51 protein-coding genes (2 of these 51 only partly in view) are annotated in these 57,554 nt (G+C 74.1%); 7 read left to right on the forward strand and 44 right to left on the reverse strand.

Going from position 1 to position 57,554, the window contains the following annotated elements; translation table 11 throughout:
- From ctaD to AC0VX0_RS05790, 4 genes are all read right to left on the reverse strand, one after another.
- On the reverse strand, nt 1-1,614 hold the 5' portion of the coding sequence (ctaD, locus tag AC0VX0_RS05775; RefSeq protein WP_051995259.1) for an aa3-type cytochrome oxidase subunit I. The gene continues 96 nt to the left of window position 1, outside the view; only the first 1,614 of its 1,710 coding nucleotides appear in the window; its start codon is at nt 1,612-1,614; the stop codon falls past the left edge of the window.
- The gene (gene ctaC, locus AC0VX0_RS05780) at nt 1,614-2,531 is read right to left on the reverse strand and encodes an aa3-type cytochrome oxidase subunit II (RefSeq protein ID WP_036315115.1); all 918 of its coding nucleotides are present in this window, start codon (nt 2,529-2,531) and stop codon (nt 1,614-1,616) included. Before ctaC ends, ctaD begins: the two co-directional genes overlap by 1 nt.
- Nucleotides 2,532-2,809: 278 nt before the next feature.
- Nucleotides 2,810-3,202 (reverse strand): iron-sulfur cluster insertion protein ErpA, encoded by a 393-nt coding sequence (gene erpA / locus AC0VX0_RS05785; RefSeq protein WP_002854644.1) that lies wholly within the window; start codon nt 3,200-3,202, stop codon nt 2,810-2,812.
- Nucleotides 3,203-3,320: 118 nt separating this feature from the next.
- Nucleotides 3,321-4,724, reverse strand: coding sequence for a dipeptidase (locus AC0VX0_RS05790; RefSeq protein WP_069941920.1), 1,404 nt, complete (start codon nt 4,722-4,724; stop codon nt 3,321-3,323).
- Nucleotides 4,725-4,804: 80 nt separating this feature from the next.
- On the opposite strand from AC0VX0_RS05790, the gene AC0VX0_RS05795 reads away from it, so the two are divergent.
- Entirely contained in the window at nt 4,805-5,425 is a 621-nt protein-coding gene (locus AC0VX0_RS05795; protein WP_144820143.1) for a DUF3043 domain-containing protein, read from the forward strand.
- A 66-nt stretch (nt 5,426-5,491) separates the two neighbouring features.
- On the opposite strand, the gene AC0VX0_RS05800 is transcribed toward AC0VX0_RS05795, so the two are convergent.
- Nucleotides 5,492-6,619, reverse strand: a complete 1,128-nt coding sequence (locus AC0VX0_RS05800; RefSeq protein ID WP_475452024.1) for a quinone-dependent dihydroorotate dehydrogenase — start codon at nt 6,617-6,619, stop codon at nt 5,492-5,494.
- A 55-nt stretch (nt 6,620-6,674) separates the two neighbouring features.
- On the opposite strand from AC0VX0_RS05800, the gene AC0VX0_RS05805 reads away from it, so the two are divergent.
- Entirely contained in the window at nt 6,675-7,784 is a 1,110-nt protein-coding gene (locus AC0VX0_RS05805) for an alpha/beta hydrolase (RefSeq protein WP_144820141.1), read from the forward strand.
- On the opposite strand, the gene AC0VX0_RS05810 is transcribed toward AC0VX0_RS05805, so the two are convergent.
- From AC0VX0_RS05810 to hrcA, 10 genes are all read right to left on the reverse strand, one after another.
- Complete coding sequence (locus AC0VX0_RS05810) at nt 7,724-8,587, reverse strand: isoprenyl transferase (RefSeq protein ID WP_078025462.1); 864 nt, start codon at nt 8,585-8,587, stop codon at nt 7,724-7,726. The two genes, AC0VX0_RS05805 and AC0VX0_RS05810, sit on opposite strands and share 61 nt — an antisense overlap.
- On the reverse strand, nt 8,584-9,405 hold the full coding sequence (gene recO / locus AC0VX0_RS05815) for a DNA repair protein RecO (protein ID WP_101967656.1): 822 nt from the start codon (nt 9,403-9,405) through the stop codon (nt 8,584-8,586). The genes AC0VX0_RS05810 and recO overlap by 4 nt, the downstream gene beginning before the upstream one ends.
- Entirely contained in the window at nt 9,402-11,135 is a 1,734-nt protein-coding gene (gene leuA / locus AC0VX0_RS05820) for a 2-isopropylmalate synthase (RefSeq protein WP_221845051.1), read from the reverse strand. Before leuA ends, recO begins: the two co-directional genes overlap by 4 nt.
- A 335-nt stretch (nt 11,136-11,470) precedes the next feature.
- Nucleotides 11,471-12,436 carry a GTPase Era gene (era, locus tag AC0VX0_RS05825; RefSeq protein ID WP_041103742.1) on the reverse strand — a complete coding sequence of 322 codons (966 nt, stop codon included), beginning with the start codon at nt 12,434-12,436 and terminating at the stop codon, nt 11,471-11,473.
- A 43-nt stretch (nt 12,437-12,479) separates the two neighbouring features.
- Nucleotides 12,480-13,805 carry a hemolysin family protein gene (locus AC0VX0_RS05830; RefSeq protein ID WP_119217271.1) on the reverse strand — a complete coding sequence of 442 codons (1,326 nt, stop codon included), beginning with the start codon at nt 13,803-13,805 and terminating at the stop codon, nt 12,480-12,482.
- A gap of 11 nt (nt 13,806-13,816) precedes the next feature.
- Complete coding sequence (ybeY, locus tag AC0VX0_RS05835) at nt 13,817-14,290, reverse strand: rRNA maturation RNase YbeY (RefSeq protein ID WP_010078622.1); 474 nt, start codon at nt 14,288-14,290, stop codon at nt 13,817-13,819.
- The gene (locus AC0VX0_RS05840; protein WP_230278170.1) at nt 14,280-15,317 is read right to left on the reverse strand and encodes a PhoH family protein; all 1,038 of its coding nucleotides are present in this window, start codon (nt 15,315-15,317) and stop codon (nt 14,280-14,282) included. The genes ybeY and AC0VX0_RS05840 overlap by 11 nt, the downstream gene beginning before the upstream one ends.
- 76 nt (nt 15,318-15,393) lie before the next feature.
- Nucleotides 15,394-16,155 carry a 16S rRNA (uracil(1498)-N(3))-methyltransferase gene (locus AC0VX0_RS05845; protein WP_144818818.1) on the reverse strand — a complete coding sequence of 254 codons (762 nt, stop codon included), beginning with the start codon at nt 16,153-16,155 and terminating at the stop codon, nt 15,394-15,396.
- Nucleotides 16,152-17,285 (reverse strand): molecular chaperone DnaJ, encoded by a 1,134-nt coding sequence (gene dnaJ / locus AC0VX0_RS05850; protein ID WP_119217269.1) that lies wholly within the window; start codon nt 17,283-17,285, stop codon nt 16,152-16,154. The genes AC0VX0_RS05845 and dnaJ overlap by 4 nt, the downstream gene beginning before the upstream one ends.
- Before the next feature lie 75 nt (nt 17,286-17,360).
- Complete coding sequence (gene hrcA / locus AC0VX0_RS05855) at nt 17,361-18,374, reverse strand: heat-inducible transcriptional repressor HrcA (RefSeq protein ID WP_119217268.1); 1,014 nt, start codon at nt 18,372-18,374, stop codon at nt 17,361-17,363.
- A 170-nt stretch (nt 18,375-18,544) separates the two neighbouring features.
- On the opposite strand from hrcA, the gene AC0VX0_RS05860 reads away from it, so the two are divergent.
- Together AC0VX0_RS05860 and AC0VX0_RS05865 are read left to right on the forward strand one after the other, a co-directional pair.
- Nucleotides 18,545-19,405 carry a DUF3097 family protein gene (locus AC0VX0_RS05860; RefSeq protein ID WP_036317197.1) on the forward strand — a complete coding sequence of 287 codons (861 nt, stop codon included), beginning with the start codon at nt 18,545-18,547 and terminating at the stop codon, nt 19,403-19,405.
- 94 nt (nt 19,406-19,499) lie between these two features.
- Entirely contained in the window at nt 19,500-19,919 is a 420-nt protein-coding gene (locus AC0VX0_RS05865) for a DUF4870 domain-containing protein (protein WP_002854682.1), read from the forward strand.
- A gap of 15 nt (nt 19,920-19,934) precedes the next feature.
- Here AC0VX0_RS05865 and hemW read toward each other — a convergent pair whose 3' ends face one another.
- Nucleotides 19,935-21,215 carry a radical SAM family heme chaperone HemW gene (gene hemW / locus AC0VX0_RS05870; protein ID WP_221845049.1) on the reverse strand — a complete coding sequence of 427 codons (1,281 nt, stop codon included), beginning with the start codon at nt 21,213-21,215 and terminating at the stop codon, nt 19,935-19,937.
- Nucleotides 21,216-23,075 carry a translation elongation factor 4 gene (gene lepA, locus AC0VX0_RS05875; RefSeq protein WP_036336574.1) on the reverse strand — a complete coding sequence of 620 codons (1,860 nt, stop codon included), beginning with the start codon at nt 23,073-23,075 and terminating at the stop codon, nt 21,216-21,218.
- A gap of 111 nt (nt 23,076-23,186) precedes the next feature.
- On the opposite strand from lepA, the gene AC0VX0_RS05880 reads away from it, so the two are divergent.
- Both AC0VX0_RS05880 and rpsT read left to right on the forward strand, forming a co-directional pair.
- The gene (locus tag AC0VX0_RS05880; protein WP_036336575.1) at nt 23,187-23,849 is read left to right on the forward strand and encodes a type II toxin-antitoxin system PemK/MazF family toxin; all 663 of its coding nucleotides are present in this window, start codon (nt 23,187-23,189) and stop codon (nt 23,847-23,849) included.
- A gap of 195 nt (nt 23,850-24,044) precedes the next feature.
- On the forward strand, nt 24,045-24,311 hold the full coding sequence (gene rpsT / locus AC0VX0_RS05885; protein WP_036336578.1) for a 30S ribosomal protein S20: 267 nt from the start codon (nt 24,045-24,047) through the stop codon (nt 24,309-24,311).
- Between the two features lie 102 nt (nt 24,312-24,413).
- On the opposite strand, the gene holA is transcribed toward rpsT, so the two are convergent.
- From holA to AC0VX0_RS05915, 6 genes are all read right to left on the reverse strand, one after another.
- Entirely contained in the window at nt 24,414-25,433 is a 1,020-nt protein-coding gene (gene holA / locus AC0VX0_RS05890; RefSeq protein WP_036336580.1) for a DNA polymerase III subunit delta, read from the reverse strand.
- A 10-nt stretch (nt 25,434-25,443) separates the two neighbouring features.
- Nucleotides 25,444-28,011, reverse strand: coding sequence for a ComEC/Rec2 family competence protein (locus AC0VX0_RS05895; RefSeq protein WP_036336627.1), 2,568 nt, complete (start codon nt 28,009-28,011; stop codon nt 25,444-25,446).
- 29 nt (nt 28,012-28,040) lie between these two features.
- Nucleotides 28,041-28,892 carry a ComEA family DNA-binding protein gene (locus AC0VX0_RS05900; RefSeq protein WP_036336582.1) on the reverse strand — a complete coding sequence of 284 codons (852 nt, stop codon included), beginning with the start codon at nt 28,890-28,892 and terminating at the stop codon, nt 28,041-28,043.
- A gap of 129 nt (nt 28,893-29,021) precedes the next feature.
- Entirely contained in the window at nt 29,022-29,996 is a 975-nt protein-coding gene (locus AC0VX0_RS05905; protein WP_036336584.1) for a DegV family protein, read from the reverse strand.
- A gap of 46 nt (nt 29,997-30,042) precedes the next feature.
- Entirely contained in the window at nt 30,043-32,550 is a 2,508-nt protein-coding gene (gene leuS, locus AC0VX0_RS05910) for a leucine--tRNA ligase (protein ID WP_475451407.1), read from the reverse strand.
- Nucleotides 32,551-32,707: 157 nt separating this feature from the next.
- On the reverse strand, nt 32,708-34,033 hold the full coding sequence (locus tag AC0VX0_RS05915) for a YkvI family membrane protein (protein WP_036336588.1): 1,326 nt from the start codon (nt 34,031-34,033) through the stop codon (nt 32,708-32,710).
- A 272-nt stretch (nt 34,034-34,305) separates the two neighbouring features.
- On the opposite strand from AC0VX0_RS05915, the gene AC0VX0_RS05920 reads away from it, so the two are divergent.
- Nucleotides 34,306-35,361, forward strand: a complete 1,056-nt coding sequence (locus AC0VX0_RS05920; RefSeq protein WP_144820135.1) for an alpha/beta fold hydrolase — start codon at nt 34,306-34,308, stop codon at nt 35,359-35,361.
- A gap of 66 nt (nt 35,362-35,427) precedes the next feature.
- Here the strand turns inward: AC0VX0_RS05920 and AC0VX0_RS05925 are convergent, their stop codons facing one another.
- The 21 genes from AC0VX0_RS05925 to ruvX all read right to left on the reverse strand — a co-directional run.
- Nucleotides 35,428-37,479: a primosomal protein N' family DNA-binding protein gene (locus tag AC0VX0_RS05925; RefSeq protein WP_036313740.1), complete on the reverse strand. Its 2,052-nt coding sequence runs from the start codon at nt 37,477-37,479 to the stop codon at nt 35,428-35,430.
- A gap of 124 nt (nt 37,480-37,603) precedes the next feature.
- Nucleotides 37,604-38,866: a methionine adenosyltransferase gene (metK, locus tag AC0VX0_RS05930; protein ID WP_036313737.1), complete on the reverse strand. Its 1,263-nt coding sequence runs from the start codon at nt 38,864-38,866 to the stop codon at nt 37,604-37,606.
- A gap of 15 nt (nt 38,867-38,881) precedes the next feature.
- Nucleotides 38,882-40,168 (reverse strand): bifunctional phosphopantothenoylcysteine decarboxylase/phosphopantothenate--cysteine ligase CoaBC, encoded by a 1,287-nt coding sequence (coaBC, locus tag AC0VX0_RS05935; RefSeq protein WP_036313734.1) that lies wholly within the window; start codon nt 40,166-40,168, stop codon nt 38,882-38,884.
- Between the two features lie 7 nt (nt 40,169-40,175).
- A complete protein-coding gene (gene rpoZ / locus AC0VX0_RS05940; RefSeq protein ID WP_144820134.1) occupies nt 40,176-40,616 on the reverse strand; it encodes a DNA-directed RNA polymerase subunit omega in 441 nt (146 codons plus the stop codon).
- A 66-nt stretch (nt 40,617-40,682) separates the two neighbouring features.
- A complete protein-coding gene (gmk, locus tag AC0VX0_RS05945; RefSeq protein WP_010078602.1) occupies nt 40,683-41,333 on the reverse strand; it encodes a guanylate kinase in 651 nt (216 codons plus the stop codon).
- A 71-nt stretch (nt 41,334-41,404) separates the two neighbouring features.
- Nucleotides 41,405-41,719 carry an integration host factor, actinobacterial type gene (gene mihF / locus AC0VX0_RS05950; RefSeq protein WP_036313727.1) on the reverse strand — a complete coding sequence of 105 codons (315 nt, stop codon included), beginning with the start codon at nt 41,717-41,719 and terminating at the stop codon, nt 41,405-41,407.
- 137 nt (nt 41,720-41,856) lie between these two features.
- A complete protein-coding gene (pyrF, locus tag AC0VX0_RS05955; protein ID WP_036313723.1) occupies nt 41,857-42,744 on the reverse strand; it encodes an orotidine-5'-phosphate decarboxylase in 888 nt (295 codons plus the stop codon).
- Complete coding sequence (gene carB, locus AC0VX0_RS05960; RefSeq protein ID WP_010078599.1) at nt 42,741-46,046, reverse strand: carbamoyl-phosphate synthase large subunit; 3,306 nt, start codon at nt 46,044-46,046, stop codon at nt 42,741-42,743. Before carB ends, pyrF begins: the two co-directional genes overlap by 4 nt.
- Nucleotides 46,047-46,049: 3 nt before the next feature.
- On the reverse strand, nt 46,050-47,234 hold the full coding sequence (gene carA, locus AC0VX0_RS05965) for a glutamine-hydrolyzing carbamoyl-phosphate synthase small subunit (RefSeq protein ID WP_036313720.1): 1,185 nt from the start codon (nt 47,232-47,234) through the stop codon (nt 46,050-46,052).
- A complete protein-coding gene (locus AC0VX0_RS05970) occupies nt 47,231-47,857 on the reverse strand; it encodes a PH-like domain-containing protein (protein WP_036380937.1) in 627 nt (208 codons plus the stop codon). The genes carA and AC0VX0_RS05970 overlap by 4 nt, the downstream gene beginning before the upstream one ends.
- Nucleotides 47,854-49,233, reverse strand: a complete 1,380-nt coding sequence (locus tag AC0VX0_RS05975) for a dihydroorotase (RefSeq protein WP_101966028.1) — start codon at nt 49,231-49,233, stop codon at nt 47,854-47,856. The genes AC0VX0_RS05970 and AC0VX0_RS05975 overlap by 4 nt, the downstream gene beginning before the upstream one ends.
- Nucleotides 49,230-50,213, reverse strand: a complete 984-nt coding sequence (locus AC0VX0_RS05980; RefSeq protein ID WP_036380943.1) for an aspartate carbamoyltransferase catalytic subunit — start codon at nt 50,211-50,213, stop codon at nt 49,230-49,232. Before AC0VX0_RS05980 ends, AC0VX0_RS05975 begins: the two co-directional genes overlap by 4 nt.
- 3 nt (nt 50,214-50,216) lie before the next feature.
- Nucleotides 50,217-50,825, reverse strand: coding sequence for a bifunctional pyr operon transcriptional regulator/uracil phosphoribosyltransferase PyrR (gene pyrR, locus AC0VX0_RS05985; protein ID WP_087114165.1), 609 nt, complete (start codon nt 50,823-50,825; stop codon nt 50,217-50,219).
- Nucleotides 50,826-50,994: 169 nt separating this feature from the next.
- Nucleotides 50,995-51,447, reverse strand: coding sequence for a transcription antitermination factor NusB (gene nusB, locus AC0VX0_RS05990; protein ID WP_136939977.1), 453 nt, complete (start codon nt 51,445-51,447; stop codon nt 50,995-50,997).
- On the reverse strand, nt 51,440-52,003 hold the full coding sequence (gene efp / locus AC0VX0_RS05995; protein ID WP_002857030.1) for an elongation factor P: 564 nt from the start codon (nt 52,001-52,003) through the stop codon (nt 51,440-51,442). Before efp ends, nusB begins: the two co-directional genes overlap by 8 nt.
- A gap of 118 nt (nt 52,004-52,121) precedes the next feature.
- Nucleotides 52,122-53,291 carry a 3-dehydroquinate synthase gene (aroB, locus tag AC0VX0_RS06000; RefSeq protein ID WP_036313703.1) on the reverse strand — a complete coding sequence of 390 codons (1,170 nt, stop codon included), beginning with the start codon at nt 53,289-53,291 and terminating at the stop codon, nt 52,122-52,124.
- Complete coding sequence (locus AC0VX0_RS06005) at nt 53,288-53,899, reverse strand: shikimate kinase (RefSeq protein WP_235187725.1); 612 nt, start codon at nt 53,897-53,899, stop codon at nt 53,288-53,290. The genes aroB and AC0VX0_RS06005 overlap by 4 nt, the downstream gene beginning before the upstream one ends.
- A gap of 89 nt (nt 53,900-53,988) precedes the next feature.
- On the reverse strand, nt 53,989-55,224 hold the full coding sequence (gene aroC, locus AC0VX0_RS06010) for a chorismate synthase (protein ID WP_036313697.1): 1,236 nt from the start codon (nt 55,222-55,224) through the stop codon (nt 53,989-53,991).
- Nucleotides 55,225-55,303: 79 nt separating this feature from the next.
- A complete protein-coding gene (locus tag AC0VX0_RS06015; RefSeq protein ID WP_036313793.1) occupies nt 55,304-56,227 on the reverse strand; it encodes a shikimate dehydrogenase family protein in 924 nt (307 codons plus the stop codon).
- The gene (locus AC0VX0_RS06020) at nt 56,227-57,495 is read right to left on the reverse strand and encodes an endolytic transglycosylase MltG (protein WP_136939976.1); all 1,269 of its coding nucleotides are present in this window, start codon (nt 57,493-57,495) and stop codon (nt 56,227-56,229) included. Before AC0VX0_RS06020 ends, AC0VX0_RS06015 begins: the two co-directional genes overlap by 1 nt.
- Nucleotides 57,492-57,554: the 3' end of a Holliday junction resolvase RuvX gene (gene ruvX / locus AC0VX0_RS06025; protein WP_051995205.1), read on the reverse strand. The gene runs 459 nt beyond the window's last position; 63 of the gene's 522 nt are visible here — the last part of the coding sequence; its start codon lies off the right edge, out of view — the gene reads right to left on this strand; its stop codon occupies nt 57,492-57,494. Before ruvX ends, AC0VX0_RS06020 begins: the two co-directional genes overlap by 4 nt.

Raw genomic sequence — 57,554 nt, forward strand, 5'->3', positions numbered from 1 at the left:
GCGGATGCGCGGCAGGGAGTGGAAGTTGTGCCGCGGCGGCGGGCACGAAGTGGTCCACTCGAGCGAGGCGCCGAAGCCCCACGGGTCGTCCACGGTGACCTTCTTGCCATAGCGCGAGGTGATGTAGACGTTCCAGAAGAACGGGATCAGCGACGCGCCGAGAACGAAGGAGAACACCGAGGAGAACGCGTTCATCGCCTGGAAGCTGTCCTCCACCATGTAGTCCGCGTAGCGACGGGGCATGCCGATGACACCGAGCCAGTGCTGGATCAGGAACGTGCCGTGGAAGCCCACGAACAGCATCCAGAACTGGATCTTGCCGAGACGCTCGTTCAGCATCTTGCCGGTGAACTTCGGCCACCAGAAGAAGAAGCCGGCGAACATCGCGAACACCACGGTGCCGAAGACGACGTAGTGGAAGTGCGCCACGACGAAGTACGTGTCGGACACCTGGAAGTCCAGGGGCGGCGACGCCAGGATGACGCCGGTCAGGCCACCGAACAGGAAGGTGACCATGAAGCCGAGCGTCCACAGCATCGGGGTCTCGAAGGTGATCGAACCGCGCCACATGGTGCCGATCCAGTTCACGAACTTCACGCCGGTCGGGACCGCGATGAGCATGGTCATCACGGAGAAGAACGGCAGGAGCACGGCGCCGGTCACGTACATGTGGTGCGCCCACACCGTCACGGAGAGCGCGGCGATCGCCGTCGTCGCGAACACGATGGACTTGTAGCCGAAGATCGGCTTGCGGGAGAACACCGGGATGATCTCCGACACGACGCCGAAGAACGGCAGGGCGATGATGTACACCTCGGGGTGGCCGAAGAACCAGAAGAGGTGCTGCCACAGGATGGCGCCGCCGTTCTCCGGGTTGAAGATGTGGCCGCCGAAGCGACGGTCCAGGCCCAGCGCGAAGAGCGCGGAGGCCAGCGGCGGGAACGCCATCATGATCAGGATGCCGGTGATGAGCGTGTTCCACGTGAAGATCGGCATGCGCCACATCGTCATGCCAGGAGCACGCATCGTCAGGATCGTGGTGATGAAGTTGACGCCGCCCATGATCGTGCCGAAGCCCTGGAGGACCAGACCGAACACCCAGAGGTCACCGCCGACGCCCGGCGAGTACGTGGTGTTGGAGAGCGGGGCGTAGGCGAACCAGCCGAACGAGGCCGCACCCTGCGGGGTGAGGAAGCCGGCGGTCGCGATGAGCGAGCCGAACAGGAAGAACCAGAACGCCAAGGCGTTCAGACGCGGGAAGGACACGTCCGGAGCACCGATCTGCAGCGGCACCAGCACGTTGGCGAAGCCCACGAAGAGCGGGGTCGCGAACATGAGCAGCATGAGCGTGCCGTGCATGGTGAACAGCTGGTTGTACTGCTCCTTCGTCTGCAGGATCTGCATGCCGGGCTCGAAGAGCTCCGCGCGGATCATGAGGGCCATGACGCCGCCGATGCAGAAGAAGACGAAGGACGTGATCAGGTACATGTACCCGAGCACCTTGTGGTCGGTCGTCGTCAGCCAGCTGACGACGATCTTGCCCAGCGAACGGGGCACCACACGAGGCTGCGCCTGTGAGCGCACCTCATCCGTTGCGTACTCGTAAGTGGTCATCAGTGGCTACCTCCACCGCGGGGGGTCTGGAGATCGCGCTCCATCGTCCCGGCGCCGTCAGGGTTGTTGTTGGGATTGCGGCTGTACTCGTCGCCCACCTGACCCGGCTCCATCTCCTCGAGGCGCTGGACGAACTCCGCCTCGTCGACGACCTCCACGTTGAAGAGCATCTCGGAGTGGGACTCGCCGCACAGCTCGGCGCACTTGCCGTCGTAGCTGCCCAGCTCCTGGGGGGTCAGGTACAGGTGGTTGGTCTTGCCGGGCACCATGTCACGCTTCTGGAGGAACTGCGGGATCCAGAAGGAGTGGGCCACGTCACGGGACTTCAGCTCGAAGTGCACCGGCACGTCATTCGGCAGGTACAGGACCGGAAGGGTGTCACGCACGCCCTCGGTGCCGTCCAGCTGGGCCTGGATTCCGGAGTAGTGGGCCTCGATGACCTCGCCGTTCTCCTGCTCGTAGGAGTAGTTGAAGTCCCAGGACCACTGCTTGCCGTACACGGTGACGGTCAGCGGCGAGTCGTCCACGGGGCGGTCGACCTCGGTCTGGACGCGGTTGGTGAAGCCCCAGAGGGTGAAGACCATCAGGATCGGGATGGCCGTGAACATGGTCTCGAGCGGCACGTTGTAGGCCGTCTGCTTCGGGAAGCCCTGGTCGTTCTTGCGGCGGCGGTACGCCACCATGCACCAGATCATGGCGCCCCAGGCCAGCAGGCCGACGACCATGGCCGCGATCCAGGAGTTCACCCACAGGTCGGTGAGCTGGGCGTTGTGGTTGGTGGTGTCCCGGGTGCCGGGGTACCAGCCGCGCTGGACCTCTGCCGAACACCCGGTCAGCACCAGGAGCGATGTGGTGCCCACGGCACCGGCGGTCCAGCGGCGGCGAGTCCGACGTCCGGCGTCATTCTGTGCTCTCACAGACGGCCTTCCTCTTCATCTCGTGTGCGAGGGGCGTGCCCGCTCCCCCGGCGATTCGGCGACTTCTCGCAACGTCCTCGCAGGGAGCACGGGTATGCCCTGATGATTCAGAGCCAGTCTAAGCCGAAACACGCGGATTCTCCGCACCGTGACACGTGCCGATCGTGTCTGGGAGTCGGGTCCGAGCATCCTGGGCGCGGTGCCCGGACACGACGACGGCGGGCCGGCCGAGGCCGACCCGCCGGTTCGCGGTCCGTGGCGCTCCGGGCGCCCGCAGATCAGTGGAAGGAGTCGCCGCAGGCGCACGAGCCGCCCGCGTTGGGGTTGTCGATCGTGAAGCCCTGCTTCGAGATGGTGTCCTCGAAGTCGATGGTCGCGCCCATGAGGTAGGGCACGCTCATCTTGTCGACGATCACCTCGACCCCGTCATAGTCACGGACGGTGTCGCCGTCGAGGACGCGCTCGTCGAAGTAGAGCTGGTAGATCAGGCCCGAGCAGCCGCCCGGCTGCACAGCAACGCGCAGCCGCAGGTCCGTGCGGCCCTCCTGCTCGAGCAGCGAGCGCACCTTGCCGGCCGCCACGTCGGTCAGCTCGACCTCGTGCGGGGGCAGGCCCTCGGCGTCCTGGGTCGCGCCGATCTCGACGCCGGTCTCCTCTGCGGACAGAGCCATCGTGACCTCCTCAGATCATGGGGCGCGGACGGGGCCGTCACGCGCGTGTGGTCTCCCGGGCAACACTAGCCGCCCACGGGGCATTCCCGGCCCGCCGCACCGACGGGCCGGGCGGCGCTCACGCGGAGAGCCGCGCGAGCCAGAGCGCCTCGGCCACGACGGCCCGCTTGAAGTCGTCGATGTGCAGCGACTCGTTGGCCGAGTGCGCCCGCGTGTCCGGGTCCTCCACGCCCGTGATGAGGAGGGTGGCCTCCGGGAAGACCTCGGCGAGGTCCGCGGTGAACGGGATGGAGCCGCCCATGCCGATCGCCCGGGGCTCGACGCCCCAGGCGTCCTCCAGGGCGGCCATCATCGCGGCCGCGGCGGGGGCCGAGGTGTCCGTCGTGAACGGTTGGCCGAACTCCCCCGCGGTGACCGTGATCTCCGCGCCGAGCACCGCCGCGGACTGCGCCTCCAGGTGGGTGCGCAGCGCCTCGAAGGCCTCCGCGGGGTCCATGCCGGGGCCCAGGCGCAGCGAGAACTTCGCGCGCGCCGCGGGCTGGATCGTGTTCGAGGACTCCGCGACCGAGGGCGCGTCGATCCCGATGATGCTCAGCGCGGGAGCGTTCCACAGCCGGTCCGCGACCGGGCCGCGGCCGGCCAGGGTCACCCCGTCCAGCACGCCCGCGTCCGCGCGGAAGACGTCCTCGGGGTAGTCCAGGCCCGCGGTCTGCCGCGGCTCGAGGCCGGGCACGGCGACCGCGCCGTCCGCGTCGTGGAGCGTGGCGATCAGCCGCGAGAGCAGGACGACGGCGTCCAGGACCGGCCCGCCGAACATACCGGAGTGCACGGCGTGGTCGAGCACCCGGACGGTCACCGTGCCGTCCACCAGCCCACGCAGGGAGGTGGTCAGCGCGGGCTCCCCCACGGCCCAGTTGGACGAGTCCGCGACCACGATCGCGTCGGCGTCGAGGCGCGCCCGGTGCTTCTCCAGGAAGGTGCGGAAGGTGGGCGAGCCGGCCTCCTCCTCGCCCTCGATGAAGACGCGGACGCCGACGCCGGCATCGGGCAGGACGTCCCGCAGGGCGGCGAGGGCGGCGAGGTGGACCATGATGCCGGCCTTGTCGTCGGCGGCGCCGCGGCCGTACAGCCGCCCGCCGCGCTCGGTGGCCACGAGCGGCGGGGTGTCCCAGAGGTCCTCGTCCCCGAGCGGCTGCACGTCATGATGGGCATACAACAAGACGGTGGGCTTGTCGGAGGCGCCGGGCTTCTCGCCGATCACCGCCGGCCCGCCGGGCCGGTCGTCGTCGCGGGTCTCGGTCACGATCTCAACATCCTGCAGGCCCGCCTCGCGCAGCAGGCCCGCGACAGCCTCGGCGGACCGCTCGAGCTGGGTGCGGTCCGCGGAGTCCCAGGCGATGCCCGGGATCGCCACGAGGTCGGTGAGGGTCTGGAGGGTCGTCGGGAAACGGGCCTCGACGGCCTCACGGACGGCGGAGACGAGGGCCGCGTCCTGCGGCGCACGGGAGGTGATGTCAGTCATGACGGCCAGCGTAGACGGCGACCGAGCCGAGGGCCGCGCCTCCGGGCGGGCCGGACGCGCCCCACCACTAGACTGGAGGGGTGTTCAAGCGAGACAAGACCCCCGAGACCGCGCCCGCCCCCTCGACTCACGGCTCCTCGGCCGCTCCCGCCGAGGGCGCCGTGGCCGAGGCCGGGCCGCGCGACCGCTCGCAGGGCAAGAAGGGCCCGACTCCGCGGCGCCGCGACCAGGAGGCCGCGCGCCGTCGCACCCTGGTCCCCGAGGATCGCAAGGCGGCCCGCAAGGCCGAGCGTCAGGCGATGGCCCAGGAGCGGATGCGCCAGCGCGCCGCGCTGGAGACCGGGGACGAGCGCGGCCTCCCGGCGCGCGACAAGGGACCGCAGAAGCGCTGGGTCCGTGACTACGTGGACGCGCGCTCCGGCATCGGCGAGTGGCTCATGCCCGTCGTCTTCGCCTACGTCCTGCTCATGTTCATCCCCGGCCGCGAGGCGCAGCTGATCCTGATGATCAGCCTGTACGTCCTCGTGGCCCTCGTGCTCATCGAGAGCTTCCTGGTCAGCCGGCACATCAAGAAGGGCCTGACGGAGCGCTTCGGCACGCCGGAGCCCGGGACCGGCTTCTACGGCATCATGCGGGCCCTGCAGTTCCGCCGCCTGCGTCTGCCCAAGCCCCAGGTCAAGCGGGGCGAGTACCCCGCCTGACACGACACCGCGCCACGGCCCGGACCCCGGTGGGTCCGGGCCGTCGCGGCCCCGGCGAGCAGACCGTCAGCCCCGCAGGGACCGGGCCAGCCCGGCGGTGATCCGGCCGGCCCAGAACGGCCCCTCGTAGAGGAACGCGGTGTAGCCCTGGACGAGGTCCGCGCCCGCGTCGAGCCGGGCCTGGACGTCGTCGGCGTCCGTCACCCCGCCCACGCTGACGACGGCGGTGCCCGTCGGCAGCGCCGTCCGCAGGACCTCCAGCACCCGCATCGACCGCTCCTGGAGCGGGGCCCCGGACAGGCCGCCCGCGCCCAGGGCGTCCACGTCGGCACGCGGGGTGCGCAGACCCTCGCGGGAGACGGTCGTGTTGGTCGCGATGACGCCGTCGAGCCCGAGGCGCTCGGCGAGCGCCCCGACGGCGCGCACGTCGTCGTCCGCCAGGTCCGGGGCGATCTTCACGGTCAGTGGCACCCGCCGGCCCGGGACCGCACGGTCGGCCTCCTCGCGCACCGCCGTGAGGATCGGCTCCAGCGCGTCGATCTCCTGCAGCTGGCGCAGCCCCGGCGTGTTCGGGGAGGACACGTTGACCGTCAGGTAGTCGGCGTGGGGCGCGAGCAGGCGGGTCGAGGCCCGGTAGTCGTCCGCCGCGTCCTCGAGCGGGACCACCTTGGTCTTGCCGATGTTCACGCCCAGGACCGGCCGGGTCGGACCGAAGCGGCGCTCCAGGGTCTGCCGGGTCCGCGCCAGGCGGGGGGCGACGGCCGCCGCGCCGTCGTTGTTGAAGCCCATGCGGTTGACCAGCGCCCGGTCGTCCACGAGACGGAACAGTTGGGGCTGCGGGTTGCCGGGCTGCGGCTGCGCCGTGATCGTGCCGACCTCGATGTGGCCGAACCCGAGGTCGGCCAGGGCGGCGGTCCCCCGGCCGTCCTTGTCGAACCCCGCGGCCAGGCCGAAGGGCGTCGGGAACCGCAGGCCCATGACCGTGCGCCCGAGCAGCGGGTCCGGGCGGAAGGCGGCGCGCAGGGCGGCGGACGCCCCGGTGCGCTCGGCCAGCCGGATCGCGTCGAAGCCCCGATGGTGCGCCTGCTCCGCGTCCATGCCGCCGAACACGGCACGGAAGAAGGGCGGGTACAGGCGAGGCGCACGGGAGGTCAGGAGGCCGTCGACGGCGGACTTGGGATCAGGCAGCTGCATGTCCCCATCCTCGCACGAGCCTCCCGCCCGCCCGGGGTCCTCCTAGAGTGGTCGGATGGCCCGTGACCCGCTCCAGCCGCCGCCCCCGGACCCCTCCGCCCCGCACGGCGCACCCGCCGGCGGACCGACGGAGGAGGACACCCGCCCGTTCCTCGACGATCCGCCGGGCCTGGGCTGGGTCCCGGACGGGCTGCCGGGCTTCGAACGATGCACCCTCGGCCTCGACACCGATGAACAAGGACAGAACCTTGTCACAGTGGTGCGTCCGCGCACCGACGCTGCCCGTGACCCGGCCCGGCGGCCCATCCTCTCGGTGCACGGCTGGAGCGACTACTTCTACAACGCCCCGCTCGCCCACGCGTTCGAGGCCGCCGGCTACGCCTTCCACGCCGTCGACCTCCGCCACTACGGCCGCTCGCTGCGCACGGGACAGACGCCCGGCTGGACGGACGACCTGGCCCGCTACGACGCGGACCTCGAGGCCGCGTTCGAGACCATCGCCCAGGACCACCCGCTCCCGCCCATCCTCATGGGACACTCCACCGGCGGGCTGATCGCCGCGCTGTGGGCGGACCGGAATCCCGGCCGCCTCGCCGCGCTCGTGCTCAACAGCCCATGGCTGGAGATGCAGGGCAGCGCGGGCGTGCGCCTGCTGGCGAAGTCCATCGTGGGGCCCGTCTCCGCCATGAAGCCCTACGCCATGCTCACGCTGCCGCGCATCGACCACTACTGGCGTACCCTCTCGGACCAGGCCGAGGGCGAATGGGACCTGCACCCGCTCTGGCGTCCCCCGCACGCGTTCGAGGTGCCGGCCGCCTGGCTGAGCGCGGTCCTCTCGGGGCACCGGGCCGTGGCCGGGCGGCTCGACGTCTCCGTGCCGATCCTCGTGCTCGTCTCCGCGCGCGGGCATCGGGGCACGTCCTACGGCGAGGCGATGCTGACCTCGGACATCGTCCTGGACCCCGACGCCATGGCCCGCCGCTCCCTGCGGCTCGGCGACCGGGTGACCGTCCACCGGCTCCCCGACGCGCTGCACGACGTGTTCGCCTCCCCCGCGTCGGTGCGCGAGGCGGCCGGTGCCGCGACGCTCACGTGGCTGGGGGCCTACGCACCGCCGTCGGCGACCGAGGCCGAGTCCGGCGCGCCGGACGACGGCGCCGGCTGAGGGGTGTCCACGGCGCCGCCGTAGCGCCGGTCCCGTCGGGCGTAGGTCTCGACGGCGGCCCACAGGGTCCGCCGGTCGACGTCCGGCCACAGCACGTCCAGGAACAGCAGCTCCGCGTAGGCGGACTGCCACAGCAGATAGTTGGACAGGCGCTGCTCTCCCGAGGTCCGCAGGAACAGGTCCACGTCCGGGACGACGTCGACGTCCTGACCCGTGCGGAAGCCGCGGTCGAGGTAGCGGGTGATGACGTCCTCGCTGATCTCGCCCGGCCGCATCCGGCCGGCCCGGACCTCTTCGGCGATGGCCTGGACGCCGTCCAGGATCTCGGCCCGGCTGCCGTAGTTCACGCACATGTGCAGCGTGGTGCCGGTGTTGTGGCGCGTGAGCTCCTCGGCCTCCTGCAGCTCCCGGATCACGGGGGTCCAGAGGCGCGGGGCCCGCCCGTTCCACCGGATCCGCACGTTCCACGAGTGCAGGGTGTCCCGCTGGCGGCGCAGCACGTCCCGGGAGAAGCCCATGAGGAAGCGCACCTCCTCCGCCGAGCGCCGCCAGTTCTCCGTGGAGAACGCATACGCGGACACGTGGCCGATCCCCAGCTCCACCGCCCCGGCGACGACGTCCAGCAGCGCCGCCTCGCCGGCCCGATGGCCCTCGGTGCGGGGCAGGCCGCGCTGGTTGGCCCACCGTCCGTTGCCGTCCATCACGATCGCCACGTGCCGGGGCACGAAACGCGGGTCGATCCGCGGGGCGACCGCACCCGAGGGGTGCGGCGGCGGGGGCTGCGGGGCTCGGTCGGCGCTCATGGTCTCCTCTCGACGCGCGGGGCGGGGAGGCCGAGGTCCTGGTCCAGGACGGACAGGGACACCAGGCGCCGCTCGGCGTGGAACTGCAGGTACGCCGCCACGATACCGGCCGCCTCGCGGCGGGCGGGGGCCCCGGAGGCGTCCGCGGTGGCCCAGTCCCCCGCCGCGAGGGCCGAGAGCAGGTCGAAGGTCTCCGGGGCCGGGTGAGCGGCACCGGGTGGCCTGCACTCGGGGCAGACGGCTCCGCCGAGGCCCACGTGCAGTGCCGTGTGCGGGCCGGGGGCGCCGCAGCGGGCGCACCGGTCGAAGGTCGGGGCCCAGCCGGCCTGGGCGAGCGCGCGCAGCAGGAACGAGTGCAGGATCAGGCGCGGGTCGTGCGCGCCGCGGGCCAGCGCGGCCAGCGCGCCGTGGAACAGGCGGTACTGGGCGCGCCGGCCGTCGTCGTCGACCGCGGGGACCCGCTCGACGGCCTCGGCGAGGGCGCCGGCGACGGTGTAGGCGTCGTAGTCAGCGGCCAGCATCGTTGCGTACGGGTGCAGCAGCTGCGCCTGGCTCACGGTGTGCAGCTCCCCCCGGCCGCGTGCGAGCTGGAGCGTGGAGTGCATGAACGGCTCCACCACCGAGCCCAGCCGGGAGGAGGTCTTGCGCACCCCCTTGGCCACGGCCCGGACCAGGCCGTGCTCGGGGGTGAGCGCCTCGATGATGCGATCGGCCTCCCCCAGACGGTGGGTGCGCAGCACGATGGCCTCGGTGCGGAACGAGTTCGCCGCGTAGCCGCCGTGCCGCGCACCCCGCCGGGAGGAGCCGGAGCCGCTCACGCGCGCAGGGCGCGGTTCACCGCGGACACCACGGCCTTCAGCGAGGCGGTGGTGGTGTTGTGGTCCAGGCCGACGCCCCAGAGGACACGGTCGCCCACGGCCGCCTCCACGTAGGCGGCGGCCATGGCCGCGCCGCCCTCGGACAGTGCGTGCTCGGAGTAGTCGAGCACGCGGACGTCCACGCCCTCCTCGCCGAGGATGCGCAGGAACGCGTCGATCGGGCCGTTGCCCTGCGCCGTGCGGGTCTGCGTGACGCCGTCGACCTCGAGCTCGGCCTCCATCCGGAACGCGCCGTCCTCACCGGAGGCCGAGGAGACCGAGCGGAGCCGGTAGTGGCCCCACTGCGCCTCCGCCGCGTCGGCGGGCAGGTACTCGTCCTGGAACACGCGCCACAGGTCGGCGCCCGAGACCTCGCCGCCCTGGGCGTCGGCCAGATCCTGGATGACGTGGGAGAACTCGATCTGCGCGCGGCGCGGCAGCTCCAGGTTGTGCTCGGACTTGAGCAGGTAGGCGACGCCGCCCTTGCCGGACTGCGAGTTCACGCGGATGACGGCCTCGTAGGAGCGGCCGATGTCCTTCGGGTCGATGGGCAGGTACGGCACGGCCCACGGGATGCCGTCCACGTCCGTGCCGGCCGCCTTCGCGTCGACCTCCATGGCCTCGAAGCCCTTCTTGATGGCGTCCTGGTGGGAGCCGGAGAAGGCCGTGAAGACGAGGTCGCCGCCCCAGGGCGAGCGCTCGGGCACGGCCAGCTGGTTGCAGTACTCGACCGTGCGCTTGATGTGGTCCATGTCGGAGAAGTCGATCATGGGGTCGACGCCCTGCGAGTACAGGTTCATGCCCAGCGTCACCAGGTCGACGTTGCCGGTGCGCTCGCCGTTGCCGAACAGGCATCCCTCGATGCGGTCCGCCCCGGCCAGGTAGCCCAGCTCGGCGGCGGCCACGCCCGTGCCGCGGTCGTTGTGCGGGTGGAGGGAGAGGATGAGCGAGTCACGGTGCTCCAGGTTGCGGTGCATCCACTCGATCGAGTCGGCGTACACGTTCGGGGTGGACATCTCCACCGTCGCCGGCAGGTTCAGGATCATCTTGCGGTCGGTGGAGGCCTCCAGGACCGTGGCCACCTCGTCCGAGATGCGCCGGGCGAACTCGAGCTCGGTGCCCGTGTAGGACTCGGGCGAGTACTCGTAGGTGATCTGCGTGCCCTTGAGCTGCTCCTCGAACTTCTTCACCAGGCGCGCGCCGGAGGTCGCGATGTCCACGATCCCGTCCTCGTCCTGCCGGAACACCACGCGGCGCTGCAGCACCGACGTCGAGTTGTACAGGTGCACGATGGCCCGGTCGGCGCCCTCGAGCGCCTCGAAGGTGCGCTCGATCAGGTGCTCACGGGACTGCGTGAGGACCTGGATGGTGACGTCGTCCGGGATGTGGTCGCCCTCGATGAGCTGACGGACGAAGTCGTAGTCGGTCTGCGAGGCGGACGGGAAGCCGACCTCGATCTCCTTGAAGCCCATGCCGACGAGCAGCTGGAACATGCGCAGCTTGCGCTCGGGGCCCATGGGGTCGATCAGGGCCTGGTTGCCGTCGCGCAGGTCCACGGCGCACCAGCGTGGTGCCTCGGTGATGACCTTGTCCGGCCAGGTGCGGTCCGGCAGGGCGACCTCGATCTGGTCCTGGAACGGGACGTACTTGTGGAACTTCATCCCCGACGACTTCTGCAGGTGAGCGCTCATGCGTGTTCTCCCTCGACGTGCGCGCGGCGGGCGCGCGAAAGGTGGGTGGTCGGTGGCCGGACCGGGAGGTCAGGGGCTCCGCACGGGGTGTCCGGTCCGGTGGGAGGCGTCCTGCCTCCGCATGCGCTCAGGCGGCGTGGATCACGGCCTGGCACGGGGACCCCGTGCGGCCGGGAAGTAGCAGGCGGGCCGTGGCCGGCGCTGTCGTCGCGAGGCGGAGGGACATGCCCCGACCCTAGCACCGAGGTGGGCCGGGCCACAGGAGGCCGTCCCCGTGTGACGCACGACGACGGCGGCCCGCTCCGGCGCGTGCGCGCCCGGGTCGGGCCTCCGGCTCAGAAGCCGAGTCGGCCGAGCTGTTTGGGGTCGCGCTGCCACTCCTTGGCGACCTTGACCCGCAGGTCCAGGTGCACCTTGGTGCCGAGCATGCGCTCGATGCCCGCCCGCGCCTGCGCGCCGATCTCACGCAGCCGGGAGCCGCCCTTGCCGATGATGATGCCCTTCTGGCTGTCCCGCTCGACGAAGACGTTCGCCCACACGTCCATCAGGGGCCGATCCGCGGGGCGGTCCTCGCGCAGGGACATCTCCTCGACCATCACGGCCACCGAGTGCGGCAGCTCGTCGCGCACGCCCTCCAGGGCCGCCTCCCGGATGAGCTCGGCAACCATGACCGCCTCCGGCTCGTCCGTGAGCTCGCCGTCGGGGTACAGGGGCGGCCCGGCCGGCAGCAGGCCCGCGAAGACGCCCAGGACGTCGTCGACCTGGCGGCCGGCCACCGCCGACACCGGCACGACGGCCGCGAAGCCCTCCCCGCCGTTCTCCGGCCCGAGGACCTCGTCGCCCAGCGCGGTCACGGCCACGAGCTGCGCCATGAGCTGCTCCGGGCCCACCTTGTCCGTCTTCGTCACCACGGCGACCACCGGGGTGCGGTGCAGGTACGAGAGCTGCTGGGCGATGAACCGGTCGCCCGGGCCGATCGCCTCGTCGGCCGGCAGGCACATGCCCACGGCGTCGACCTCGTTGAGCGTCTCCGCCACGAGGTCGTTGAGGCGCTCGCCGAGCAGGGTGCGGGGCCGGTGCAGGCCCGGGGTGTCCACGAGCACGAGCTGGAAGTCCTCGCGGTGGACGATCCCGCGGATGGTGTGGCGCGTGGTCTGCGGCTTGGAGGAGGTGATCGCCACCTTCTCCCCCACCAGCGCGTTGGTGAGCGTGGACTTGCCGGCGTTCGGCCGGCCCACGAGCGAGACGAAGCCGGAACGGAAGCCGTCCGCGGCGCGGGCCGGATCGACGAGATCGGTCATGGGGTCATCCTTGTCAGGCGGGGCGTGGGGTGGGGCGGCCGGCTCAGGCCACGGGGTCGGCGGGCGTGGCGCCGTGGGCCTGCTCCTCGCGCCGGCGCAGCCGCACCGGGCGGTCGGGGGTCTCGGAGACGCGCAGGCGCGCGACCCGGTTGCGGCGGGGCTCGAGGGTGTCCGCGACGAGCTCGATCCCCTGGACCACGACGCGCGAGCCCTGGATCGGGACGCGGCCGAGCTCCTTGGCCAGGAGGCCGCCGACCGTGTCGACGTCGTCGTCCTCGTCCTCCTCCGGCAGCTCGAACTCCTCCCGGAAGTCGTGGATGCCCATGCGCGCGTCGACGGAGTAGACGCCGGGCGCGACGAACTCCACCTCGGGGCGGTCCGGGTGGTCGTCCTCGTCGTAGATCTCGCCGACGATCTCCTCGATGAGGTCCTCGAGCGTCACGAGCCCCGCCGTGCCGCCGTACTCGTCCACCACCACGGCCACGTGGGTGGACTCGCGCTGCAGCTCCTGCAGGAGGGTGGCCACGGACTTCGACTCGGGGACGAAGCGGACGTCGCGCATGACCTCGGTGACGGGGGTGTCGGTCGCAGCGCCGTCGTGGTGCAGGGCGCGGGTGACGTCCTTGAGGTGCAGCATGCCCCGGATGTCGTCGGCGTCCTCGCCGATCACCGGGATGCGGGAGTTGCCGGAGCGCAGGAACAGGGCCATGGCCTGCCCGAGCGTGTGGTCGGCGTCGATCGTGACGACGTCGGTGCGCGGCACCATGACGGAGCGGACGATGGTGTCGTTCATGGAGAACACCGACTGGATCAGCTCCGCCTCGGAGTCGGCGAGCACGTCCGCGTCGTGGGCGCGGGCGACGAACTCGCGCAGGTGGCGCTCCTGGAAGTCGTCCTCGTCCTCCGGCTCGACCTCGCGACGGCGCCGGTCCCGGTCCAGGCGGGCGGCGAGCGGGCCCAGGGCCCGGCGGAGCACCCACACGAGGCCGCCCAGGCGGCGGGCGACGGCGGCCTCGTTGCGGGAGCCGATCGGCCGCGGGCTCCAGACGCCCAGCAGGGCGGCCACGCCCACGAGCACGACCGCGGCGATCGCCACGGCGAGCCACGTGTCGTCCACCACCGCGTCGGCGGCCGCGGTCAGGCAGACGGCGGACAGGGCCTCGGCGACGAAGCGCCAGACCCGCAGGGCCCCGAGGTGGCTCTCCCGCTCGCGGGCGATCTCCAGGACCTTGGAGCCGGGCTGCTCGCGGACGATGTCCTCCGCGTCCCGCCGGGAGAGGTAGGAGAACGCGGACTCGGCCAGGGACAGCGTCCAGGTCAGGCCGAGGAAGACCAGGAAGAGGGCGAAGAGGACGGCGGGCGTCAGCATGGGCGGTGCCGTCAATCCTCGACGGTGGGGGCCGGGGCGGGCCGGCCGAGGACCTCGGAGACGAGCCGATCCTGGAGCGTGAACATCTCCTCGCGCTCGGCGTCCTCGACGTGGTCGTACCCGAGCAGGTGGAGCATGCCGTGGGTGAGCAGCAGGAGCAGCTCGTCGTCACGGGAGTGCCCGCCGCGCGCCGCCTGCTCGGCGGCGACCTCGGGGCAGAGCACGACGTCGCCGAGCACGCCCTCGGCCGGCGCCTCGGGCGAGCCGGGGGTCAGCTCGTCCATGGGCAGGCTCATCACGTCGGTGGGCCCGGGCAGGTCCATCCACTCCTCGTGCAGCTCGGCCATGCGTGCGGCGTCCACGACGGTCACGGCCGTCTCGGCGCGCTCGTGGACGTGCAGGCGCGCGTACACGTGCCGGGCCATGCGCAGCAGCGCGTCCTCGGGGACCTCGATCCCCGACTCGTTCAGGATCTCAACGGCCACGGCGGGCCCCTCCTCGCTTCTGGGAGCGCTCCGCGGGGCCGCGGGCGGCGTCGTAGGCGTCCACGATGGCGCTCACCAGCGAGTGCCGGACCACGTCCGAGGAGTCGAAGCGGACCATCTCCAGTCCCTCGATCCCCTCGAGCACCTCGACGGCCTGGGCCAGGCCGGACTGGGTGCCGCGCGGCAGGTCCACCTGCGAGGTGTCGCCCGTGACGACCATGCGCGCACCGAAGCCGAGGCGGGTCAGGAACATCTTCATCTGCTCGCCGGTCGTGTTCTGGGCCTCGTCGAGGATCACGAACGCGTCGTTCAGGGTGCGGCCGCGCATGTACGCCAGCGGGGCGACCTCGATGGTCCCGGCCTCCATCAGCCGCGGGATCGACTCGGGCTCGATCATGTCGTGCAGCGCGTCGTACAGGGGGCGCAGGTACGGGTCGATCTTCTCGGAGAGCCCGCCGGGCAGGAACCCGAGCCGCTCGCCGGCCTCGACGGCCGGACGGGTGAGGATGATGCGGTTGACCTCCTTGGCCTGCAGCGCCTGCACCGCCTTGGCCATCGCCAGGTAGGTCTTGCCGGTGCCGGCCGGGCCGATGCCGAAGACGACGGTGGAGCGGTCGATCGCCTCCACGTAGTCCTGCTGGTGCAGGGTCTTCGCGCGGATGCGGCGGCCCCGGCCCGAGAGGATCGAGTCCAGGTGCAGCTGACCCGCGCCGCGCCCGGTGGCGGCATCGCGGACGTGGTGGACCACCTGGCCCATCACCTCGGGGGTGACGGCCTGGTCGCGGCGGGCGATCGAGCGCAGGTCCTCGACGACGCGCCGCACCGAGGCCACGTCGGCCACCGGCCCGGCCAGGTCCAGTCGCTGGTCGCGGACCGTGACGTCCACGGTGGGGAACACGCCGCCGAGGATCCGCAGCAGGGCGTCCTGCGGTCCGAGCGTGCGGACCATGAGGTCGGCGGTCTCGAACGCGACCCCCTCGTGCGCGGTGGCGGGCGGGGTCGGGGTCGTGGGGGGCACGGTCACGATGGGGCGGATCACCTCGGGGTCGTGGGGGCGGGACGTCCCGTCCAGTCTAGGCGTCGGCGCGTCGTCCTGCCGGGGCTCACCAGCGGCCGAGCCGGTGCTGGAGCACGGCGAGGGCGGCGGGGCCGGCCGTGGAGGCGCGCAGCACGTGCGGGCCGAGCCGCACCGGCACGGCCCCCGCGGCCACGCAGGCCTCGAGCTCGGCCGGGCCGATCCCGCCCTCGGGACCCACGACGACGGCGATCTCGGCGGCCGCGGAGAGTCGCTCCGCGGGCACCGCGGACACCCCGTGCTCCGCGTCCTCGTGCAGCACGAGGACGAGCCGGCCGCCGTCGTCGTCCCGGGCCAGCCCGGCGACCGCCGTCCCGGAGACGTGGTCTCGGACCGCGGGCACCCGGGCGCGACGCGCCTGCTTGGCGGCCGCGCGGGCCGTGTCCGCCCACTTCTGGCGGGCCTTGGCGGCCTTGGGGCCCTTCCAGCGGACGATCGAGCGCTCCGCCTCCCAGGGCACCACGGCGTCCACGCCGAGCTCGACGGCGGCCTGGACCGCCATGAGGTCCCGGTCGCCCTTGGCGAGGGCCTGGACGAGCACGAGCGCCGGGGTGGGCGCCGGCTCCTCCGCCACCGCGTCCAGCCGCACGGACACCGCGTCCGGGGCGGCCGCGAGCACGGTGCCGTGGCCGAGCGTGCCCGACCCGTCGGCCAGGAGCACGGCCTCCCCGAGGGCCAGGCGCATGGCCGCGGCGGCGTGTCGGGCCTCGGGGCCGCCGAAGACGACCTCCGCGCCGGCGCTCGCGCCGGCCAGGGCGCCCGGCTCGAGGTGGAACAGGGGGGCGGTCACAGATTCCTCAGGTTCTCCCGCAGCCGAGCGAACATGCCCTTGGCCTGGGGTGCGCCGTGCACGACCTCCTCGCCGCGCACCTCGGCCAGGCGCTCCAGGAGCTGGCGCTGCTCTTCGTCCAGGTCGGTGGGCGTGGTGACCACCACGTCCACCTTGAGGTCGCCTCGGCCCTGCCCGCGCAGGCGGCCGACGCCCAGGCCGTGGAGGACCTCGACGTGGCCGGACTGCACGCCCGGGTCCAGGCTGACGGACTGCGTGCCGTCCAGGGTGTCCAGCGTGACGGTGGTGCCCAGGGCCGCGGCGGCCATGGGGACGGTCACGGTGGTGGCCAGGTGGTCGCCCTCGCGGCGGAAGGTCTCGTCCGGGCGGACCGCGATCTCCACGTAGAGGTCCCCGTTCGGGCCGCCGCCCGGGCCGGCCTCGCCGCGGCCGGCGAGGTGGATGCGGGTGCCGTCGTCCACGCCCGCGGGGATGCGCAGGGTCAGCGGCGTCCGGGTGCGGACGCGGCCCTGCCCGTCGCACTCGTGGCAGGGCGTCGGGATGACGGTGCCGAACCCCTGGCAGGCGGGGCAGGCCTCGGTGGCCATGACGGTGCCCAGCAGCGACCGCACGGGGCGCTGGATCATGCCGTGGCCGTGGCAGGTCTGGCAGGTCTCCGGCTGGGTGCCGGGCTCGCAGCACGAGCCCTCACACCGATCGCAGCGCACGGCCGTGTCCAACTCGATCGTCTGCTCGCCGCCGAAGACGGCGTCGCGCAGGTCGATCCGCGCGGTCACGAGGGCGTCCTGGCCGCGGCGGGCGCGGCTGGCGGGGCCGCCGCGGCCGCCCTGGCCGGCGGCGTTCATGAAGGTCTCGAAGATGTCGGCGAAGCCCCCGAAGCCGCCCGCCCCGCCGAAGCCGCCCGGGAAGCCGGCCTGGCCGTTCTCATTGCCCGTCGTGTCGTAGGCCCGGCGCCGGCCCTCGTCCGAGAGCACCTCGTAGGCGTGGGAGATGCGCTTGAACTGCTCGGCCGCCTCCGGGTCGGGGTTGACGTCCGGGTGATGGGTGCGCGCGAGCTTGCGGTAGGCGCGGCGGATCTCCTCGGTGCTGGCGTCACGGCTGACGCCGAGCGTCTCGTAGTGGTCGGTCACGGTGGGGATTCCTCTCGGGGAGAGCGGGACGTGGGGCGATGCGGGACGGGGCCCGCCAGGACGCGCGGAGGCGCGTCAGGTGGTCAGGATGCGGGAGAGATAGCGGGCGATCGCCCGGACGGCGGCCATGGTGCCCGGATAGTCCATCCGGGTCGGACCGATGACACCGACCTTCGCCACGGCGCCGGGGCCGTAGGCGGCTGCGACCACCGAGGTGTCCGCGAGCGATCCGACGTTCTCGGACCCGATCCGCACGGACACCCCGTGGGCGTCCTGCTCCATCTCCGTGAGCAGGCGCAGCAGCACCACCTGCTCCTCGAGCGCCTCCAGGATCGGCCCGATGGACGCGCCGAAGTCCCCCGGGGAGCGGGCCAGGTTGGCGGTGCCGGCCAGGACGATGCGGTCCTGCCGACCGGCCTCGAGCAGGTCGTGGACGGCCGCGGCCACGAGGGCGGCGGACTGCTGGTGCTCCGGGCGGACCCGGGTGACGACGTCGTCCACCACGGTGGCCGCCTGCACCGGACCGAGCCCCAGCAGGGCGTCCAGCAGGAGGCCGCGGAGCACGGACAGCTCCGCCTCCTCGACCGGACGGTCCAGCACGGCGTGCCGCTGGTCCACCCGTCCCGTGGACAGGATGAGGACCACGAGCACGCGCGTGGGTGTGAGGGAGACCAGTTCGAGGTGGCGGATCGTGGAGCCGTCCTCGTGGGGGAACTGCGCGACGGCGACCTGCTGGGTCAGCTGGGCCAGGAGGCGCACCGTGGACTCCATCATGTGCTCGGTGTCCGTCTCCGGGTCCAGCAGGGTCCGCACGGCCCGGCGCTCGGCGGGGGACAGCGGCTTCACCTCGGAGAGGCGGTCGACGAACACGCGGTAGCCCTTGTCCGTGGGGACGCGCCCGGCGGAGGTGTGCGGGGCCACGATGAGGCCCTCCTCCTCGAGCGCAGCCATGTCGTTGCGCACGGTCGCGGAGGACACGCCCAGGGCGTGCCGTTCCACGAGCGCCTTGGAGCCCACGGGCTCGCGCAGCGCCACGTAGTCCTCCACGATCGCCTGGAGCACCTGCAGGCGGCGGGGCTGCTCCGACATCTCGGTCCTCCTCTGGTCCGTCGGGATCCGGGGCGACCCCGGAGGTGCCCCTGGCTGGCACTCCGGCGGGTCAAGTGCCAATGCTACCGTCCGACCCGGGGGACGACCCGACCGGCCCGCACGGCTTCGCTCACGGTGATCGCCCGCCCCCGTTGCTACCGTGCTCTCCCATGGACTGGAGCAGCTGGGGCCCCGCGGGCCACGACGACCTGACGCGCCGCCCCGCCCGGACCGTCCCCGATGTGCCCGCCACCCCCGGCACGGTGGTCGAGGACGTGGCCTCCGGGTTCACCGGGGCCGTGAGCGGCATCGAGCGCTCCGGCGGCGTGCACGTGGTGGTCCTGGAGGACCGCCGCGGCGTGCGCCGCGGCTTCCCCCTCGGCGGCGGCTTCTGGATCGACGGCGAGCCCGTGACCCTGGTCCCCCCGACCGCCGCGGCCCCGGCGGCGCCGGCCCGCACCGCCTCCGGCTCGCGACGGGTCGAGGGGGCGCGGGCCCGCACTGCCCGCGCCTCTCGCATCTGGGTGGAGGGCGTGCACGACGCCGAGCTGGTGGAGAAGGTGTGGGGCGAGGACCTGCGCCTCGAGGGCATCGTCGTGGAGCCCCTGCACGGCGTGGACGACCTCGCCGGGGCGATCCGTGCGTTCGCCCCCGGTCCGCGGCGCCGGCTCGGGATCCTCGTGGACCATCTCGTCACCGGGTCCAAGGAGGAGCGCCTCGCGGCCGAGGCCATGCGCGTGCCGGGGGCCGCGGGCAACGTGCTCATCCTCGGTCACCCCTACGTGGACGTCTGGCAGGTCATCAAGCCCTCCGTCTTCGGCATCCCCGCGTGGCCCGTCGTGCCGAAGGGGCAGGACTGGAAGACGGGGATCCTGCGGGGACTGGGCTGGCCGCACGGGAGCAAGGAGGCCACGGGGCTGGGGTGGAAGCGGCTGCTCTCCCACGTCACCACGTACGCGGACCTCGAGCCGTCCCTGCTGGGCCGCGTGGAGGAGCTCATCGACTTCCTCACCGCCGCACCCGAGCACTGATCTCGGCGCGGCCCCCGCCCGCCCGCGCTATGCTGGCCCATGCCCTGCGCCCGGTCCCCGGCGCGCGGGTCCCGCGATCCAGGAGGAGCCCCTCGTGAACACCCGCGCGCAGCCCGACGCCGGCCGCACCGGCCACGGCCCGCCCGCCTGGCTCGTCTCGGCCGGCGGCCGCGGCGCCCCGCTCACGGCGAAGCAGGACCGTGACCGCGCGGCGCTGGCCCATCTCAGTCTGGCGTTCGGCGTGCTCGGCCCGCTGGTCGTGTGGCTGCTCTATCGCGACCGCGGCCCGTTCACCTCGCAGGAGTCGCGGGAGGCCCTGAACTTCTCCGGGCCGCCCACGCTCATCACGCTCCTGTTCTTCTTCCTGTCCCTGTTGCCGGTGGTCGGCCCGATCTTCGCGATCCTCGGCGCGCTCACGTGGGCCGCCATGGCGGTCTACGGCGTGATGGGCGCCTCGCACGTGTCCAAGGGCCGTCCGTTCCGGTACCCGTTCAACCTGCGCATCCTGCGCTGACCCGGGGTCGGCCGGTCAGAAGCCGGCCAGCGCCCGGACGATCGCGTCGTTGCGCAGCCGCCCCTCGAGCGTCGGGATGATGCGCCCGTCGACGGCGGCGCGCCCGTCCAGCAGGCCCGCGGCGATGAGTTCGGCGATCGCCCCGCGGATCCGCGCGGCCTCCCCCGGCGTCTCCGAGACGAGCTCCGCGGTCGGGAGCCCGTCCACCGTGCGCACCGCGAGCATGATGCGCTCGAGGCGCCGCGCGTCGGCGTCGGGCCGCTCGCGGCCGACGGCGGGGGTGACCCCCGTGGCCAGCCGTTGCGCGTAGGCGGCGGGGTGCTTGGCGTTCCAGAACCGGACGCCGGCGAGGTGCGAGTGCGCGCCCGGGCCGATCCCCCACCAGTCCTGGTCCTCCCAGTACGCCACGTTGTGCCGCGCGCGGTGGACCCCGGAGCCCTGCGGGTCGCGCGCCCAGTTGGACACCTCGTACCAGCGGTAGCCGGCGGCGCTGAGCAGCTCCTCGGCGAGCAGGTACTTGTCCGCCTGGTCGTCGGGGTCCACGTCCGCCACCTCGCCGCGGGCCACCTGGGCCCCGAGCTTGGTGCCCTCCTCCACGATCAGCGAGTACGCGCTCACGTGGTCCGGGGCCAGGGCGACGGCGGCCTCGAGCGTGGCCCGCCAGTCGGCGAGGGACTCCCCCGCGGTCCCGTAGATCAGGTCCAGGGACACCTCCAGGCCGGCCTCGCGGGCCGCGGCGACGGCGGCGGGGACGGACTCGGGCCGATGGGTGCGCTCGAGCGTGGCGAGCACGTGCGGCATCGCGGACTGCATGCCCAGGGAGAGGCGGGTGAAGCCGCCGGCCGCGAGCTGGCGGGCGTACTCCGGAGTGATGGTGTCCGGGTTGGCCTCGGTGGTGACCTCCGCGCCGGGCGCGATCCCGAACCGGTCCACCGCCGCCTGGAGGATGCGCACGAGGTCCGCGGCCGGCAGGAGCGTGGGCGTGCCGCCGCCGAAGAACACCGTGTGCAGCGGGCGGGCGGGCACGTCCGAGGACGCGAGCACGTCCGCGGCGAAGTCCAGCTCCGCGACCGCCGACTCCCAGTAGTCGCCGCGGCCCGCGCCGGGGCCGAGGTCGACGGCCGTGTACGTGTTGAAGTCGCAGTAGCCGCAGCGCACGGTGCAGAACGGCACGTGGACGTACAGGCTGAAGGTGCGCGCCGCGCCGTCGCCGGCGGCCGCGCGCACCCGCTGCCCGACGTCGGCCGGCAGCCGGCCGTCGTCGGGGACCGGCTCGCCGAGGGGCAGGGCGGGCACTTACTTCTTCGCCGCCTGGTCGGCGCCGGCGCCGTCCGAGGACAGGGCGGCGATGAAGGCCTCCTGCGGGACCTCGACCCGGCCCACCATCTTCATGCGCTTCTTGCCCTCCTTCTGCTTCTCGAGCAGCTTGCGCTTGCGGGAGATGTCGCCGCCGTAGCACTTGGAGAGCACGTCCTTGCGGATCGCGCGGATGTTCTCGCGGGCGATGATGCGCGAGCCGATGGCGGCCTGGATCGGCACCTCGTACTGCTGGCGCGGGATCAGCTCCTTGAGCTTGCCCGTCATCATCACGCCGTACGTATAGGCGTTGTCCTTGTGGGTGATGGAGGAGAACGCGTCCACCTGTTCGCCCTGGAGCAGGATGTCCACCTTGACGAGGTCGGCCGCCTGGTCACCGTCGGCCTTCCAGTCCAGCGAGGCGTACCCCTTGGTGCGGGACTTGAGCTGGTCGAAGAAGTCGAACACGATCTCGGCCAGCGGGATCCAGTAGCGGATCTCCACCCGTTCCTCGGAGAGGTAGTCCATGCCCTTGAGGTTGCCGCGCTTGGCCTGGCACAGCTCCATGACGGCGCCGATGAACTCGGCCGGCACGATGATCGTGGCCGAGGCCATGGGCTCGCGCACCTCGAGGATCTTGCCCTCGGGGAACTCGGAGGGGTTGGTCACGGTGACGACCTCACGGTCCTCCCGGGTGACCTCGTAGACCACGTTGGGCGCGGTGGAGATGAGGTCGAGCCCGAACTCGCGCTCGAGGCGCTCGCGCACGATCTCCAGATGCAGCAGACCGAGGAAGCCGACGCGGAAGCCGAAGCCCAGCGCGACCGAGGTCTCCGGCTCGTAGACGAGCGCGGCGTCGTTGAGCTTGAGCTTGTCCAGGGCGTCACGCAGCACGGGATAGTCCGAGCCGTCGATGGGGTACAGGCCTGAGAACACCATGGGCTTGGGGTCCTCGTAGCCACCCAGGGACTGCTCGGCCGGGTGGGCGTGGTTGGTGACCGTGTCGCCCACCTTGGACTGCCGCACGTCCTTCACGCCGGTGATGAGGTAGCCCACCTCGCCCACGGCCAGGCCCTTCGTGGGTACGGGCTCCGGGGAGGAGACGCCGATCTCGAGGAGCTCGTAGGTGGTGCCCGTGGACATCATGCGGACCTTCTCCCGCGGGGAGAGCCGGCCGTCCACGACGCGCACGTACGTGACGACGCCCCGGTAGGTGTCGTACACGGAGTCGAAGATCATCGCGCGGGCCGGGGCGTCCGCGTCGCCCTCCGGGCTGGGGACGGCGCGGACCACGCGGTCCAGCAGCTCCTCGACGCCGACGCCCGTCTTGCCGGACACGCGCAGCACGTCCTCGGGATCGCAGCCGATCAGGGAGGCCAGCTCGGCCGCGTAGCGGTCCGGATCCGCGGCGGGCAGGTCGATCTTGTTGAGCACGGGGATGATCTCCAACTCGTGCTCCATGGCGAGGTAGAGGTTCGCCAGGGTCTGCGCCTCGATGCCCTGGGCGGCGTCCACCAGCAGGATCGCCCCCTCGCACGCGGCCAGCGAGCGGGAGACCTCGTAGGTGAAGTCCACGTGCCCGGGGGTGTCGATCATGTTCAGGGCGTAGTCCACCCCGTCCACGGACCAGGGCATGCGCACGGCCTGGGACTTGATGGTGATGCCGCGCTCACGCTCGATGTCCATGCGGTCCAGGTACTGCGCCTTCATGTCGCGGGGCTGCACGACGCCGGTGGCCTGCAGCATGCGGTCCGCCAGCGTGGACTTGCCATGGTCGATGTGGGCGATGATGCAGAAGTTGCGGATCACCGAGGGGTCGGTGGCAGCGGGCACCGGGGGGTTCGACGCCAGGGGCGACACGGGCACTTCCTCTACGGGTGACGGGGACGGGACTCTGACCGCCTAGTCTCTCATGATCCGCCGCCGACCCGACCCGGACGCCGGGCCCGCGCGTCCACTAGATTCACGCCCATGGCCTTCGACCTGCATCGCGCCCTGTCCCTCGGCCGCCGGACGGCACGCCTGATCGGCGCCCTCCGCGACGACGCCCGGCCGCGCCGGGCCGCCTCCGAGGCCGGTCGACGGGCCGGCGACCGGAGCGGCCCGTCGCCCTTCCCGGGCCCGCCCGGGCCTCCCGGGCCCGCGTGGGACCCCACGGAGCCCACCGACTCGTGGCCGATGCCCGGGCCCGGGCAGGAGCGCCGGCCCCGGCGACAGGACGCCGGCCGCCACGTGTCCCTGCCGGACTTCACCGGCACCGTCCGCGTCGAGTACGCGCCCGTGCCCGGGCCGACGGCCGGGCCGGGCGAGGTCGTGTGGACCTGGGTGCCGTACGAGGAGATGGACGGCCGGGGCAAGGACCGCCCCGTGCTCCTGATCGGCCGGGACGGGGCGCACCTGCTCGGGCTCATGCTGACCAGCCGGGACCGGAACAACGCCCTGGCCCGCGACGAGGACTACGTGGACGTGGGCGCGGGCGCCTGGGACCGGTCCGGCCGCGCCTCGGAGGTGAAGCTGGACCGGGTGGTCCGCGTGGATCCGGCCGCGGTGCGCCGGGAGGGCGGCGTCCTGGACCGGGCGGCCTTCGACCGGGTCACGGCCGCGCTGGCCCGCGCCCGGCGGCGGGGGCGCTGAGTCGGCCGCGCGGATCGCAGGGTCTGGGTGGTAGGATCGTCCGCATTGTGTCCGCCGGTCGACGGGCACCCCCGGAACGGGTCATCATCGGTGTTCCCCACGCCGCTCAGTCCACGGATCCGGGCACCCTCCACGACCCCCTGTTCATGCGGCGCCCGGACCCTCGTCCGCGCCGCCGACGACGAAGGACCCGATTTGGCTAACATCAAGTCCCAGAAGAAGCGCATCCTCACCAACGAGAAGGCGCGCCAGCGCAACGTCGCGGTGAAGTCCGAGCTGAAGACCGCCATCCGCGCCGTGGACAAGGCCGTCGCCGCCGGCGAGCCCGAGGCCGCCGCCGCCGCGCTGCGCACCGCCTCCCGCAAGCTGGACAAGGCCGCCTCGAAGGGCGTCATCCACAAGAACCAGGCCGCGAACCGCAAGTCCGGCATCGCCGCCCGCGTGAAGGCCCTCCTCGGCTGATCCACGCCCCCCGGCTGTGACCGCGGCCCCCGCCCCGAGCGATCGGTGCGGGGGCCGCGTCGTGTCCGGGCTGCCCCCGAGGGATGCCGTCCGGCGGCGCCGTCAGCGGCTGACGGCGGTGGCCACGCGGATGACCGCGCGCTCGACGGCGAACTCCGGGTTGCGGGAGGCGCCCTTGGCCTCGGCATCGGCCTGGGCGATCCACTCCACGGCCTGCGCGATGCCGGCCGCCGTCCAGTGCCGCGCCGCCTGCTGGATGTAGCGCACCTGGAACGGGGCCACCCCGAGCAGGGACGGCAGCTCGGCGGCGGGCCGGCGGGCGTCGATCATCCGCGCCACCTGCCGCGCCTTGAGCGCGAGTGCCGCGGTGATCATCACCGGGTGGACGCCGGTGGCCATCGCGTGCCGCACGAGGGAGACGGCCCTCGCCGCCTGCCCCTCGAGCGCCGCGTCGGCCACCGCGAAGCTCGTGGCCTCCACGCGGCCGCTGTAGTACGTGTCCACGGTCTCGACGCTGACGACGCCCTCGGTGTCGTCGACGAGCTGGGCGCACGCGGCCGCGAGCTCCGTGAGCGAGGCGCCGGTGGCGCGGATGAGCGCGCGGGCCGCCTCCTCGTCGATGCGCCGACGCCGGTCGCGGAACTCGGCCTGCACGAAGGCCAGCCGCTCCTCGTCCTTCTTCAGCGGCACGCATTCGACCACCGTGCCGGCCTTCGCGACGGCATCCAGCAGCCTCTTGCCGCGGGTGCCGCCGGTGTGACGCAGCACGAGCGTGACGTCGTCCGCGCCGGGGCCCTGCTGGACGAGGCGCAGGGCGTCCTCGAGGAACGCATCGTTCATGGCCTCGAGGCCCTCGACCGTGATGAGGGTGGGCTCGGCGAAGAGGGACGGGCTGGCCGCGGTGGCCAGCTGGCCGGGCTGGTACTCCCCCGCGCGGAGCCGGTGGATCTCCAGCTGACCGTGACGCTCGCGCAGAGCCTGGGTCACGCGGTCCGTCACCCAGCGGGCGGCATGGTCCTCGGGCCCCTTGAGGAGCATGAGCGGGGCGGGCTCGGCCCTCCGCCAGGCCAGCGGGTCGGTGCGGCCGGCTCGGCCGGAACGGGGGCTGCGGGCGGCGGACATGCGTCCCATCCTAAGGTCCGGTGCGGACGCTCGAGGGCGGGCGGACGGTGTGGACCGCGATCTCGGGCGCGCCGTCGGGGTCGGGGCCGTCCGCGGCCGTGAGGGCCAGCGTGCCGTGCAGGTCCGTGCGGGCCACCGGCCCGAGGCGGCCGAGCGCGTCCACCGTGGCCCGGTGGGGGTGGCCGTACGGGTTGTCGGCGCCCACGGAGACCACGTGCAGGCGGGCGCCGGCCGCGCGCGGCACGGCCGTCCCACCGTTGCGGGCCCCGTGGTGGGCGACCTTGAGCACGTCCACGCGCGGCGGTGCGGCGGCATCGGACCGGCGCCCCGCGACCCACGCCGCGGAGGCGTCCTCCTCCATGTCGCCGGTGACCAGCGTCGTGACCGGACCGGCCCCGCTCTCGACGGTGACCAGCACCTGGGCGGAGGCGTCGTTCTCCTCGGGGGCCCGCGCGTCGGCGAGCAGCACGTGCCACCGCACCGGCCCGGCCGTGCCCGTCGCGCCGGTGCGGAGCCGTGCCGCGTCGGCGAGCGGGTCGACGCCGTCCGCCTCGCCTCCGCGCCCTTCCCGGCCCTGCGCCGGTGCGTCCCGGGTCGCGTAGTGCACCGCCCCGCGGGAGGCGCGGTCGACCACGCCGGCCAGTCCCCCGGCGTGGTCGGCGTGCAGGTGGGTGAGCAGCACGGCGTCCACCCGGTCTACGTCGAGGTCGTCGAGGCAGCGACGTGCGAGCCCCGGCTCGGGCCCGACGTCGACGACGACCCCCGCGCGCGGGCCGGACCGGAACACGGCCATGTCCCCCTGGCCGACGTCGCAGAACGCCACCGCCCAGTCCGGCGGGGCCGAGCCCGAGGACCGCGGCACGAGGACCGCCCCGACCGCCCCCGTGGTGGCCGCGGCCAGGGCGGCGGCGAGCACGACCAGGGCGGGGAGGCGCTCGCGGGTCCGCGGCGCGCTGCGGCCGACACGCCGGACAGGGGCGGTCCGGCGTCGTTCGAGCAGGAGCACGGCGGCGAACCCGAGGAGCGTCGCGGCCACCAGCAGGACGCCCAGCCCGGCGCCGAGGGCTCCGGCCGGCCACGGACGCAGCGCCCCGGGCAGGGAGGCGCTGGTGTGGGCGACCCACCCGATCCAGGCCGCGGGCCACTGGATCACGGCCACGAGGGCGGCCGCGATCCCCGGCGCGGGCAGGGCGAGGGCCGCGGCGAGGGTGCCCAGGACGGTCACGGGCGGCACGGCCGGGGCGGCCAGCAGATTGGCCGGCACCGCGTAGGCCGACACCTCACCGGTCATGGCCAGGATGATCGGCTGGCAGGCCAGGTGGGCGGCCACGGTCACCGCGAGCGACGCCGAGAGCCACCGCGCTACGACGTCGGGCAGCATCCGGCCGAGCCCGGCGTGCAGCGCACGGTCGAGGGGCGCGCCGGCCAGGACGATGCCCGCGGTCGCGGCCAGGGAGAGGTGGAAGGCCGGTTCCACGGCGAGGGCCGGCACCGCGACGAGCAGGGCCGTGCCGCCCACCGTCAGGAGTCCGAACGCCTGCCGCGCGCGGCCGAAGAACACCGCGAGCGCTCCGAGGGCGCCCATCACGGCCGCCCGGAGCACGGACGGCTCCGGCCCCACGACGACCACGAACACCCCGAGGACCGCCAGCCCGGCGCTGAGGACCACCGCCCGGTGCACCCGCGCGCTGCGCAGGGTGATCGCGACCGCGCCGAGGATCATGGCCACGTTGGCCCCGGACACGGCAGACAGGTGCGACAGGCCCGAGGCCTTCATGGCGTCGTCGAGGGCGGCCCCCTGGGCGGAGCGGTCGCCCAGCACCAGCCCCGGGATGAGTTCCGGCGCAGCGCCGACCGTGCCCTCCGCAGACTGACGGAACGCGGCGCGCAGCGCCTCCCGCCGCGGGGGGCCCGGGTCACCGCCGGTGGCCCCGCCTGCCGTCTGCGTCCCGCCGGGGCAGGGTCCCGGCTGCGGGGCGGACGCGGCGGCCAGGAACACGGTGGAACCGGACCTCGACGGCCGGGCCACGACGCACACCCGCGATCCCGGCCCGCCGTCGGGGGCCCACGTCCCGCCCTCCGGCGCGACGATCGTCGCGGGCGGTGCGCCCCCGCCCGTGAGTCGGGCCGTCACGGCCGCCTCGGGGGCCCGCGGCGGATGACCGAACGTCTCGACCCGCACGGGCACGCTCCAGCGTGGGCCGAAGGTCGCCTCGCTCCGGGTGGCGGGCCCGTCCAGGGTCAGCTCGAGCCGCAGCGGTGAGCCCGCGTGCACCGCGCCGGTCCAGCCGCTGCCGCTGGCCGCGGCGGCGGGCCCGGCCGAGTGCTGCAGCATCAGGGCCGCGGCCACGCCGGCCAGCGCCGTCGCGGTGGCCACGCCCCGTATCCGACCGGTCGAGCGGGCGGCGCCCAGGATGGCGGCCGCGGCGACGGCCAGCCCCGTGAGGGCCGCCGCCGACCGGGCCGGGGCGTCCCAGCCGACGCCGAGGATCCCCAGGGTGAGGCACCCGAGCAGGGCGGGCACCCACCGGGCCTCGAGCGGGCCGGGCACCTCGCGGTGCCGGGCGCGGCGGTCCACGGGATCGTTGGGCGGGCCCGGGGCCGGGTTCACCACGAGACGAGGTCGCGGAGCCGGTCAAGCGTGGCCGGGCCGATGCCGGGCACCGCGTCCAGGTCCTGCAGGCCGGTGAACGGGCCGACCGTCTCGCGGTGGGCGATGATCTTCTCCGCCGTGGCGGGGCCGACGCCGGGCAGGGTCTGCAGGCCTGCGGCGTCGGCGGTGTTCAGGTCCACGGTGCCGCGGGGCTCGGCACCGCCAGGCTCGCCAGTGGCACCGGCCCCGCCCGTGGTCGGCGTGGGCTGAGCCTGCGCGGCCCCGGCCACCCGGTCCAGGGCGTCCTGCGGCGTGTGGGCGGAGGGGACGAGGACCTGTTGGCCGTCGTCCAGCGGGGCCGCGAGGTTGATGCGCTCCGCCCGGGCGTGCCGGGTCGGGCCCCCGGCCGCGCGCACGGCGTCGGCCACCCGGGAGCCCGGCGCGAGGCTGACCACACCCGGCCGGGCGACCTCGCCCACCACGTGCACCCGCAGCGGGGTGGACCCGGCGGACCCGGACGCCTCCCCCGACGGCCCCGCCTCGGGCGTCCGCGCGTCGGTGCCGGCCGCCGTCGAGGCGGCGGAGGGCGCGCCGGTCTGCGGGATGCCTGCACCGGCCGCGGCCGCCGGGACCGCCGCGGGCGGCGCCGGGGTGGTCAGCCAGGCCACCGCCCACCAGGCCGCGGCGGCGACGAGCAGCACGGTGACGGCCAGCAGGGCCGGCCGCCACCGCAGCACTGGGCCCCGGGGCGGGGTGCGCTCCCACCGGGACGCGGCGTGCGGGCCGGCCGTGTCGACGTCGGGGACGGCCGCGGGGTCCGGGGCGAAGGCGGGCGGATCGTCGCAGAGGCGGTGGCTGGGGCTCATGCGGGCAGTCTGCGTCCCCGCGTCTGAGCCGGGCGCGTCCCGTACCCGGCCTGGGGATGACCACCGCGGTCCGGGGCGGTGTGCAGGAACGGACGCGCCCGTCTCCGCTGCGCTCCTGCACGGGCGGCCTCAGTCCCCCGAGCCCCCCGTGGGCGATTCCAGTGGGCAGATCACCACGCCCAGCGCACCCAGGCCCAGGTGCGCGGCGAGCACGGCGGGCAGCTCGACGACGGGCACGGGTGTGGTGGAGATCGGCTGCAGACGCTCCGCGAGCTGCATGGCCGTCTCGGGGTCGCCGTACTCGTGGACGGCGATCCGCACCGGGTCCTCTCCGGCCCTCTCGACCGCGAGCTCCACGAGCCGGTCGACGGCGCGGGCCGCGGACCGCGGGCGGTCGACCAGGCCGATCGCGCCGTCGTCGACGGCCATGACGGGGCGCACCTGCAGCAGGGTGCCCAGCAGCGAGGCGAGCCCGCTGATCCGCCCGCCCCGGCGCAGCTGCTCGAGGCTGGGCACCGTGAACAGCACGTGGCTGGAGTCCACGGTGGCCTCGAGCCGCTCGCGGATGCGGGCCACGGGCATTCCCACCCCCGCGTCCACGGCGGCGTCCACCACGGCCGTGCCCAGAGCGAAGCCCACGGTGCGCGAGTCCACCACGGTCACCGGGCGCTCGGCGTCCGCGGCGGCCAGGCGCGCGGCCTCCACGGTGCCGGAGAGCTCGCCGGACAGGTGGACGGAGAGGATGCGTGCGTAGCCGGCGCGGGCCAGCTCGGCGTAGGCCGTCCGGAACGCGCCCGGCGAGGGCCGCGAGGTGCGGACCGGAGTGCCGGCGGCCAGGGCCAGCGGCAGCTCCAGCGCGAGCTCGTCCGTGCCCTCCGTGTGGATCTGCTCGCCCACCATGACGGGCAGCGCCACCTGGCGGATCCCCGCGGCCAGACCGTGTCCGAGGACGGCGCCGGGCAGGGCCGCGGCCGAGTCCGTGACGACGGCCGTGCGGTCCCGGCGGGGCGGGCGCAGCCCGTAGCGTGCCCGCCCGGCCAGCTGGGAGCGGCGGGAGCGCAGGCGGACGAGCGCGTCGTCGCGCCACTGCTCGATGCTCGCCACGGCCTGCCTCCTCTCCCCCGGCTCGGTCGGGGCCGGTCTCACGCGGTCAGCGGATCACCAGGTTCACGAGCTTGGGCTCCCGCACGATCACCTTGACGATCTCGGCGTCCCCGATGAAGTTCCGCACCTTCTGCGACGCGCGGGCGCGCGCCTCGAGGTCCTCGGCGGTGATGTCCGCGGGCACCTCGAGGGTGTCGCGGACCTTGCCCTTGACCTGGACGACGGCCGTGACGGTGTCCTCGACCAGCAGCGCCTCGTCCACCGCGGGCCAGCCGGCGCGGACCACGGAGGGCTCGTGGCCGAGCAGCACCCACATGTCCTCGGCCGTGTACGGCGCCACGAGGGAGAGCAGCACGGCCACGGCCTCGGCGGCCTCGCGGACGGCTGGGTTGGCCGCGCCGGCACCCGCGTCGATCTCCTTGCGGGCCGCGTTGACCAGCTCCATCGTCTTGGCGACGACCACGTTGAACTTGCCGTCGTCCAGCAGCTGCTGGGCCTCGTGCACGGTCCGGTGGGTCACCCGGCGCAGGGCCACGGCCCCGTCCGCCGGGTCCGTGCCGGCCGGGGTGCCCGTCGCGCGGACGTCGCGGGCCAGGCGCCACGCGCGGGCCAGGAACTTGCCGGCGGCCCCCGGGGCGACGTCGGCCCAGTCCACGTCGTCCTCGGGCGGCGAGGCGAACACCATGGTCAGGCGCACGGCGTCGACGCCGAACTGGTCCAGCTGGTCGCCCAGGTCCACGCCGTTGCCCAGCGACTTGGACATGGCCTTGCCGTCGTTGAGCACCTGGCCCTGGTTGAGCAGGGCGCGGAACGGCTCGGTGAAGGGCACCAGGCCGAGGTCGTGCAGGGCCTTGGTGAAGAAGCGGGCGTACAGCAGGTGCAGGATCGCGTGCTCCACGCCGCCCACGTACTGGTCCACGGGCAGCCAGCGGCGCAGGGCCTCGGGGTCGAAGACGCGGGCGTCGTCGTTCGGGGACGCGTAGCGGAGCATGTACCAGGACGAGTCCACGAACGTGTCCATGGTGTCGGTGTCCCGTCGCGCGGGGCCGCCGCACTGCGGGCAGTCCACCTCGACCCACGACGTCGCCGCGGCCAGGGGCGACTGGCCCTTGGGGGCGAGCTGCTCGCCCTTGAGGTCGGTCGGCAGGGTGACCGGCAGCTGGTCCTCCGGCACGAGCACCTCGCCGCAGTCCGGGCAGTGGACCACGGGGATCGGGGTGCCCCAGAAGCGCTGACGGGAGAGCAGCCAGTCGCGCAGCCGGTACGTGGTGGTGCCCCGGCCGGTGCCGCGCTCCTGCACGATCTCGATGGCCCGCGCGATGGCCGCGGTCTTGTCCAGGCCGTCGAGCTCCCCGGAGTTCACCAGGATGCCCTCGCCGGTCGTCGCGACGCCGGAGACGGCCGGGTCCTCCTCGCCGGTGTCCAGCACGGCGCGCACGGGCAGCCCCATGGCGCGGGCGAAGTCGAGGTCGCGCTGGTCGTGGGCCGGCACGGCCATGATGGCGCCCGTGCCGTAGTCGGCCAGCACGTAGTCCGAGGCCCAGATCGGCAGGCGCTCACCGGTCAGCGGGTTCACGGCGTGGCGGCCCAGGAACACGCCGCTCTTCGGGCGGTCCGTGGCCTGGCGGTCGATGTCCGAGACCTTCTTCAGGTCCTCCCGGTACGCCTCGAGTTCGGCCCGCACGTCGTCGCCGGCGAGCTCGGCGGCCAGCGGCGCGTCGGCGGCGACCACCATGAAGGTCGCGCCGTGCAGCGTGTCCGGCCGGGTGGTGAAGACCGTGACGACGGGGCCGTCCTCGACCTGGAAGTCGACGTGGGCGCCCTCGGAGCGGCCGATCCAGTTGCGCTGCATGGCGAGCACGCGCTCGGGCCAGTGGCCGGTGAGCTGGTCCATGTCGTCCAGCAGCGCGTCCGCGTACTCGGTGATGCGGAAGTACCACTGGTTCAGGGTCCGCTTGGTGACCTCGGTTCCGCAGCGCTCGCAGCGGCCGTCCACGACCTGCTCGTTGGCGAGCACCGTCTGGTCCTGGGGGCACCAGTTGACCGGGGAGTCCTTCCGGTACGCCAGGCCCTTGCGGTACAGCTGCTGGAACAGCCACTGGGTCCACCGGTAGTACTCGGGGTCCGAGGTGTGCAGCTCACGGGACCAGTCCACGGCGATGCCGTACCGCTGGAAGGAGCGCTTCTGCGTCTCGATGTTCGCGTAGGTCCACTCGGCCGGGTGGGCGTCGCGCTTGATGGCGGCGTTCTCGGCCGGCAGGCCGAAGGAGTCCCAGCCGATGGGGTGCAGCACGTCGAAGCCGCGCTGCATCCAGTGGCGCGCGACGACGTCGCCCATCGCGAACGCCTCGGCGTGCCCCATGTGCAGGTCGCCCGACGGGTACGGGAACATGTCGACCACGGTGCGGGTCTCGGAGCCGTCCTCGCGCGGGGCGAACGTCCCGGCCTGCTCCCAGTACCCGGCCCAGCGGGCCTCCACGTCACGGAACGAGTACTCCGCGTCGGCGGGGATGCTGGGGGTGGCCGGCACGGCGCTGTCGGGGGTCTGGCTCACGGCGGTTCGAGTCCTCACGCAGTCGGGATGGGGCGCCGGCCCTCGGGCGGCGCGGACGGGGCCGGCGGCACGGCCGGCCACCCCATCCTACGGCGACGGCGCCCCGGCCCGGCCGCAGGGCCGCTCCGAGACGCCGTGCCCGGCCGGGCACGCGGTTTCAGGCGGAGTGGCTGCCGCCTGCCGGACGCTCGGGCCCGGCGTCGGGACCGGGGCGCGCCCCTCCGGAGGTGAGCGCGTCGTCCTCCTCGAGCACCTGGGCGACCTCGTCCTCGAGGGCCTCCGTCACCGCGTCCGGGGCCGCCACGGAGTCCCCGACCGCCTCCTGCAGCTGCACTGCGTGCTGGGCCGTGAAGGTCTTCTCCGGATGCTCACGCAGGCGGAGCAGCGCGAGCAGGCGCAGACGCAGCCCCGACTCGGCGGAGATCTGCCGGCGGTGGGTGAGCCACCAGACGAGGAGCACGAGCGCGAGCACGATCCCCAGGTGGCCCAGCGCCGGGTAGACGACGTTCATCAGGTCGCCGAAGCCGACGAAGCTCACCGCGAAGGCCAGCAGCGTGACGCCGGCGAACACGGGCCGGTAGCGGCCCGGGCGGTCGGCCGTGAGGCGGCGTCCCAGCGCGTAGAACATGCCGATCGCGGTGTTGAAGATCATCAGGTAGATCACCACGACCATCGCCCAGCCCAGCCAGGGCGCGATCGAGGCGAACAGCCGCAGCATGGGGACGTCGGCGCGGCCGATCTCGGCGTAGCCGAGGTAGAGCAGCGTGGAGGCCATCAGGAGCAGGGCGGTGTACATCAGGCCACCGGTGAGGCCGCCGAGGAACGCCTCCCGGGGGTGGGTGATGGACCCGCCGATCACGAGGCACATGGACACGGCCATCACGACGACGAGGCCGAAGTAGTTGACCGAGGACAGCCACCACGGGTCCACCGGCGTGGTGGCCTGGACGGCGAGGGACTCGTGGGCGGTGAAGCCGCCGTCGCGGGTGACCAGGACGTGGACGAACCCGGCCACGACCGCGACGACCACCAGGGGCGTGATCAGGGAGATGATCGCGGAGACCTTCTCCACGTCCAGCATGCCCGTCACGAGCACGAGCAGGGTCATCAGGGTGGAGCCCGCCCACGTCGGCCAGCCGAACTGCTGGGCGAGCGTCGAGCCCGCCCCGGCGAGCATGACGACGCCGATCGCGAAGAGCGTCACCGTCACCACGACGTCCAGGATCCGGGCCATCACGGGGTGCGAGACGCTGCGGAAGACGACCTTGTGGTCGGCCGCGAGGAACACGCTGCCCAGCTGGAGGATGACGGCGCCGCCGGCGGTGACGAGCAGGCCGGCCAGTCCCGCGCCCACGACGCCGATCCAGCCGAAGCCCACGAAGTACTGGATGACTTCGGCGCCGGTGGCGAAGCCGGCGCCGACGAGCAGGCCGACGAAGGCGAGGGCGATCTTCAGGGATCTGAGCGCGACGGGGTGCTGCACGCATGGGCCTTTCGTGGGGGACGGGGTGCGCCCGTGCGGGCCCCGGGACCGAGGACGGGCCGGAGTACGGTAGGCACGCGCGCGCCATCGTGGCCAGGACCAGGCGTCGCCGGGTTCCGGGCAGCGTGGCCTCAGGCCCACCCCAAGGCCGCCCTCCCGCTGGCACGCCGCGGTCGCGATCAGGCCGAGCATCTCGGCGGACCCCGTCCCCGCGTCCAGCGGAGACGAGGCGCCACGGCGTCGGCGGTCGAAGGCCTGGCTAGGGTGGGGACGTGCCTGTCCCGACGCCGTCCGCCGCCCCGGGCCCGCCCGTCCGCCTGCGCGATCTGCTGCGCCCGCCCGCGGCGCCCGCCGATCCCCGCGTGCTCACGGGCCACCCGGCCCGGACGCCCCGCCGGCACACCCTGGCCGTCCCGGACCCCGTCAGCGGGATCCGGTCGTCCGTGGCCGTGTGGGAGTACACCCCCGTTCCGGTGGCCGCGCCGGGATCGCCCGGCGCACCCGAGGGGGACGCGGCCGCTGCCCCGCTCGTGTTCGTGCACGGCTTCCGCGGGGACCACCACGGCCTCGCCCTGCTGGCCGACGCGCTCCCGGAGCATCCGATCCACTCGATCGAGCTGCCCGGCTTCGGGGCTTCGGAGCCCTTCCCCCACGCCGAGCACACCGTGGCCCATCACGCGGACGCGGTGGCCACCGTCGTCGCCGCCCTGGGTCTGCGGGCGACCCCCGTGCTGGTCGCGCACTCCTACGGGACGACGGTGGCGGCCGAGCTGGTCGCGCGGGACCCGTCCCGGTGGGGACGGCTGGTCCTGCTCAACCCCATCGCCGAACCCGCGCTGGAGGCGTCGGCGTCCGTGTCGAGTCGGGTGCTGGCGGCCGTCGCCGAGGGGTACTACGAGGTCGCCGCCCGCCTGCCCGAGCGCCCGGCGCGGCTGCTGCTGGGCGCGCCGCCGGTCGTGTGGGTGACCACGCTCGCCATGACCCGCACCAGGGACAGGGATGTCCTTGCGTACACCCATGACCAGCACCGGCGTCACTTCTCGGGCTTCGCCTCCGCGCGCATGCTCTCCGAGGCGTACCGCGCCTCGAGCACGGGCTCCGTGGCCGACGTCGCCGCCCGCCTCACCCTGCCGGTGCTGCTGGTCGCGGGGCGGGAGGATCCGCTGGGCTCGGTGCCGGCACAGGAGGCGCTCGCCGCGGCGATCGACGCCGCGGGCGGCACAGCGGAGCTGCACGTCCTCGACGGCGTCGGGCATCTGCTGCACTACGAGCGGCCGGCCGCCTGCGCGGCGCTGATCCGCGACTGGTTCCGCCGCGCCGGCCGCTGACGTCGTCGTCGCCCCGGCGTCGCCGCGCTCCGGCCCCTCGGGCTGGGGGCCGGTCCGGCCGCCCCCTCAGAGCACCCCGGCCGGGTCGAGCCGCACCCGCACCGGGGCGGTCTCGCGCCGAGCGCTCGCCGCGGACCGGGCGGCGCGCAGGGCGCCGACGGTGGCCTCGGCCGCCGCGTACGGGAAGATCAGCAGGGCGCGGGAGCGGATCTCGTCGGCGGGGTCCGGCACCGGCCCGATCCAGGGCAGTCGCGCCGGGCCGCCGTCGAGCGGGGCCGAGTGCGGATCCTCGTGGACGTCCTCGTCCGGCCGTTCCCGGCGGGCGGCCTCCACGAGCTCGAGGTACTCCGCGACGGCGGCGGCCTCCCCCGTGACCTCTGCGAGGCGGCCGGCGGGAGGAAGGTGCAGCTCGCGCCGCTCGGCGACCTGGCGCGCGGCGAAGCCGTCGGGGTCCCGTCGGACGAGCGCGTTCACCGCCTCCCCCGCGTCCGCGGTGACCACCACGACGCCCCCGTCGGAGGCGGGGCGGACCAGGCAGGCGGCCGCGAGCCAGCGGGCGAGCACCCGGCCCGGCACGTCGAGGCCCTCGCGCTGGAGCTGGCTGTCCCCGTCGAGCAGCAGGGCGGCCGCGTAGCCGTCGGGCGTCACCGGCTCGGCCCCCACGGTCGCCACCACCAGGGAGGGCCCGGGCGGCACCGAGCCGAGCATGTGCTGCGCCGAGGAGGCGTGCACGGGCACGCGCGGGAACGCCCGGCCCAGCTCCTCGGCCGTGCGGTCCACGCCGCGGGCCCCGGCCCGCAGCGTCGTGCCGCCGCACTCGGTGCACCGGAAGCCGCGCTCCCGGGTGCCGCACCACCGGCACGCCACCTCCCCGTGCCGGGCGGCCCGCGCGTCGCGGAAGCCCAGCGGCCCCGCGCAGACGCGGCAGCGGGCGGGCGTGCGACAGCGCTCGCACACGAGGGCGGGGATGAAGCCGGCCCGGGCCACCTGCACGAGCACCGGGCCGGGCCGTGGCCCGAGCAGCGCGGCGCGGGCGGCGGCCCAGGCGGCCTGCGGCAACCGCGCCCGCTGCGCGAACGGGTCGCGCGCCGTCTCCCAGGCGTCGGCGGTGGAGACGACCCGCGGCCCGAGCTCCCGCTGGGTCGCGCGGGAGGGGCCCAGGTGCAGCAGCCAGCCCGACTCGACGAGCCGTTGCACCGGGACGGACCGGGAGGGCCCGGCGAAGAGCAGCGCCGCGCCGGTCGCGCGGGCCCGCTCCAGCACGACCTCTCGGGCGTGGAAGTAGGGCGCGCGGGGTTCTGCCCACGCGTCGTCGCCGTCGTCCCAGAGCACCACCAGCCGCAGGTCGCGCACGGGCGACCACACGGCGGCCCGGGTGCCGGCCACGATGCGCCGGGTGCCGCGCAGCGCGGCCAGGTGGGCGCGGTACCGGGGCGTGTTGCCGTCCTCGGAGCCGATCCGCGCGTAGGCGTCCTCCCCCACGTGCTCGTCGAGGGCGGCGCAGAGCCGGTCGAGGTCGCGGTGGTCGGGCACCAGCAGTAGGACGCCGCCGTCCGAGGCGGCCACCGTGCGCGCCAGGGCGGCCAGCGCGCCCGCCTCGTCCCATTCGAACAGGCGCGAGGGCACGACGGCGGCCGCCCGCGCGGCGTCCCCGGCCAGCACGGCGGACACGAACGCGGTGCCCCCCTCAAGGGACTCCCACACCGTGGGCACGAGGCCCTCCTCCGCCGCGGGAGGCTCCGGGCGCTCGGCGTCCGTGCCGGTCAGCGTCACAGGGTGGTCCGCGGCGGTTTCCGCGTCCTCCGCCAGGGCGGCCTTCTCGACCTGCGCGACGCGCGGGGGCACCGCGGCCCGCAGCACGTCCGTGACGACGCCGGCCTGGCGGCGGGCCACCGCGCGCGCGGTCGCCAGGACCTCCTCCGTCAGCGGCGGGATGACGGTGAGCACGCCGGTGAGCTCGGTGAGCTGGGCGCCGGTGGCCGGCTCCTGCTCCCGCGAGACGAGCCAGCCCGTCATGGCCCGTCCGCCGAAGCGGACGGACACGCGGGAGCCGGGGACCGCCCGGTCGTCCAGGGCCACGGGCACGAGATAGTCGAACTCGCGGTCCAGGTGCGGCACGGGCGAGTCCAGCAGGACGCGTGCGATCGGCCGCTCCGGCCACCCCTCGGCCCGCTCCGGCAGTCGGGGCGCGTCCTCCGGCTCCGGGAGGGCGAACAGCGCGTCTGTGATGCCCGCCTCCGGGTCAGAGGCCGGCGGCAGCGCGCAGCTGCTCGACGCGGTCCGTGCGCTCCCACGTGAAGTCGGCGTCGTCCCGGCCGAAGTGGCCGTTCGCGGCGGTCCGTCGGTAGATGGGCCGCAGGAGGTTCAGCTCCTTCACGATGGCGGCCGGACGCAGGTCGAACACCGCGTTCACGGCCTCGATGATCTTCTCCTCCGGCACCGTGGCCGTCCCGAAGGTGTCCACGTACAGGCCCACGGGCCGGGCCGAACCGATCGCGTAGGCCACCTGGAACTCGGCGCGCGAGGCGAGGCCGGCGGCCACCACGTTCTTCGCGACCCAGCGGAGCATGTAGGCGGCGGAGCGGTCCACCTTGGACGGGTCCTTGCCGGAGAAGGCGCCGCCGCCGTGCCGGGCCATGCCGCCGTAGGTGTCCACGATGATCTTGCGACCGGTGAGGCCGGCGTCGCCCACGGGGCCGCCGATGACGAACTTGCCGCCCGGGTTGATGATGATCCGCATGCCGGAGGTGTCGAGGCCGGAGCGCTCGATGACGGGCCGGATCACGTGCTCCTCCACGTCCGCCCGCAGCTGCTCCTGCGTGACCCACTCGTGGTGCTGCGTGGAGACCACCACGGCCTCGACCGTGGTGGGCACGTGGCCGGGCGCGTAGCCGATGGTGACCTGCGTCTTGCCGTCCGGCAGCAGGTACGGCATGGGCGTGTTCTCCGCCCGGCGCACCGCGGTGAGCCGCTCGGAGAGCCGGTGCGCGAGGTAGATGGGCATGGGCATGTACGCCGGGGTCTCGTCCGTGGCGTAGCCGAACATGATGCCCTGGTCCCCCGCGCCCTGCTCGTCCACCTCGTCCGCCGAGCCGTACTCGCGGGCCTCGAGGGACCGGGAGACGCCGGCGAAGATGTCCGAGGACTGCTGGCCGATGGAGATGTTCACGCCGCACTGGGCGCCGTCGAAGCCGTTGGCCGAGGAGTCGTAGCCGATGTCCAGGATGGTCTCGCGCACGATCCTGGGGATCTCCACGTACGCTGAGGTGTTCACCTCGCCGGCCACCTGCACCAGGCCGGTGGTGGTCAGGGTCTCCACGGCCACCTTCGCCGACGGGTCGGCGGCGAGGATCGCGTCCAGGATGGCGTCGGAGATCTGGTCGCAGATCTTGTCGGGGTGGCCCGCCGTGACGGACTCGGAGGTGAAGAGGCGGAGCTCTCCGCCGCCCACCCCCGAATACGGGTCGGCGTGGCGGGCGGGGCTCAGCGAGGCGGCATCGGTCATGCCGCACAGTCTAGGTCAGCGGCCCGACGCGCCGACGGGGTCGCGACCGGCGAGGTCATCCACGATCGCCTGCACGACGGCGGCCGCGGCCTCGTCCTTGGAGCCTGCGGCCTCCACGGCGGGGCGGCCGTCGGCGAACAGGATGGTCACGGCGGTCTCGTCCCGGCCGAACACCTTGTCCGTGCCGACCTCGTTGACCACGAGCATCTCGCAGCCCTTGCGCGCCAGTTTGGCCCGGCCGTACTCGAGCACGGAGGACGTCGCGTCGCCGGTCTCCGCGGCGAAGCCGACGATGAGCGGGGCCATGGGCCCGCCCTCGGAGCGGGTGCGCACGGCCGTGGCGAGCACGTCCGGGGTGCGCTCGAGCACGATGACGGGCGCGCCGCCGTCGTCGCCCTTCTTCATCTTGGCGTCCGAGACCTCGGCCGGCCGGAAGTCCGCGACGGCCGCCGCCATCACGAGGACGTCGGCGTCGGCGGCCTCCGCCTGCACGGCGTCCAACAGGTCCTGCGTGGACTCCACGGGCACGACGCGCTCGACGCCCTCGGGCGTCGGGACGGACATGGACCCGGCGACGAACCGCACGGTGGCGCCGGCGTCGAGGGCGGCGCGCGCCAGGGCGGCCCCCTGCTTGCCGGAGGAGCGGTTCCCCAGGTAGCGGACCGGGTCCAGGGCCTCGCGGGTGCCCCCGGCCGTGATCACCACGGTGCGACCGGCCAGCGGGCCGGGCGTCGGCTCGGCGTCGGACCCGGAGGCCCGGGGACGGCGCGGGGCGCCCGCGGCGGCGGCGGCCTGCGCACGCTCCCAGATCTCGGCGGGCTCGGGCAGACGTCCGGCGCCGGAGTCGGCCCCGGTGAGGCGGCCCACGGCGGGATCCACGACCGTGACGCCGCGCTCGCGCAGGAGGGCGACGTTGGCCACCGTGGCGGGGTGGTGCCACATCTCGGTGTGCATGGCGGGGGCCAGGACGACGGGGCACGTGGCGGTGAGCAGCACGTTGCCCAGCAGGTCGGGCGCCATCCCCGCGGCGGTGCGCGCGAGCAGGTCGGCCGTGGCCGGCGCGACCACCACGAGGTCCGCACGCCGGCCGAGCCGGACGTGGTTCACCTCGTCGACCGCCTCGAACGTGTCCGTGCGGACCGGGCGACCGGAGAGGGCCTCCCACGTCGCCGCGCCCACGAACTCGAGGGCGTTGGCGGTGGGCACCACGGTCACGCCGTGGCCGGCCTCGGTCATCAAGCGCAGCAGCAGCGCCGCCTTGTAGGCCGCGATGCCGCCGCCGACCCCGAGGACGATCTCCATGACGGGCTCAGGCCTCCGTGGCGTCCTCGGAGGTGCCCTCCTCGGCGCGCACCGTCTCGGCGGCCTCCTCGATGGCGGCGGGATCGCCCATCGGCTGGTGGGCGTCGGCCGACTCGAGGGTGGCGAACGGGTCGTCCTCGCCCGGCAGGGAGAAGTCGCCGAAGTCCTCGGCGGCCAGGTCGGCCTCCGGGGTGGCCTCGACGGCCTCGTGGGACTCGAGCAGGTCGGCCTCGATCTCGCGCAGGGCGATGGACAGCGGCTTCTCGTTCAGCTGGGTGTCCACGAGCGGGCCGACGTACTCGAACAGCCCCTCGTGCAGCTGCGAGTAGTAGGCGTTGATCTGCCGGGCCCGCTTGGCGGCGAAGAGCACCAGGGCGTACTTCGAGTCGACCCGCTCCAGCAGGGAGTCGATGGGCGGGTTGACGATGCCTTCGTACTGTTCGGTCACGGGGTCTCCAAAGTCTTCATCTCACTGTCACGTCGGCGCCGGGTGCGGCGTCGGTGCGGCCGGTCCTCAGGCCTCGGTCGGACGGCGCTCGGGGTCCAGCCCCATGAGTCTCACCAGTTCCTCGGCGGCCCGCTCCACGCGGTCGTTCACGACGACGGCGTCGAACTCGGGTTCCGCTGCGAGTTCCAGTCTAGCCGTTTCGAGCCGACGCCGCTGTTCCTCCGGGCTCTCGGTGCCGCGGCCGAGCAGCCGGGACACGAGTTCCTCCCAGCTCGGCGGCGCCAGGAACACGAAGGTGGCCTCCGGCAGCGCACGGCGGACCTGGCGCGCGCCCTGCAGGTCGATCTCCAGCAGGACGTGGCGCCCCTGCGCCACGGCCTCCATCACACGGTCGCGCCGCGTGCCGTAGCGGTGGACGCCGTGGACGACGGCCCATTCCAGCATCTCGTCCGCCTCGACGAGGGAGTCGAACTCCTCCGGCGTCGTGAAGTAGTAGTGCACCCCGTCCTCCTCACCCGGGCGCGCCGGGCGGGTGGTGGCGGAGACGGACAGCCAGGCCTCGGGATAGTGCTCGCGGACATAGGCCGAGACGGTGCCCTTGCCGACGGCGGTGGGTCCTGCCAGGACGGTGACGCCCGGGCCCGGGGGGCGTTCCTGGACGGCGGTGCGGGCCACCGGGACGGCGGGGGCGGGTCCGGGGTCGAACGTGTCGGTCACGCATCCTCCTGGTGGGACGGGCCTCGCAGGCCCTTCACCCGGGCCGGCGCCGACCCGCCGGGGTGTGGGGGTCACCGGCCAATATAGGCGATCAACGCCTCGCGCTGACGACGGCCCAGGCCGCCCAGCCGACGCCGCGGCGAGATGCCGCACCCCGCCATCGTCTCCCGGGCCCGGACCTCGCCCACGCCCGGCAGGGCCAGCAGCAGGTCCACGGTCCGCAGGCGGGCGACGGCGTCCTCGGTGTCCGCGCGCGCGAACACGTCGGCCAGGCCGACCGCACCGGCGGCGAAGGCCGCCTTGAGCTCCGCCCGCGCCTGGCGGGCCTGGAGGGCCTTCCTCCGGGCCTCCGCCCGCTCCTGCACACTGAGCTGCCGCAACGCCATGGTCTGACCTCGATGCCTCTCATTCCTCACCGGCCCCGTCGAGACCCTTCCACCGTCAAGGACGACGAGCACAGCCGATCGAAAGGGAAGATACCATCCCGTCCACACGGCACGGGCGCGCCGGGAGGACGCGGGCGTCACCGCAGGGCGGCGCGATTCTCCTCGATCGTGTCCACCAGCGAGGCCACCGACGGGCCCGCGCTCAGGATGCCGCGGGACGAGGTCGCCAAGACCTGCGGCCAGGCCGTCCCGAAGTCGGCCCGCATGCCCCGGGCCGTGGCGCCCTGGGCACCGAACCCGGGCGCCAGCAGGGGCCCGCCGAGGGCCGGCAGGTCCAGGCCGAGGCGGTCCGCCTCGGCGGCCACCGTGGCGCCCAAGACGAGTCCCACCGGCCCCCACGCGTCGTCGCCGCGCAGGGCCGCGTTCTCGGCGGCCGCCGCCGCGGCGATGCGCCGGGCGACCGATCCCTCGGCCGACCCCTCGCCCACGTGCTGGACCTCGCGGCCCTCCGGATTGGAGGTCAGCGCGAGGACGAACACGCCGCGGCCGGCCTCGTGGGCGGCGCGGATGGTCGGCACGAGGGTGCCGAAACCCAGGTACGGGCTGAGCGTCACCGCATCCGCGGCCAGGGGCGAGGCATCGGCGATCCACGCGGCGGCGTAGCCGTCCATGGTGGAGCCGATGTCACCGCGCTTGGCGTCCGCGATCGTGAGCACCCCGGCGTCTCGGGCGGCCGCGAGCAGCCGCTCCAGGGCCGCCAGGCCGGCCGATCCGTGGCGCTCGTACAGCGCCACCTGGGGCTTGATCGCCGCCACGCGGGGCCCCTCGGGACCCACCGCCGCCTCGAGGGCGGTCAGGGAGAACGCCTCGAGGCCCGCCGGGGTGTCGCTCAGGCCCCACTGCCGCAGCAGGCCCGGATGGGGGTCCACGCCGAGGCACAGCGGACCGGCCGTCTCCATGGCCTGGGCCAGCCGCCGCCCGAAGGGGGCGCGGGGCCCCGCGCCGCCCGTCGCCGTCGTGGTCACGCCGCGGCCTCCGGACCGGCGACAGCCTGCTGCAGGCGCGCGTCGTGCTCCTGCAGTGAGGTGACGGACCACTCGTAGGACCGCATGGCCTCGATGGCCTGCAGGCACGCCCCGAACTCGGCCGTGGTCGTGATCACCGGCACGCCGAGCGACGTCGCGGCCGCGCGGATCTCGTAGCCGTCCGTGCGGGCGTCGCCGCCGGAGGGCGTGTTCAGCACGAGATCGACGGTGCCGGCGTGCAGCTGCTCCAGCACGGTGCCCGCGCCGTCCTCGTGCCCGGCGTCGGCGATCTTCGCCACGACCTCCGCGGGGATGCCGTTGCGCCGCAGCACCTCGGCGGTGCCGCCGGTGGAGACCACCTGGAAGCCGAGGTCGACGAGGCGCTTGGCCTGGCCCACGAGGGTGCGCTTGTCCCGGTTCGCGACCGACACGAACACGCGCCCCGAGGTGGGCAGCGGGCCGCCGGCGGCGGACTGGGACTTGGCGAACGCGGTGTCGAAGTGCTTGTCGATGCCCATGACCTCGCCCGTCGAGCGCATCTCCGGGCCCAGCAGCGAGTCGACCACGCGGCCCTCCGCGGTGCGGAAGCGGGTGAACGGCAGCACCGCCTCCTTGACCGCCACGGGCGCGCCGATCGGCAGGGTGCCGCCGTCGTACGCCGTGGGCAGCATGCCGGCCGCGCGCAGGTCGGCGATGCTCTCGCCGACGCCGATCCGCGCGGCCGCCTTGGCCAGCTGGACGCCCGTGGCCTTCGAGACGAACGGCACGGTCCGCGAGGCGCGCGGGTTCGCCTCGATCACGTACAGCACGTCCGAGGCGAGCGCGAACTGGATGTTGATCAGGCCGCGCACGCCGACGCCGGCCGCGATCCGCTCGGTGGCGCGGTGCACGCGCTCGAGCACGTCCGGGCCCAGGGTGACGGGGGGCAGCACGCACGCGGAGTCGCCCGAGTGGATGCCCGCCTCCTCGATGTGCTCCATGACGCCGCCGAGGTACAGCTCGGTGCCGTCGTAGAGGGCGTCGACGTCGATCTCGATCGCGTCCTCGAGGAAGCGGTCCACGAGCATCGGCTGGTCGGGGGTGATCTCCGTCGCGTGCGCCACGTAGTGGGCCAGCGCCTCCTCGGAGTACACGATCTCCATGCCGCGGCCGCCGAGCACGTAGGAGGGGCGCACGAGCACGGGGTAGCCGATCTCGTCCGCCACGCGCTTGGCGTCGTCGAAGGAGACGGCCGTGCCGTTCTTCGGCGCCACCAGGCCCGCGCGCTCGAGCACGAGCGCGAACTCACCGCGGTGCTCGGCCAGGTCGATGGCCGCGGGCGAGGTGCCCAGGATCGGCACGCCGGCGTCGGCGAGCTGCTGGGCCAGCTTGAGCGGGGTCTGGCCGCCGAGCTGCACGAAGACGCCGCGCACGCCGCCGGAGGCCTCCTCTGCCGCGATGACCTCCAGGACGTCCTCGAGCGTGAGCGGCTCGAAGTAGAGGCGATCGGAGATGTCGTAGTCCGTGGATACCGTCTCCGGGTTGCAGTTGACCATCACGGTCTCGTAGCCGGCCTCGCGCAGCGCCATGGTGGCGTGCACGCACGAGTAGTCGAACTCGATGCCCTGGCCGATCCGGTTCGGGCCCGAGCCGAGGATGATCACCGACTCGCCCTCGTGCGGGGCGACCTCGGTCTCGAGGTCGTAGCTGGAGTACCGGTACGGGGTGAAGGCCTCGAACTCGGCGGCACAGGTGTCCACGGTCTTGTAGACGGGGCGCACGCCCAGGGCGTGACGCACGCCGCGCACGACCGCGGCGTCCATGTGCCGCAGCGAGCCGATCTGGGCGTCGGAGAACCCGTGCCGCTTGGCGCGGCGCAGCAGGGCCTCGTCGAGGACCTCGGCGTCGCGGATCTCGTCCGCGACCTCGTTGATGAGCACGAACTGGTCCAGGAACCACGGGTCGATCGCGGTGGCCTCGAAGGCCTCCTCGATCGTGGCGCCGGCGTAGAGCGCCTGCTGGGTCTGGGAGAGCCGGTCGGTGGTGGCCGTGCTCGCCGCCGCGAGCAGGGCCTGCGGGTCGGCGTCCTGCGGGAACGCGAGCTCCGAGCCCTTCTGCTCGAGCGAGCGCAGGGCCTTCTGCAGGGCCTCCGTGAAGTTGCGGCCGATGGCCATGGCCTCGCCGACCGACTTCATGGTGGTGGTCAGCGTGGGATCCGCCGCCGGGAACTTCTCGAACGCGAAGCGCGGGACCTTCACGACCACGTAGTCCAGGACCGGCTCGAAGGACGCCGGGGTCTTCTGGGTGATGTCGTTGGGGATCTCGTCCATCGTGTAGCCCAGGGCCAGCTTGGTGGCGATCTTGGCGATCGCGAAGCCGGTGGCCTTCGAGGCCAGCGCCGAGGAGCGGGAGACGCGCGGGTTCATCTCGATGACGACGACGCGCCCGTCCACGGGGTTCACCGCGAACTGGATGTTGCAGCCGCCGGTGTCCACGCCGACCTCGCGGATGACGTTGATCGAGATGTCCCGCAGCTTCTGGTACTCGCGGTCCGTCAGCGTCATGGCCGGGGCCACGGTGATGGAGTCGCCGGTGTGCACGCCCACGGGGTCCACGTTCTCGATGGAGCAGACGACGACGACGTTGTCGTTCTTGTCCCGCATCATCTCCAGCTCGTACTCCTTCCAGCCGAGGATGGACTCCTCGAGCAGGACCTCGGAGGTCGGGCTGTACTGCAGGCCGGCGCCGCAGATGCGGTACAGGTCGGCCTCGTCGTAGGCCATGCCGGAGCCGAGGCCGCCCATCGTGAACGAGGGGCGCACCACCACGGGGTACTTCAGGTCCTCGACGGCGGCCAGGGCCTCCTCCATCGTGTGCACGATGTGGGACCGGGCGGACTCGCCGCCGGCACGCTCCACGACGCCCTTGAACAGCTCGCGGTTCTCGCCGAGCTCGATGGCCTCGATGTTCGCGCCGATCAGCTCGACGCCGAAGCGCTCGAGCACCCCGTCCTTGTCGAGGGCGATGGCGGTGTTCAGCGCCGTCTGGCCGCCCAGGGTGGGCAGCAGGGCGTCCGGGCGCTCCTTCTCGATGATCTTGGCGACCACGGCCGGGGTGATGGGCTCGACGTAGGTGGCGTCGGCCAGCTCCGGGTCGGTCATGATCGTGGCCGGGTTGGAGTTGACGAGGACGACGCGGACGCCCTCCTCCTTGAGGACGCGGATGGCCTGGGTGCCCGAGTAGTCGAACTCGGCGGCCTGGCCGATCACGATGGGGCCGGAGCCGATGACCAGGACGGACTTCAGGTCGGTGCGCTTGGGCATGGATCAGGCTCCTTCGGTGGCGGGGGTGGTGGCGGCGCGGTGCTCGGTGAGCAGCTGCACGAAGCGGTCGAACAGGTCGAGGGTGTCGTTGGGGCCGGCCGCGGACTCCGGGTGGAACTGCACGGAGAAGGCGGGCCGGTCGAGCAGGCGCAGGCCCTCGACGACCTGGTCGTTCAGGGACCAGTGGGAGACCTCGACGCGGCCGAAGCGCGACTCCGGCGCCTCGATCGGCTCGCCGAGGGGGGCGTCCACGGCGAAGCCGTGGTTCTGGGAGGTGATGGCCACGCGGCCCGTGGCCTTGTCCAGCACCGGCTGGTTCGGGCCGCGGTGGCCGAACTTCAGCTTGTAGGTGTCGAAGCCGAGCGCGCGGCCGAAGATCTGGTTGCCGAAGCAGATGCCGAAGAACGGCAGGCCGGCGTCGAGGACCTCGCGCAGCAGCTCCACCTGGGCGTCTGCCGTGGCCGGGTCGCCGGGGCCGTTGGACAGGAAGACGCCGTCCGGGTCCACGGCGCGGATGCCGGCCAGGTCCGTGGCCGCGGGCAGCACGTGCACGCGGATGCCGCGGGAGGCCAGGTGCCGCGGCGTGGCGGCCTTGATGCCGAGGTCGAGGGCGGCGATCTCGGCGATCGGCTCGCCCTCCCAGCCGTGCTCGGCCGGCTCGATGACGTACGGCTGCTCCGTGGTGACGGACTCCGCGAGGCGGGCGCCGGCCATCGACGGCTGGGCGCGCACCTCCGCCAGCAGCTCGGCCTCCGGGCGGGCGGCGTGCTCGCCGGAGAACACGCCGGCGCGCATCGAGCCCTCGGTGCGCAGGCGGCGGGTGATGGCCCGGGTGTCGACCTCGCGGATCCCGACGACGCCGAACGTCTCGAGCTCCTCGTCGAGGGTGCGCTCGGCGCGCCAGTTGGACGGACGCCGGGCCGCGTCGCGGACCACGTAGCCGGCGGCGAAGATCGCCCGCGACTCGCGGTCGGCGTCGTTGACCCCGGTGTTGCCGATGTGCGGGGAGGTCTGCACGATGATCTGCCCCGCGTAGGACGGGTCGGTGAGGGTCTCCTGGTAGCCGGTCATGCCCGTGGTGAACACGGCCTCGCCCAGGGTGCGGCCGCGGGCGCCGTAGGCCCGGCCGCGGTGGACGGTGCCGTCCTCGAGGACGAGCAGGGCCAGGTCGTCGGTGGGGGTGCTCATCGGGGGTCTCCTTCTCCTGCGCGGCCGGCCGGGTCGGCCGGGGCGGGGTCGATGATGGTCTGCAGGGCGGCGAGGAGCCGGTCGCGGTCCTCGGGGCGGTCGGGGCGGAAGGCGGAGGTGAGTTCGACGTCGCCGAGGCGCCAGCCCCAGGCGACGAGCCCGCCCGGCTCGACGAACTTGCCGGCGATCCCCGCGGACAGGCCGGCCTCGACGAGGTCGTCCGCGGGGATGAACAGGTTGGCGGCCCCGGGGCGGAGCACGAGCAGGCCGCGGTGGGCGCCGGCGTCGTGGACCTCGAGGACGGCGCGCGAGCGCAGGCCCAGGCCGTGCACCGCCACGCGGTCCAGTCGGTCCTCGCCGCGCACCGTGCCCACGTGCATGCCCTCCGCGGACAGCGTCGGCTCGGCGTCGTAGAGGGCCGTCGGCACGGGGGCCGGGGCCGGGATCCCGGCCTGCGCCCGGCGGCGGGCCCGCCACCCGAGGGCCAGCAGGCCGAGCAGCACGAGGACGACGGCCAGGGTGCCCAGGGTCACCGGCAGCCACACGTCCGCGTAGTCCTTCGTCGGGGTCCGCGGGGGGACGGGTCGGGCCGCCAGGGCGGCGGCCAGGGGGGTGATGCTCACGCGCGCTCCCCCGTCTCCGTCAGGGCCGGGTGGCGGTACGGCCGGGCGGGGGCGCCGTCGGCGACGACGCGGGCGCCGCGATAGACCGTGTGGCGCACCGCGCCCGGCAGCTCCATGCCCCGGTACGGGCTGTTGCGGGACTTCGTCAGGTGCTGCTCGGGGTCCACGGTGCGGCGGGCCCGCGGGTCCACGAGCACGAGGTTGGCCACGGCGCCGACGCGCGGGACGCCGCGCTCGTCGGCCTGGCCCTGGTCGGTCAGGCCGGCGATCCGGGCCGGCGCCGTGGACATCACGCGGGCGACGCCCGCCCAGTCCATCAGGCCGGTGTCCACCATCGCCTGCTGCACCACGGACAGGGCGGTCTCGAGGCCCGTCATGCCCATCGCCGCGACCGTCCACTCGCACTGCTTGGTCTCGGCGGTGTGCGGGGCGTGGTCGGTGCCCACGGTGTCGATGGTGCCGTCGGCCAGGCCGGCGCGCAGGGCCAGGACGTCGGACTCGCGGCGCAGCGGCGGGTTGACCTTGAACACGGGGTCGTAGGATCGGACGAGCTCCTCCGTGAGCAGCAGGTGGTGCGGGGTGACCTCGGCGGTCACGGCCACGCCCTGGGCCTTGGCCCAGCGGATCAGCTCGACGGAGCCGGCCGTGGAGACGTGGCACACGTGCAGGCGGGAGTCCACGTGCTGGGCCAGCAGCACGTCACGGGCGATGACGGCCTCCTCCGCCACGGCGGGCCAGCCGGCCAGGCCGAGAACGCCGGAGAGCTCGGACTCGTTCATCTGGGCGCCGGCGGTGAGGTTCGGCTCCTGCGCGTGCTGGGCCACGAAGCCGCCGAAGGACTTCACGTACTCGAGCGCCCGGCGCATCAGCACGGCGTCGTGGACGCACATGCCGTCGTCGGAGAACATCCGCACGCGGGCCTGCGAGTCGGCCATCGCGCCGAGGTCGGCCAGGGCCTCGCCGGCCAGGCCCACGGTCACCGCGCCCACGGGGTGCACATCGCACCAGCCCGCGTCCCGGCCCAGCCGCCACACCTGCTCCACCACGCCGGCGGTGTCGGCCGTCGGCGTCGAGTTGGCCATCGCGTGGACCGAGGTGAAGCCGCCCATCGCGGCGGCGCGGGTGCCGGTCTCGACCGTCTCCGCGTCCTCCTTGCCGGGCTGGCGCAGATGGGTGTGCAGGTCGACGAGCCCGGGCAGCAGCACCAGGCCGGCGCAGTCGACCTCCTCGGGGGCCGGGTCGAGGCCGGCGGCGTGGGTCGCGGCGTCCGGGCCGAGGGCGGCGATCCGGCCCTCGGCGACGAGCACGTCGGCGGTCTCGCCCGTGGTCAGGCGCGCGCTGCGCAGCAGCAGGGGGGCGGGGCTGGGGGCGCTCACGGGCGGACCTCCTGGTCGTGGTTGAGGACGAGGTGCAGGACCGCCATGCGGACGGACACGCCGTTGGCGACCTGCTCGAGGGCGGTGTTGCGGGGCGAGTCCGCCGCCGCCGGGCTGATCTCCAGGCCGCGGTTCATCGGGCCGGGGTGCATGACCACGGGCTCGTCGAGCAGGGCGCCGCGGCCGGCGGTGAGGCGGGCGAAGCGGTCGTCGGTCAGCCCCCAGGTCCGGGTGTACTCCCCCGCGGACGGGAAGAAGGCGCCGCCCATCCGCTCGGCCTGGACGCGGAGCATCATGACGGCGTCGGGGCCGGCGTCGAGGGCCTCGTCCAGCGAGTAGGTGACCTGGCACGGCCACGCGGCCACGCCGACGGGCAGCAGGGTGGGCGGGGCGGCCAGGGTGACCTGGGCGCCCAGCGTGCTGAGCAGCCACACGTTGGACCGGGCCACGCGCGAGTGCAGGATGTCCCCCACGATCACCACGCGCATGCCGGTCAGGTCCTGGCCGACCAGGTCCTCTCCCGTCGCCGCGGCGAGGCGCCGGCGCAGGGTGAAGGCGTCCAGGAGGGCCTGGGTGGGGTGCTCGTGGGTGCCGTCGCCGGCGTTCACGACGGCGGAGCGCACCCAGCCGGAGTCGGCCAGCTGGCGGGCCGCGCCCGAGGACCAGTGGCGCATCACGATGGCGTCCGCGCCGATGGCCTCGAGCGTCTGGACGGTGTCCTTGAGCGACTCCCCCTTGGAGACGGACGATCCCTTCGCGGAGAAGTTGATCACGTCCGCGGAGAGCCGCTTGGCGGCGGCCTCGAAGGAGATGCGGGTGCGGGTGGAGTCCTCGAGGAAGAGGTTCACCACGGTGCGGCCGCGCAGGGCGGGCAGCTTCTTGACCTCGCGCTGGTTGACGGCGGCCATCTCCTCGGCGGTGTCGAGGACGGCGAGGGCGTCGGCGCGGGAGAGGTCGGCGGTGGACAGCAGGTGGCGCACGGCTCAGCCCTCCCGGGTCGCGACGCGGTCGACGATGCTCACGGCGTCCTCGGTGACCTCGCCGGTGCCCTCGGGGCCGTCGACCTCCATGAGCCGGACCTGAACGCGCTCGGCGGTGGAGGTCGGCAGGTTCTTGCCCACGAAGTCGGCCCGGACGGGCAGCTCGCGGTGCCCGCGGTCCACGAGGACGGCCAGGCGCACGGCGGCGGGGCGGCCCAGGTCGGCGATCGCGTCGAGGGCGGCCCGGACGGTGCGGCCGGAGAAGAGGACGTCGTCCACAAGCACGACGACGGCGCCGTCGAGGGGGACCTCGGGCAGGCGGGTGGGCATCGGGGTGCGGGCCGTGCCGCGGCGGAGGTCGTCGCGGTAGAGCGTCACGTCCACCTCGCCGACGGCGGCGGTGGGGTCGAAGGCCGGCTCGATGCGGGCCAGCAGGGCGCCGAGCCGCCGGGCCAGGGGCGCCCCGCGGCGCGGGATCCCCATCAGGACGAGACCCTCGGCACCCTTGTTGGACTCGAGGATCTCGTGGGCGATCCGGGTCAGCGCCCGGTCGATCTCGGACGCGGACAGCACGGTCCGGGCAGCACGAGGTGCGGCGGGATCAGTTCCCATGCCGGCGCCTCCTTCCCCGCCTCACAGGACGGCTCTTAAAGGATGCGTGGTTCGTCCCCGGGCGCCGGTGGGCCCCCGTGCGGGACGTCGCCTACTCTACCAGCGAGGCCCGCCCCACGGCGCGGATGACGCGGTGCGGGACGGGCCTCGTGACGGAGCTCTCGGCGGCTCAGGCGAGCAGTGTCGACTTGACCTGCTGCAGGCGGCCGAGCAGACCGTTGACGAACTCGGGCGAGTCGTCCGTGGACAGCTGGGCGGCCAGGGCGACGGCCTCGGAGATGGCGACGGCGTCCGGCACGTCGTCCTGGAACAGCAGCTCCCAGGCCCCCACGCGCAGGATCGCCCGGTCGACGGCGGGCATGCGGTCCAGGGACCAGCCGCGGGAGTAGGAGCTCAGGGCCTCGTCGAGCCGCTCCTGGTCCGCGATGACGCCTTCCACGAGCCGCTGGGTGTAGGCGTTCACCTGCAGGTCGGTGCTCTCGCGTCGGGTGCGGATGCCCTCCAGCGCGGTGGAGCCGCGCTGCTCGGCCTCGAACAGGATCTCCACCGCACGCTGCCGGGAGCGGCTGCGCGCCGTGGTCCCCCGCTTGGCAGCGGAGCCGGCGGAGGCCCGCTCAGTCATTGACGCGGCCGAGGTAGTCGCCGGTGCGGGTGTCGACCTTGACGCGGGTGCCCTGCTCCACGAAGAGCGGCACCTGGATCTCGGCGCCGGTCTCCACGGTGGCGGGCTTGGTGCCGGCGGACGAGCGGTCCCCCTGCAGGCCCGGCTCGGTGTAGGTGATCTCCAGGACCACGGACGCCGGCATCTCGAGGTACAGCGGCGTGCCCTCGTGCAGGGCGATGACGACCTGGGTGTTCTCGAGCATGTACTTCGCGGCGTCGCCGACCACGGCCCCGGGCACGGTGATCTGGTCGTAGTCCTTGACGTCCATGAACACGTAGTCCGCGCCGTCCTGGTAGAGGTACTGGTAGTCGGAGCGGTCGACGGTGGCGAACTCGACCTTGGCGCCGGCGTTGAAGGTCTTGTCCACGACCTTGCCCGTGGTGATGTTCTTCATCTTGGTGCGGACGAACGCGCCGCCCTTGCCCGGCTTGACGTGCTGGAACTCGGTGACGTTCCAGAGCTGGCCCTCCAGCTTCAGGACGGCGCCGTTCTTGATGTCGTTGCTCGTTGCCACGTGTGTGCTCCCGATCGGTCTCGCGGACCGTCACGGGTCCGCCTGGAGTGGGTGGGGTCTTGGATGTGCGCGGGCCAGTCTACGGGAGGCCCCGCGCGGGGCCGGGGTCAGCGGCGGCTCACTCCGCGATCTCCTGGTACGCCGCGAAGAGCAGGGACGCGTCCGGGATGTCCACGGTGGTGGGCTGCGCGAGCCCGTCCAGCAGGACGAAGCGCAGCTGGTCGCCGCGGTTCTTCTTGTCCCGGCGGATGCCCTCGAGCAGGGTCTGCCACCGGTCCCCGCGGTAGGAGACGGGCAGGCCCAGGGCCGTCAGCACCGACCAGTGCCGGTCCGCGGTGGCGTCGTCGAGCCGGCCGAGGGAGCGGGCCAGCTCGGCAGCGAAGACCAGCCCCACGGACACCGCGGCGCCGTGGCGCCACTGGTAGCGCTCGGCGAGCTCGATCGCGTGGCCCATCGTGTGGCCGTAGTTCAGCGCCTCGCGGGCCCCCGACTCGCGGGGGTCGCGGGAGACGACGTCCGCCTTCACCCGGATCGAGCGCTCGATCAGCTCGCGCAGCCGCGCGGAGTGCGGGTTCTGGGCCTGGGCCGGGTCCTCCTCGATGAGGTCGAGGATCGCGGGGTCGGCGATGAAGCCGCACTTCACGACCTCGGCCAGGCCGGAGATCAGCTCGTTGGCCGGCAGGGTGAGCAGCGTGTCCAGGTCGGCCAGCACGCCGGCCGGATTGTGGAACGCCCCCACCAGGTTCTTGCCCTCGGCGGTGTTGATGCCGGTCTTGCCGCCCACCGCCGCGTCCACCATGCCCAGCAGGGTGGTGGGCATGTGCACGACGCGGATGCCGCGCAGCCACGTGGCCGCCACGAAGCCGGCCAGGTCGGACACGGCGCCGCCGCCCACGGAGACGATCGCGTCCGACCGGGTGAAGTCGTTCTGGCCGAGCACCTGCCAGCAGAACCCGGCCACCTGCAGGTGCTTGCCCTCCTCGGCGTCCGGGATCTCGGCGGTCAGTGCGGTCAGGCCCACGGCCTCGAGGTCGTTCTTGACGACGTCGCCGGTGGCCCGGAGGGCGCGCGGATGGATGACCAGCACGCGTCGGACGGTCGGGCCGAGCATGTCCGGCAGGCGCGCGAGCAGGCCCCGGCCCACCACCACGTCGTAGCCGCCGTGCACGGCCGCCTCGTGGCCGCCGGCCACGGGGATGACCGTCACGTCCTCGGGTGCGGCCGGAGCGGCCGCGGGCGCCGCCCCCGGGGTCTCCTGCTCGGTGATGTCCGGCTCACGGTCGGTCATGGGTGTGACTCACTCCTTCGGGGGCGGTGGGCGTCCCCCACGATACGCCAGGCCGCCTCGGCGGCCGTCAGGCCTGTGGTGTCGAGCACGAGGTCGGCGACCTCGCGGTACAGCCCCTCGCGTTCGGCGAGGATGCGCCGCCAGGTCCCGGCGGGGTCTCCGGCCAGGACGGGGCGGCCCGCGCCGCCGCCCACGCGGCGCAGCGCCTCCTCCTCTCCGACCGCGAGGTAGACGACGTCGGAGTCCGGCCCGGCCAGCGCGCGGCGGGTGCCCGGATGCAGGACGGCGCCGCCGCCGCACGAGAGGACGCACGGGGCGGGTCGGCCGAGCACATGGCCGATGACGCGCGCCTCCTCCGCCCGGAACGCGGCCTCGCCGTGCTCGGCGAAGAACTCCGGGATCGGGCCGTGCACCTGGATGAACAGCTCGTCGGAGTCCACGAAGGGCAGCCCGGTCACGGCGGCCAGGGCCCGGCCGACCGTCGTCTTCCCGGCCCCCATCGGGCCGACGAGGACGACCCGGCGGGCCGGGCGCGCGGCCGGGTCCTCGTCGGCCGCGGCGGCCACCGTGGCCGCGGCCGTCAGGCGCGCCTCGAGGGCACCGGTCATGCCCTCCCACGGGCACACAGTGACGGGCCCGGGGACGGGACGCGTGCTCGGGTCCGGTCCCGGGGCCGGCGCGGTCCCGGGGGTGTCGGTCACGGCAGGGGGTCGCCCATCGGGCCGTCCGCCACGACGTCGGCGCCCGGCTCCGGCAAGGCGGGGACCGCGGCCTGGAACGCCTCGAGGTTGCGGCGCGTCTCGGCCACGGAGTCGCCGCCGAACTTCTCGAGCATCGCGTCGGCCAGGACGAGGGCGACCATGGCCTCGGCGACGATGCCCGCGGCGGGCACGGCCGCCACGTCGGAGCGCTGATGGTGGGCCGTGGTCTCCGCGCCCGTGGCGACGTCGACCGTGGGCAGTGCGCGCGGCACCGTGGCGATCGGCTTCATCGCGGCGCTCACGCGCAGCAGCTCGCCCGTCGACATGCCGGCCTCGATGCCGCCGGCCCGGTCGCTCGTGCGCCGGGGGCGGCCGTCCGCGCCGCGGGCGATCCCGTCGTGGGCGGCGGAGCCGCGTCGGGCGGCCGTGGCGAACCCGTCGCCGACCTGCACGCCCTTGATCGCCTGGATGCCCATGAGCGCCCCCGCCAGCCGCGCGTCGAGGCGGCGGTCCCAGTGCACGTGGGAGCCCAGGCCGATCGGCACGCCGTACGCCAGCACCTCCACGACGCCGCCGAGGGTCTCCCCGGCGCGGTGGGCGTCGTCGACCTCGGCGACCATCGCCGCGGAGGTCTGCGGGTCGAGGCAGCGGACCGGGTCGGCGTCGAGGCGGGCCTCGTCCTCGGGGACGGGGAACGGGTGGCCCTCCGGCAGGGCGGCCTCCCCGAAGGCCACGGTGTGGGAGACGATCCGCACGCCGAGCTCGCCGAGGAAGGCGCGGGCGACGGTGCCCAGGGCCACACGGGCGGCGGTCTCACGGGCCGAGGCGCGCTCGAGGAGGGGGCGGGCCTCGTCGAAGCCGTACTTCTGCATGCCGGTCAGGTCGGCGTGGCCGGGCCGTGGGCGGGTGAGCGCCGCGTTGCGGGCCAGACCGTCGAGCTCCTCCGCGGGGACGGGATCGGCGGCCATCACCTTCTCCCACTTGGGCCATTCCGTGTTGCCCACCTGGATCGCCACGGGCGAGCCGAGGGTGCGGCCGTGGCGGACGCCGCCGAGGATCGTCACCGCGTCCTGCTCGAACTTCATGCGCGCGCCGCGCCCGTACCCCAGGCGGCGGCGCGCGAGCGCGTCCTGCACGTCCTGCGTCGTGACCGGGATCCCGGCCGGCAGTCCCTCAACGATTCCTGTGAGCGCGGGGCCGTGAGACTCCCCCGCTGTCAACCAGCGCACCATGGCGTGCAGTCTCTCACGCACGGGGCACCGCGCCGCCACGTGTGACCGGACGGGACGCGCCGGGTGCGGCGTCCGGCACTCAGCCGGCGGCCGGCCCCAGGGCGTCCGCCGCGGCGCGCGTCACCGCCGCCCAGTCCGGCTCGGGCATCCCGGCCGCGGCGCGGGGCCGGGCCGTGAACAGCCGGACCTGCTGGATGCCCTGGTGCAGCAGCATGGACAGCCCGGACGCCACCGGACCGACCTCCCGGGACCAGGCGGACGCCAGCACGGAAGGCCACGGGTCGTAGGCCGCGTCCAGCAGGGGCGGCAGGGCGGCGTCGGCCGGCACGTGTGCGGCCAGGGCGTCCGCGGCGCGCGGCGGCAGGGTGGCGACGACGGCACGCAGCCCCGGCGCCCGCCGGAGCAGATCCGCCTGGGTCAGGGTCGCCCAGCGCAGCCCGAGCGCGTCGGCCAGGGCCGTCACCTCGGCGGCGCGGGCGGCGTCGCGGACGCCGAAGAGCACCGCGTCCGCGCCGAGCGTGGCGGCGGCGAGGACGGCCGCCGTCGCGGTCCCCCCGTTCCCGAGGACGCCGAGGGTCCCGCCCCGGGCGGCACGGTCGAGGCCGGCCGCGGCGAGGGCGCCGAGGATGCCGTCCACGTCCGTGTTCTCGGCGTGGACGACCCCGGGCGCGGAGGGGTGGTCGCGCACGAGGGTGTTCGCGCTGCCCAGGAGCCGGACACGGTCGCTGACGTGCCCGGCGGCGGCGACGACCGCCCGCTTCAGCGGCATGGTGACGGAGCAGCCGAGCCAGTCCTGCCCGCGGGCCGCGGCCGCGCCGCCGTCGGCCGCGCCCGGGGCGCCGAGGTGCTCGGCCGCGAAGGCGAGCACCTCGTCCTCGCCCAGGTCACGGCGGCCGTAGTCGACGTCGAGGCCCAGGACCCGGTAGGCGGCCGTGTGCAGCACCGGGGAGAGCGAGTGGGCGATCGGCCGGCCCAGGACCGCCGCGCGCAGCACGGGGCGCATCAGCACACCCCCGGATTGGAGGCGCAGTAGCGCTGCAGGGTGCGCACGTGCTGCTGGTGCTCCTCATAGGTGCGGGAGAACTCGGTGTGGCCGGTGCCGATGTCCGTGGTCACCCAGTAGTAGGCGTCCGTCTCGGCCGGGTCGAGGGCGGCCTCGACGGCCGCGTCGGAGGGCATGCCGATCGGACCCGGTGGCAGGCCCGGGTGCACGTACGTGTTGTAGGGGTTCGAGGCGTCCTGGCGCTGGCCCGAGGTGAAGCTGAGGCTGCGCACGCCGAGGCCGTACGTGACGGTGGCGTCGATCTGCAGGAGGCCGTGCGTCTCGGTGTTGTCCGGGGCGAGGCGGTTCTCGATGGCGCCGGCGACCTGCCGGTAGTCCTGGGGCAGGGCCTCCGCCTCGAGGATGGAGGCGATCGTGAGCACGCGCTGCTGGTCGGCCGGGTCGCGGATGTCGAGGGCGTCGAGCTCGGCGAGGGTGGGCCGGATCAGGGCGTCGAGCACCTGCTCGGCGGTGGCGTCGACGGGGAGGCGGTACTCCCCCGCGTCGAGCCAGCCCTCGAGCGTGCCCGCCTCCCCGGGGACGCCGTAGCGGGTCGGGTCCTGGGCGGCGGCCTCGAGCTCCTCGCGGGGCAGCCCCGTGGCCTCGGCGACGGCGTCCAGCACCTCGGTGAGCCGCCGGCCGCGCTCCACGAGCACGTAGTGCACGGCCCCGTCCGTGGCGCCCTGGAGCACCGCGAGGGCCTCGGCCGCGGGCATCCGCTCGCGCAGCACGAAGTCCCCCGACCGCACGAGACCGCTGTCCGTGTCCCGGGCAGCGCGCTCGAACGCACGGGCGGAGGCCACGATGCCGGCCCGGTCCAGGCGGGCCGCCACGGAGCCCAGGTCCTCGCCCGGCCCCACCGAGAACGTCACCTCGTCACCCTCGACGGCCGTGTGGTCGGGGCCGCTCAGGAAGCCGCGCACGATCAGCCCGACCACGACGGCGAACGCCACGAGCACCGTGCCCAGCACCAGCGCGGTCCGCCGCCGGTCGGCGCCGCGGTCGACCCGCGGGGCCGGGTGAGACCCGGAGCCCCGGCGACGCAGGAACCTGCGAGGCCGGCGTGGGCCGGCCGCGTCGACCGGCTGGGACGGGGCGCCGAGATCGGCCTCGTCCGCCTCGCCGTGGGCGAAGCCGAACACGTCGAGGTCGTCGTGGACGTCGGCCTCGTCGCCGAGCAGATCGTCCCACTGGTCCTCACGCCGAGCGTGCTGGCGGTCGCCGGTCACCGGATCCGCTCCCGGTCCTGGCCGGCCCAGCGTCCGGTGCGGCGCTGCTCGTCCACGGC

The sequence above is a fragment of the Micrococcus sp. iso_26 genome (assembly GCF_056172975.1).

Bases quoted from the DNA above. Each gene is read 5' to 3' on its own strand.
- AC0VX0_RS05800 (WP_475452024.1), bottom strand. From the start codon at position 6,619: ATGCAGCTGCCTGATCCCAAGTCCGCCGTCGACGGCCTCCTGACCTCC.
- AC0VX0_RS05900 (WP_036336582.1), bottom strand. From the start codon at position 28,892: ATGAGCCCCAGCCACCGCCTCTGCGACGATCCGCCCGCCTTCGCCCCG.
- AC0VX0_RS05860 (WP_036317197.1), top strand. From the start codon at position 18,545: ATGGACTGGAGCAGCTGGGGCCCCGCGGGCCACGACGACCTGACGCGC.
- AC0VX0_RS06015 (WP_036313793.1), bottom strand. From the start codon at position 56,227: ATGCGCCCCGTGCTGCGCGCGGCGGTCCTGGGCCGGCCGATCGCCCAC.
- AC0VX0_RS05805 (WP_144820141.1), top strand. From the start codon at position 6,675: ATGGCCCGTGACCCGCTCCAGCCGCCGCCCCCGGACCCCTCCGCCCCG.
- metK (WP_036313737.1), bottom strand. From the start codon at position 38,866: ATGACCGATGCCGCCTCGCTGAGCCCCGCCCGCCACGCCGACCCGTAT.
- leuA (WP_221845051.1), bottom strand. From the start codon at position 11,135: ATGAGCGCTCACCTGCAGAAGTCGTCGGGGATGAAGTTCCACAAGTAC.
- aroC (WP_036313697.1), bottom strand. From the start codon at position 55,224: ATGGTGCGCTGGTTGACAGCGGGGGAGTCTCACGGCCCCGCGCTCACA.
- aroB (WP_036313703.1), bottom strand. From the start codon at position 53,291: ATGACCGACCGTGAGCCGGACATCACCGAGCAGGAGACCCCGGGGGCG.
- hrcA (WP_119217268.1), bottom strand. From the start codon at position 18,374: ATGTCGGAGCAGCCCCGCCGCCTGCAGGTGCTCCAGGCGATCGTGGAG.
- AC0VX0_RS05810 (WP_078025462.1), bottom strand. From the start codon at position 8,587: ATGAGCGCCGACCGAGCCCCGCAGCCCCCGCCGCCGCACCCCTCGGGT.
- mihF (WP_036313727.1), bottom strand. From the start codon at position 41,719: ATGGCGTTGCGGCAGCTCAGTGTGCAGGAGCGGGCGGAGGCCCGGAGG.
- AC0VX0_RS05830 (WP_119217271.1), bottom strand. From the start codon at position 13,805: ATGCTGACGCCCGCCGTCCTCTTCGCCCTCTTCCTGGTCTTCCTCGGC.
- AC0VX0_RS05790 (WP_069941920.1), bottom strand. From the start codon at position 4,724: ATGACTGACATCACCTCCCGTGCGCCGCAGGACGCGGCCCTCGTCTCC.
- AC0VX0_RS06005 (WP_235187725.1), bottom strand. From the start codon at position 53,899: ATGACCGGTGCCCTCGAGGCGCGCCTGACGGCCGCGGCCACGGTGGCC.
- carB (WP_010078599.1), bottom strand. From the start codon at position 46,046: ATGCCCAAGCGCACCGACCTGAAGTCCGTCCTGGTCATCGGCTCCGGC.
- era (WP_041103742.1), bottom strand. From the start codon at position 12,436: ATGACCGATCTCGTCGATCCGGCCCGCGCCGCGGACGGCTTCCGTTCC.
- AC0VX0_RS05880 (WP_036336575.1), top strand. From the start codon at position 23,187: ATGGCCTTCGACCTGCATCGCGCCCTGTCCCTCGGCCGCCGGACGGCA.
- coaBC (WP_036313734.1), bottom strand. From the start codon at position 40,168: ATGGAGATCGTCCTCGGGGTCGGCGGCGGCATCGCGGCCTACAAGGCG.
- nusB (WP_136939977.1), bottom strand. From the start codon at position 51,447: ATGACTGAGCGGGCCTCCGCCGGCTCCGCTGCCAAGCGGGGGACCACG.
- holA (WP_036336580.1), bottom strand. From the start codon at position 25,433: ATGTCCGCCGCCCGCAGCCCCCGTTCCGGCCGAGCCGGCCGCACCGAC.
- carA (WP_036313720.1), bottom strand. From the start codon at position 47,234: ATGAGCACCCCCACCGACGACCTGGCCCTGCTCGTCCTCGAGGACGGC.
- erpA (WP_002854644.1), bottom strand. From the start codon at position 3,202: ATGGCTCTGTCCGCAGAGGAGACCGGCGTCGAGATCGGCGCGACCCAG.
- pyrR (WP_087114165.1), bottom strand. From the start codon at position 50,825: ATGGGAACTGATCCCGCCGCACCTCGTGCTGCCCGGACCGTGCTGTCC.